The sequence below is a fragment of the Vitreimonas sp. genome, assembly GCF_036392335.1.
Classification (GTDB): Bacteria; Pseudomonadota; Alphaproteobacteria; order Caulobacterales; family Aquidulcibacteraceae; genus Vitreimonas.
The window spans coordinates 1-54,873 of record NZ_DASVYD010000048.1 but is presented as its reverse complement, the minus strand read 5'-3'; the positions used below and the strand labels follow the sequence as shown (position 1 = coordinate 54,873).

General features: G+C 64.5%; 58 protein-coding genes (1 of these 58 only partly in view). 17 read left to right on the top strand and 41 right to left on the bottom strand.

Annotated elements, in window-relative coordinates:
- The 3 genes from VF769_RS11515 to VF769_RS11505 all read left to right on the top strand — a co-directional run.
- Positions 1-897, top strand: partial view of a hypothetical protein gene (locus VF769_RS11515; RefSeq protein WP_331008555.1) — the 3' portion only. It extends 249 nt beyond the left edge of the window; only the last 897 of its 1,146 coding nucleotides appear in the window; its start codon lies off the left edge, out of view; it ends in the stop codon at positions 895-897.
- Between the two features lie 95 nt (positions 898-992).
- Positions 993-2,183, top strand: coding sequence for an acetyl-CoA C-acyltransferase (locus tag VF769_RS11510; RefSeq protein ID WP_331008554.1), 1,191 nt, complete (start codon positions 993-995; stop codon positions 2,181-2,183).
- 21 nt (positions 2,184-2,204) lie between these two features.
- On the top strand, positions 2,205-2,816 hold the full coding sequence (locus VF769_RS11505) for a hypothetical protein (RefSeq protein ID WP_331008553.1): 612 nt from the start codon (positions 2,205-2,207) through the stop codon (positions 2,814-2,816).
- Here the strand turns inward: VF769_RS11505 and VF769_RS11500 are convergent.
- From VF769_RS11500 to VF769_RS11425, 16 genes are all read right to left on the bottom strand, one after another.
- Positions 2,813-3,055 carry a hypothetical protein gene (locus VF769_RS11500; RefSeq protein ID WP_331008552.1) on the bottom strand — a complete coding sequence of 81 codons (243 nt, stop codon included), beginning with the start codon at positions 3,053-3,055 and terminating at the stop codon, positions 2,813-2,815. The two genes, VF769_RS11505 and VF769_RS11500, sit on opposite strands and share 4 nt — an antisense overlap.
- Positions 3,052-3,576, bottom strand: a complete 525-nt coding sequence (gene ppa, locus VF769_RS11495; protein WP_331008551.1) for an inorganic diphosphatase — start codon at positions 3,574-3,576, stop codon at positions 3,052-3,054. The genes VF769_RS11500 and ppa overlap by 4 nt, the downstream gene beginning before the upstream one ends.
- 37 nt (positions 3,577-3,613) lie before the next feature.
- On the bottom strand, positions 3,614-3,979 hold the full coding sequence (locus VF769_RS11490) for a four helix bundle protein (RefSeq protein ID WP_331008550.1): 366 nt from the start codon (positions 3,977-3,979) through the stop codon (positions 3,614-3,616).
- Positions 3,980-4,015: 36 nt separating this feature from the next.
- Complete coding sequence (locus VF769_RS11485; protein WP_331008549.1) at positions 4,016-4,858, bottom strand: crotonase/enoyl-CoA hydratase family protein; 843 nt, start codon at positions 4,856-4,858, stop codon at positions 4,016-4,018.
- Between the two features lie 835 nt (positions 4,859-5,693).
- On the bottom strand, positions 5,694-6,077 hold the full coding sequence (locus VF769_RS11480) for a hypothetical protein (protein WP_331008548.1): 384 nt from the start codon (positions 6,075-6,077) through the stop codon (positions 5,694-5,696).
- Positions 6,078-6,214: 137 nt separating this feature from the next.
- Positions 6,215-6,928 (bottom strand): PAQR family membrane homeostasis protein TrhA, encoded by a 714-nt coding sequence (trhA, locus tag VF769_RS11475; RefSeq protein ID WP_331008547.1) that lies wholly within the window; start codon positions 6,926-6,928, stop codon positions 6,215-6,217.
- Between the two features lie 25 nt (positions 6,929-6,953).
- Positions 6,954-7,883 (bottom strand): CorA family divalent cation transporter, encoded by a 930-nt coding sequence (locus VF769_RS11470; protein ID WP_331008546.1) that lies wholly within the window; start codon positions 7,881-7,883, stop codon positions 6,954-6,956.
- A 43-nt stretch (positions 7,884-7,926) separates the two neighbouring features.
- Positions 7,927-9,237: an amidohydrolase family protein gene (locus tag VF769_RS11465; RefSeq protein ID WP_331008545.1), complete on the bottom strand. Its 1,311-nt coding sequence runs from the start codon at positions 9,235-9,237 to the stop codon at positions 7,927-7,929.
- A 66-nt stretch (positions 9,238-9,303) separates the two neighbouring features.
- Entirely contained in the window at positions 9,304-9,738 is a 435-nt protein-coding gene (locus tag VF769_RS11460; RefSeq protein ID WP_331008544.1) for a hypothetical protein, read from the bottom strand.
- On the bottom strand, positions 9,735-10,802 hold the full coding sequence (locus tag VF769_RS11455) for a phosphotransferase family protein (RefSeq protein WP_331008543.1): 1,068 nt from the start codon (positions 10,800-10,802) through the stop codon (positions 9,735-9,737). The genes VF769_RS11460 and VF769_RS11455 overlap by 4 nt, the downstream gene beginning before the upstream one ends.
- 84 nt (positions 10,803-10,886) lie before the next feature.
- On the bottom strand, positions 10,887-12,164 hold the full coding sequence (gene purD, locus VF769_RS11450; protein WP_331008542.1) for a phosphoribosylamine--glycine ligase: 1,278 nt from the start codon (positions 12,162-12,164) through the stop codon (positions 10,887-10,889).
- Between the two features lie 136 nt (positions 12,165-12,300).
- Positions 12,301-12,702: a globin gene (locus VF769_RS11445; protein ID WP_331008541.1), complete on the bottom strand. Its 402-nt coding sequence runs from the start codon at positions 12,700-12,702 to the stop codon at positions 12,301-12,303.
- Positions 12,692-12,997 (bottom strand): hypothetical protein, encoded by a 306-nt coding sequence (locus VF769_RS11440; protein WP_331008540.1) that lies wholly within the window; start codon positions 12,995-12,997, stop codon positions 12,692-12,694. The genes VF769_RS11445 and VF769_RS11440 overlap by 11 nt, the downstream gene beginning before the upstream one ends.
- 87 nt (positions 12,998-13,084) lie before the next feature.
- The gene (locus tag VF769_RS11435) at positions 13,085-13,639 is read right to left on the bottom strand and encodes an NAD(P)H-dependent oxidoreductase (protein WP_331008539.1); all 555 of its coding nucleotides are present in this window, start codon (positions 13,637-13,639) and stop codon (positions 13,085-13,087) included.
- A gap of 77 nt (positions 13,640-13,716) precedes the next feature.
- Positions 13,717-15,585: a M1 family metallopeptidase gene (locus tag VF769_RS11430; RefSeq protein WP_331008538.1), complete on the bottom strand. Its 1,869-nt coding sequence runs from the start codon at positions 15,583-15,585 to the stop codon at positions 13,717-13,719.
- Between the two features lie 86 nt (positions 15,586-15,671).
- Positions 15,672-17,810, bottom strand: a complete 2,139-nt coding sequence (locus VF769_RS11425; protein ID WP_331008537.1) for a hypothetical protein — start codon at positions 17,808-17,810, stop codon at positions 15,672-15,674.
- Positions 17,811-17,883: 73 nt separating this feature from the next.
- Between VF769_RS11425 and xseA the strand changes: the two genes are divergently transcribed.
- Complete coding sequence (gene xseA / locus VF769_RS11420; RefSeq protein WP_331008536.1) at positions 17,884-19,320, top strand: exodeoxyribonuclease VII large subunit; 1,437 nt, start codon at positions 17,884-17,886, stop codon at positions 19,318-19,320.
- On the opposite strand, the gene VF769_RS11415 is transcribed toward xseA, so the two are convergent.
- Positions 19,317-21,035: a SulP family inorganic anion transporter gene (locus tag VF769_RS11415; protein WP_331008535.1), complete on the bottom strand. Its 1,719-nt coding sequence runs from the start codon at positions 21,033-21,035 to the stop codon at positions 19,317-19,319. The genes xseA and VF769_RS11415 overlap by 4 nt on opposite strands.
- Before the next feature lie 128 nt (positions 21,036-21,163).
- On the opposite strand from VF769_RS11415, the gene VF769_RS11410 reads away from it, so the two are divergent.
- From VF769_RS11410 to VF769_RS11400, 3 genes are read left to right on the top strand one after another with little or no spacing between them, the layout of a single operon-like run.
- A complete protein-coding gene (locus VF769_RS11410; protein WP_331008534.1) occupies positions 21,164-21,373 on the top strand; it encodes a DUF2093 domain-containing protein in 210 nt (69 codons plus the stop codon).
- Positions 21,370-22,293 carry a M23 family metallopeptidase gene (locus tag VF769_RS11405; protein WP_331008533.1) on the top strand — a complete coding sequence of 308 codons (924 nt, stop codon included), beginning with the start codon at positions 21,370-21,372 and terminating at the stop codon, positions 22,291-22,293. The genes VF769_RS11410 and VF769_RS11405 overlap by 4 nt, the downstream gene beginning before the upstream one ends.
- Before the next feature lie 10 nt (positions 22,294-22,303).
- On the top strand, positions 22,304-23,167 hold the full coding sequence (locus VF769_RS11400; RefSeq protein WP_331008532.1) for a tetratricopeptide repeat protein: 864 nt from the start codon (positions 22,304-22,306) through the stop codon (positions 23,165-23,167).
- Positions 23,168-23,176: 9 nt separating this feature from the next.
- Here the strand turns inward: VF769_RS11400 and VF769_RS11395 are convergent, their stop codons facing one another.
- Genes VF769_RS11395 through VF769_RS11370 form a run of 6 tightly spaced genes read right to left on the bottom strand, consistent with a single transcriptional unit; the run spans position 23,177 to position 27,962 of the window.
- The gene (locus VF769_RS11395) at positions 23,177-23,653 is read right to left on the bottom strand and encodes a cupin domain-containing protein (RefSeq protein WP_331008531.1); all 477 of its coding nucleotides are present in this window, start codon (positions 23,651-23,653) and stop codon (positions 23,177-23,179) included.
- A 10-nt stretch (positions 23,654-23,663) separates the two neighbouring features.
- Positions 23,664-24,008, bottom strand: a complete 345-nt coding sequence (locus VF769_RS11390; protein WP_331008530.1) for a hypothetical protein — start codon at positions 24,006-24,008, stop codon at positions 23,664-23,666.
- Positions 24,008-24,922 carry a lysophospholipid acyltransferase family protein gene (locus VF769_RS11385; RefSeq protein ID WP_331008529.1) on the bottom strand — a complete coding sequence of 305 codons (915 nt, stop codon included), beginning with the start codon at positions 24,920-24,922 and terminating at the stop codon, positions 24,008-24,010. Before VF769_RS11385 ends, VF769_RS11390 begins: the two co-directional genes overlap by 1 nt.
- On the bottom strand, positions 24,915-25,913 hold the full coding sequence (gene lpxK / locus VF769_RS11380; protein WP_331008528.1) for a tetraacyldisaccharide 4'-kinase: 999 nt from the start codon (positions 25,911-25,913) through the stop codon (positions 24,915-24,917). Before lpxK ends, VF769_RS11385 begins: the two co-directional genes overlap by 8 nt.
- Entirely contained in the window at positions 25,900-27,198 is a 1,299-nt protein-coding gene (locus tag VF769_RS11375) for a 3-deoxy-D-manno-octulosonic acid transferase (protein WP_331008527.1), read from the bottom strand. Before VF769_RS11375 ends, lpxK begins: the two co-directional genes overlap by 14 nt.
- A complete protein-coding gene (locus tag VF769_RS11370) occupies positions 27,195-27,962 on the bottom strand; it encodes a lysophospholipid acyltransferase family protein (protein ID WP_331008526.1) in 768 nt (255 codons plus the stop codon). Before VF769_RS11370 ends, VF769_RS11375 begins: the two co-directional genes overlap by 4 nt.
- Positions 27,963-28,053: 91 nt before the next feature.
- Between VF769_RS11370 and VF769_RS11365 the strand changes: the two genes are divergently transcribed.
- Positions 28,054-28,737, top strand: coding sequence for a fused DSP-PTPase phosphatase/NAD kinase-like protein (locus tag VF769_RS11365; RefSeq protein ID WP_331008525.1), 684 nt, complete (start codon positions 28,054-28,056; stop codon positions 28,735-28,737).
- Positions 28,738-28,812: 75 nt separating this feature from the next.
- On the top strand, positions 28,813-30,696 hold the full coding sequence (locus VF769_RS11360) for a CHASE3 domain-containing protein (RefSeq protein ID WP_331008524.1): 1,884 nt from the start codon (positions 28,813-28,815) through the stop codon (positions 30,694-30,696).
- Between the two features lie 133 nt (positions 30,697-30,829).
- On the opposite strand, the gene VF769_RS11355 is transcribed toward VF769_RS11360, so the two are convergent.
- The 6 genes from VF769_RS11355 to VF769_RS11330 all read right to left on the bottom strand — a co-directional run bounded on the left by VF769_RS11355 (position 30,830) and on the right by VF769_RS11330 (position 35,951).
- Positions 30,830-31,219, bottom strand: coding sequence for a UrcA family protein (locus VF769_RS11355; RefSeq protein ID WP_331008523.1), 390 nt, complete (start codon positions 31,217-31,219; stop codon positions 30,830-30,832).
- A gap of 144 nt (positions 31,220-31,363) precedes the next feature.
- A complete protein-coding gene (locus VF769_RS11350; protein ID WP_331008522.1) occupies positions 31,364-33,031 on the bottom strand; it encodes an ABC transporter ATP-binding protein in 1,668 nt (555 codons plus the stop codon).
- Positions 33,032-33,101: 70 nt separating this feature from the next.
- Positions 33,102-33,344 carry a DUF4170 domain-containing protein gene (locus tag VF769_RS11345; protein WP_331008521.1) on the bottom strand — a complete coding sequence of 81 codons (243 nt, stop codon included), beginning with the start codon at positions 33,342-33,344 and terminating at the stop codon, positions 33,102-33,104.
- Positions 33,341-34,159, bottom strand: a complete 819-nt coding sequence (locus tag VF769_RS11340) for an inositol monophosphatase family protein (protein WP_331008520.1) — start codon at positions 34,157-34,159, stop codon at positions 33,341-33,343. The genes VF769_RS11345 and VF769_RS11340 overlap by 4 nt, the downstream gene beginning before the upstream one ends.
- Positions 34,140-35,486 carry a TldD/PmbA family protein gene (locus VF769_RS11335; RefSeq protein WP_331008519.1) on the bottom strand — a complete coding sequence of 449 codons (1,347 nt, stop codon included), beginning with the start codon at positions 35,484-35,486 and terminating at the stop codon, positions 34,140-34,142. The genes VF769_RS11340 and VF769_RS11335 overlap by 20 nt, the downstream gene beginning before the upstream one ends.
- 60 nt (positions 35,487-35,546) lie before the next feature.
- Positions 35,547-35,951: an MAPEG family protein gene (locus tag VF769_RS11330; RefSeq protein WP_331008518.1), complete on the bottom strand. Its 405-nt coding sequence runs from the start codon at positions 35,949-35,951 to the stop codon at positions 35,547-35,549.
- Between the two features lie 144 nt (positions 35,952-36,095).
- Between VF769_RS11330 and VF769_RS11325 the strand changes: the two genes are divergently transcribed.
- Together VF769_RS11325 and VF769_RS11320 are read left to right on the top strand one after the other, a co-directional pair.
- Positions 36,096-36,269, top strand: a complete 174-nt coding sequence (locus VF769_RS11325) for a hypothetical protein (RefSeq protein ID WP_331008517.1) — start codon at positions 36,096-36,098, stop codon at positions 36,267-36,269.
- An 82-nt stretch (positions 36,270-36,351) separates the two neighbouring features.
- A complete protein-coding gene (locus VF769_RS11320; RefSeq protein WP_331008516.1) occupies positions 36,352-36,840 on the top strand; it encodes a hypothetical protein in 489 nt (162 codons plus the stop codon).
- A gap of 70 nt (positions 36,841-36,910) precedes the next feature.
- On the opposite strand, the gene VF769_RS11315 is transcribed toward VF769_RS11320, so the two are convergent.
- From VF769_RS11315 to VF769_RS11305, 3 genes are all read right to left on the bottom strand, one after another.
- On the bottom strand, positions 36,911-37,555 hold the full coding sequence (locus tag VF769_RS11315) for a methyltransferase (protein WP_331008515.1): 645 nt from the start codon (positions 37,553-37,555) through the stop codon (positions 36,911-36,913).
- An 83-nt stretch (positions 37,556-37,638) separates the two neighbouring features.
- Positions 37,639-38,571 carry a fatty acid desaturase family protein gene (locus VF769_RS11310; RefSeq protein ID WP_331008514.1) on the bottom strand — a complete coding sequence of 311 codons (933 nt, stop codon included), beginning with the start codon at positions 38,569-38,571 and terminating at the stop codon, positions 37,639-37,641.
- 94 nt (positions 38,572-38,665) lie between these two features.
- Positions 38,666-39,367 (bottom strand): winged helix-turn-helix domain-containing protein, encoded by a 702-nt coding sequence (locus tag VF769_RS11305; protein WP_331008513.1) that lies wholly within the window; start codon positions 39,365-39,367, stop codon positions 38,666-38,668.
- Positions 39,368-39,432: 65 nt separating this feature from the next.
- On the opposite strand from VF769_RS11305, the gene VF769_RS11300 reads away from it, so the two are divergent.
- Both VF769_RS11300 and VF769_RS11295 read left to right on the top strand, forming a co-directional pair.
- Positions 39,433-39,738, top strand: a complete 306-nt coding sequence (locus tag VF769_RS11300) for an NIPSNAP family protein (protein ID WP_331008512.1) — start codon at positions 39,433-39,435, stop codon at positions 39,736-39,738.
- Positions 39,735-40,079 carry an antibiotic biosynthesis monooxygenase gene (locus VF769_RS11295; RefSeq protein ID WP_331008511.1) on the top strand — a complete coding sequence of 115 codons (345 nt, stop codon included), beginning with the start codon at positions 39,735-39,737 and terminating at the stop codon, positions 40,077-40,079. Before VF769_RS11300 ends, VF769_RS11295 begins: the two co-directional genes overlap by 4 nt.
- A gap of 134 nt (positions 40,080-40,213) precedes the next feature.
- Here VF769_RS11295 and VF769_RS11290 read toward each other — a convergent pair whose 3' ends face one another.
- Positions 40,214-40,837, bottom strand: a complete 624-nt coding sequence (locus VF769_RS11290) for a hypothetical protein (protein ID WP_331008510.1) — start codon at positions 40,835-40,837, stop codon at positions 40,214-40,216.
- A 1-nt stretch (position 40,838) separates the two neighbouring features.
- Positions 40,839-41,792 (bottom strand): 4-hydroxybenzoate octaprenyltransferase, encoded by a 954-nt coding sequence (ubiA, locus tag VF769_RS11285; RefSeq protein ID WP_331008509.1) that lies wholly within the window; start codon positions 41,790-41,792, stop codon positions 40,839-40,841.
- Positions 41,793-42,125: 333 nt separating this feature from the next.
- On the opposite strand from ubiA, the gene VF769_RS11280 reads away from it, so the two are divergent.
- The gene (locus VF769_RS11280) at positions 42,126-43,940 is read left to right on the top strand and encodes an ABC transporter ATP-binding protein (protein WP_331008508.1); all 1,815 of its coding nucleotides are present in this window, start codon (positions 42,126-42,128) and stop codon (positions 43,938-43,940) included.
- Between the two features lie 17 nt (positions 43,941-43,957).
- Here the strand turns inward: VF769_RS11280 and VF769_RS11275 are convergent, their stop codons facing one another.
- From VF769_RS11275 to VF769_RS11255, 5 genes are all read right to left on the bottom strand, one after another.
- Complete coding sequence (locus VF769_RS11275; protein ID WP_331008507.1) at positions 43,958-44,320, bottom strand: hypothetical protein; 363 nt, start codon at positions 44,318-44,320, stop codon at positions 43,958-43,960.
- Positions 44,321-44,337: 17 nt separating this feature from the next.
- Complete coding sequence (locus VF769_RS11270) at positions 44,338-44,718, bottom strand: hypothetical protein (protein WP_331008506.1); 381 nt, start codon at positions 44,716-44,718, stop codon at positions 44,338-44,340.
- Positions 44,719-44,778: 60 nt separating this feature from the next.
- Positions 44,779-46,818 (bottom strand): amidohydrolase family protein, encoded by a 2,040-nt coding sequence (locus tag VF769_RS11265; protein ID WP_331008505.1) that lies wholly within the window; start codon positions 46,816-46,818, stop codon positions 44,779-44,781.
- A 79-nt stretch (positions 46,819-46,897) separates the two neighbouring features.
- Complete coding sequence (locus VF769_RS11260; RefSeq protein WP_331008504.1) at positions 46,898-48,265, bottom strand: glutamate--cysteine ligase; 1,368 nt, start codon at positions 48,263-48,265, stop codon at positions 46,898-46,900.
- Between the two features lie 62 nt (positions 48,266-48,327).
- Positions 48,328-49,095: a 16S rRNA (uracil(1498)-N(3))-methyltransferase gene (locus tag VF769_RS11255; RefSeq protein ID WP_331008503.1), complete on the bottom strand. Its 768-nt coding sequence runs from the start codon at positions 49,093-49,095 to the stop codon at positions 48,328-48,330.
- A gap of 82 nt (positions 49,096-49,177) precedes the next feature.
- Here VF769_RS11255 and VF769_RS11250 point away from each other — a divergent pair, with 82 nt between their 5' ends.
- The 3 genes from VF769_RS11250 to VF769_RS11240 all read left to right on the top strand — a co-directional run bounded on the left by VF769_RS11250 (position 49,178) and on the right by VF769_RS11240 (position 53,584).
- Entirely contained in the window at positions 49,178-49,711 is a 534-nt protein-coding gene (locus tag VF769_RS11250; RefSeq protein ID WP_331008502.1) for a GNAT family N-acetyltransferase, read from the top strand.
- A gap of 79 nt (positions 49,712-49,790) precedes the next feature.
- Positions 49,791-51,935 carry a peptide MFS transporter gene (locus VF769_RS11245; RefSeq protein WP_331008501.1) on the top strand — a complete coding sequence of 715 codons (2,145 nt, stop codon included), beginning with the start codon at positions 49,791-49,793 and terminating at the stop codon, positions 51,933-51,935.
- Between the two features lie 263 nt (positions 51,936-52,198).
- Entirely contained in the window at positions 52,199-53,584 is a 1,386-nt protein-coding gene (locus VF769_RS11240) for a type IV secretory system conjugative DNA transfer family protein (protein ID WP_331008500.1), read from the top strand.
- A 103-nt stretch (positions 53,585-53,687) separates the two neighbouring features.
- Here VF769_RS11240 and bla read toward each other — a convergent pair whose 3' ends face one another.
- Together bla and VF769_RS11230 are read right to left on the bottom strand one after the other, a co-directional pair.
- Entirely contained in the window at positions 53,688-54,617 is a 930-nt protein-coding gene (bla, locus tag VF769_RS11235) for a subclass B3 metallo-beta-lactamase (RefSeq protein WP_331008499.1), read from the bottom strand.
- A 48-nt stretch (positions 54,618-54,665) separates the two neighbouring features.
- Positions 54,666-54,873: hypothetical protein (locus VF769_RS11230; RefSeq protein ID WP_331008498.1), on the bottom strand; the 208-nt coding region annotated here is incomplete at its 5' end.

The window sequence follows — 54,873 nt, the reverse complement described above, 5'->3', positions numbered from 1 at the left end:
GACGCGGAGACGCAGTCCGCGGAAGCCAACGCCAACGATGCGCGCGCGGCAATGGTTGGCGCAATCGCGGATATTGAAACACGCGCGAATGTCGAAACAGCGGAAAGCGCCGCCGCCGATCTGAGCGCGCAAGGCTTGGCGCAACGGATCAATACGCTGGCGGCCCGTCCCGGCCTGCCGCCCGCGGATCAGCAAGGCGTCGCGCAATTACAGGCCCAAGTGCAGCAGCTCGCGGCCCAGGAGGAGAATCTCGATGATCGCGGCGCTGAACGCGCCGCTTTGGTCGCGCGCCAGAGGCTGGTCGCCGGTCAAGTCGCGGAAGCCAATCGTCGCGTTTTCGCGCTGCAGCAGACGGTCGTGCCGGATTACGAGCACTTCACGCGCGTGCGCGGCGAGGCGCATGCGCTGGCGGCGATGAGCCCGCTGGGGATCAGCGCGTTCCTGGCGCAAGGTCACCCGGCGCTGCTCTCCACGGTTTTGGTGCTGCTGATGGGCGCGCTCGGTTCGCTCCTCTATCTTTTCCCCGCCTATCTCAACCGGCCCCAACCGGTGACGATGGCGGAGATCGTGGTGCGTTTGATCTTCGGCATGTGCGCGGCGCTTGCGTTCTACGTGTTGGCCAACGCGGCGATCGCGGGGTTCTCGATCGCATCCAGCGTGCAGCAGGCGACGACATCGTCGGCGCTCAATCCGTTCACGGTGTCGCTGGTGGGCATTGTCGCGGGCGTGCTTTCCGAAGACATCGCTAAATGGATTCAAGATCGCGGTCGGGGGATCTTCACCCAAGGCGGCGGGCCCGCGGCAGGCGCGGCCGGGGCCTCCGCCGCCGCGTCGTCGGGAACGGGCGATGACGGCCCGCCAGGCGGCGGTCTGGTCAACAACCAAGCGATTTCCTGATCGTTCAGGCGCGTCAGCACAGCGCGGGGTCGGCTCTTTCGCAGGCGCGAACGGGCGTCTAGGGTGCGCGTTGAAAAGTCTTCAGGGAGAACGCCATGGGTCGCGCAGTCATCGTTTCTTATGCTCGTACGGGTCTCGCCAAATCTGGCCGGGGCGGCTTCAACGATACGCACGGCGCGACCATGACGGGCCACGCGATCAAGCACGCGGTGGCGCGCTCGAAGCTTGATCCCGCGGAGATCGAAGACGTCGTGATCGGTTGCGGCGCGCCGGAAGGCGCCACCGGCACCAATATCGCGCGCCTGTCGCTGATCCGCGCCGGTCTGCCGGTGACGACCTCGGGCGCCACGATCAACCGCTTCTGCTCGTCCGGTCTGCAAGCGATTGCGCAGGCGTCGCACTACATCATGAACGAAGGCGCGAAGGCAGCTGTCGGCGGCGGCGTTGAATCGATCTCGCTCGTGCAGATGAGCGGGCAGGCGAACCGCTATCGCGTCACCGAAGAAGAGCTGATGAAAACGAAGCCCGAGCTTTGGATGGCGATGATCGAAACCGCCGACATCGTCGCCAAGCGGTACAATGTCAGCCGCGAGTACCAGGATGAGTATTCGCTGCGCTCGCAGCAGCGCATCGCGGCGGCGCAAAAGGCCGGCTTGTTCGACGATGAAATCGTGCCGATGGCGACGAAAATGAAGGTCGTCAACAAGGAGACGAAGGAAGAGAGCCTCGTCGATTACACAGTCACGAAGGACGAGTGCAATCGCGCCGATACGACGCTTGATGGCTTGGCGTCGCTGCAGCCGGTGCGCGGGCCCGGCAATTTCGTCACCGCCGGCAATGCGAGCCAGCTTTCCGACGGCGCGGCGGCTGTCGTACTGATGGACGAAAAGGAAGCCGAAAAGCGCGGGCTTGAGCCGCTCGGTCTGTTCAAGGGTTTTGCGGTGGCGGGTTGTGAGCCGGACGAAATGGGCATCGGCCCAGTGTTCGCCGTGCCGCGCCTGCTGGAACGCCAGGGCCTCAAGGTCGATGACATCGACCTTTGGGAGCTCAACGAAGCGTTCGCGTCGCAATGCCTCTATTCGCGCGATCGCCTCGGCATCGATCCGGAGAAGTACAACGTCAACGGCGGCTCGATCGCCATCGGCCACCCGTTCGGCATGACCGGCGCGCGTCTCGTCGGCCACGTGCTGATGGAAGGCCGCCGCCGCAAGGCCAAGCACGCGGTGGTGACGATGTGCATCGGCGGCGGCATGGGCGCTGCTGGTTTGTTCGAGGTGTTCAACTAACATTTCGGGTTGGGGGCGTTGATGCAGCGGATTTTCCTTGCGGGATTTGTGGCGCTTGGTTTGGCGCTGGCCGCGTGCGGTCAGCAACAGCAAGCGCCCGCGCCGGGCGAGGAAAATCCGGCTGCGTCCGCGCCCACGCTCAACGTCAATATCGGTCCAGACGGCGCGGGGGGCATAACGTCCGCGCTGTCGATGGATCTGGAAAGTGTGCGTGCCGCGGCGCCGCTTTACGATGTGGCGCTGGTTGAGGATCAAGTCGAAGGCCAACCTTTCGTGGCGATCACGTTGTCGTCGGGCGGGCAGGAAGTTTTCCGCGCGTTGCCGACCTCCGACGGCCGCCACATCCATGCGATCGTGACCCGGTCGACGCAGGCCAAGAGCCCGACGCAGGAGAGCGTGGGTGCGGCGCGCTTTGCCGTGGCGCCGCCGGAGCAAGTGGAATTCTGCTTGTCCGAATTCGTTGACGGCGCGGCCGGCTTCGCCTGCTCGACGGCGGCGGATGGGACGTTCTGGCGTGTCTATAAGCTCCCTGATGGCTATGATGGACCAAGCGATCCGTTCGACGCGATCGACCCGGACGTGCTGCACGACGCGACTTTGAGCGAAATGCGTTGGATCGCGCCGCGCGTTTAAGCTGGAATTTTGTGCACGCTTGAAGCGGCGGCGAGGCGCGCTCCGCTTGCATCAATTAATTCCGCTTCCATGAACAGCAGTGTCCGCGTTTGGCGGGCGACGCGCGCTCGGACTTCACCAGCGACGGGTGCGGCGACCAGAGACAGCTCCATGCTCACCAGCGACGCAGCCGGGTTCGCGGCCTTCGCGGCCGCGCTCAGCGCTTCGGCGAATTGGGCGGCGATCTGCGCTTCGCTCATGTCGCGCGCTTCACCGCGGCCATGATGCGCTCGTGCGCGACTTCGACGGCGGCCCATTCGCCGACGCTGGCGGTTTTACCGGGTTCGAGGTCTTTGTAGTGCGTGAAGAAGTGGCCGATCTGGGCGACCAGAAGCGGCGGGAGGTCTTCGTGGGTTTTGACGTTGGCGTAGAAGGGGTTCAGCGCGTCGACCGGGACGGCAAGGATTTTCTCGTCTTCGCCCTTCTCATCGCTCATGAGCAGCACGCCAACGGGGCGGGCGCGGATCACGCAGCCGGCGACGACCGGCATCGGCGTGACGACCAGAATGTCGATCGGGTCGCCGTCATCGCCGAGCGTGTTGGGGATGAAGCCGTAATTGCTCGGATAGAGCATCGAGGTGTGCAGGAAGCGATCGACAAAGAGCGCGCCGGAGCGTTCGTCCAGCTCATACTTTACCGGCAGACCGCCTTGGGGAATCTCGATGAAGGCGTTGACCTCATGCGGCGGATTGCGGCCGGGGGGGATGAAACGAACGTCCATTGGCTCGGTTCTCGGTGTTCGGTTTTCGGGGATCGGGTTAGTTTGGCTGTGGCTCCTTAAGTCGCGCATATAAACGCGCAAGCATTTTTGCCACTCTCTCGGTTTTATCTAGCACGCCGGCGACCGCCTCGGGCGGTAATAGAGCGGCGTCGCGGGCGAGCAAGAGCAATGTTTCGAGCTCAGCCGCCGATCCTTTCGCGATGCTTACGAAATGGGCGTAGTCCTTTCGCGTCGCGCGCGCATGTCCTTCGGCGATGTTCGCTGCGATCGAAACCGCAGCGCGCAACATCTGACCCGTGAGCCGGAATTCCTCTTGTTTGGGCATCTGGTTGGCGACGGCGTACACCTCCCGCGCCAATTCCATCGACACCTTCCAAACATCCAAGTCGCGATGACTCTGCATCCCGAACCCCGATAACCGATCCCCGAAAACCGAGCTTCACATCTTCTTCTTCAGCGGCGCCAGGTCGGCGAACTTGGGCGCCCGTTTTTGCGCTTTGGCGGCGAAGGCTTCCATCATGTGCGGGGGGGCGAACATGCCGGCTTGCCAAGTGGCGATGTAATCGAGGCCGTCGGCGATGGAATGGTCGCGCGCGTAATTGATCATGCGCTTGGAGCCGGCGACGGCGACCGGCGCCTTGCTCGCGATTTCAGCGGCTAAGTCCATCACGTGCGCGAGCATCGCTTCCTGCGTGGGGAAGGTCTCGTTGACGAGGCCGATTTCCTTCGCGCGTTGCGCGGGCAAGCGGCGGCCGGCGTAAGCGAGTTCACGCACCCAGCCTTCGGGGATCAGTTTGCACAGGCGCGGGAAGGTGCCGACGTCGGCGGTCATGCCGATATTGATTTCTTGGATTTGGAAGAAGGCGTCGTCGGTGGCGTAACGGATGTCGCAGGCGGAGACGAAATCGACGCCGCCGCCGATGCAGCCGCCTTGGATCGCCACCAGCACCGGCATGCGCGCATTGTCCAAGCAATTGAAGCTGCCCTGCAGCGTCAGAACGAATTGGCGGAAGGCTTCGGCGCGCGAATATTCGTCGGCGCCGCTGGCGTTCACGCCTTCGCCGTCGGTGAAGACGGAGAGATCCATGCCGGCGGTGAAATGCTTGCCGGTGGAGGAAATGACAATGACGCGCGCTTTGGCGTGATCGTCGATGTCATGCACAAGCGCCGGCAATTCGTTCCAGAACGCGCGCGGCATGGAATTCATCGCCTCGGGCCGGTTGAGCACGATGTGGGCGATATTGTTTTCGATGCTGAGCTTGAAGCAGGTGGTTTCGGTCATGGCGTTTGCTCCCTGGACCTAGGTTAGCACGGGCGGTGGGTGTGTCGCGGCTGACGTTGGGGTAGGCGCTGCACCCTAATTCTCGCGGCGTGCGGCGCGAGCCACTTCCCCCGCGCGTGGGGGAAGTGGAGCAGCGTGCGATGCCACTCGCGCTTGCGCGCGGCGGAGAGCCGGGGACGCGGGTTTGCGCGTCGCGAAGAATGCGCCGTTGGTTCGGCGCGCGTGACACGGAAACCCGCGTCCCCGCAATCGTTTGAACCGCGGCTCCGCTGCAGGCGTTTTTTCACACCCGAGAGACGGATCGCCGCGCGCGTGCGGGGCATTGTGTTCGCGATGCGCCCCGGTGCGTCTTCCCACGCGTTGGGCGCGTGGGCTTCGACATGTGCGCATTGCGCCTCGACTTAGGAACGCGAGAAGCGGCTTGGCCTGCATCCCGCGCCTTCGCTTTGACGCTGCCCCCGCATATCCGGCGAACTCCACGCGTTCGCGCATTCGGACACCCGCCCTTAGTCCTGACGGGAGGCGGAGAAACGCACATGTTTCACGCTCGATTGCCGCGCCGCGACATTGAAGCGAACAGGGATCCAACTGCTCTCCGATCGCGGCGGTGATGGGAGTGTAGGCGGTGGTGTGGAAGGGGCGGATAGATTTTTGTGCGCCGCTTTGTTTTCAAGGGTTTGGGCGCGAAAGAGCATGGAGAGATTGAGGGGCGGTGGGTCTTCCCAGACTGAGGAGTAAGCTGTCGTAACCCTGCGTCCTGAGCCGCTTCACTGCGCGCGCTGATCGTCCGCCGCGAACGCCCAGGTGGGCGCGAAGCGCATGGCGTCGGATCCATTCATGCGATCGCTTCGTTCTCATGGAGAAGACGTTTAATGCGCGGATGCAGAAACCAGATTCCGACAGGCAAAAGCAAAATGAGTTGCATTGTGTCGCCTGTGGTTTTGGTGTTTGCGATCCAGGGCTTCCCCGTTTCCGCTTTGAGAAATGCATCGGCCGCGACCCAGAAGGACGCGAGCATTCCGAAGCCGAAGGTCAACGAAGCGAAAGCGAACGCATACGTTTTGACGTTGTGCGCTGGTTCAAAATCAGCGGGTGCTTCCAGAAACACACTGCCCACACTGCCCAAGAGCACTGATCCAAATACAAACTGTGCAAATAGGGGATAGCGTTTTTGCGGTGGCGGTTTGGTGCGCGCGCGCGAAGCGATGTAGAGGCTCAACGTCCAGCCGAAAAGCACAACTAGAAAAGCTAGATGTGGCACTACGTGGAAATGCGTCGCAAAGACAACGCCGAGGGTTCCAAGATATGCGGATGTCACAATCGCAGGCGGTAGTGCTGCGATCCGGCTAAACGCGTTCAAGCGAACACGACGCCCGTCAGCACGGCCGCGTAATGCACGCCGGCGGCGGCCATGACGAAGCCGTGCCAGATGGCGCGGCGGAAGGGGAGGTTTTCCCAGACGTAGAAGGGAATGCCGATCGTGTAGAGCAGACCGCCGATGGCGAGCAGGATGATGCCGGCGAGCGGCACGCCTTCAACCATTGGCCCCATCGCCGCGACGACGAGCCAGCCCATCAGCACATAGAAGGCGATCCAAATTTTCTTGCCGATGCTCGGCAGGAAGAGTTTGCCCGCGGCGCCGATGAGCGCGAGCGCCCAGATGATCGTCGTCATCGAGATCGCCCAGGCGCCGTCGAAACGGAGCGTGGTGAAGGGCGTGTAGGTGCCGGCGATCATCAGGAAGATGGCGGCGTGGTCGAAGCGGCGCAGCAGCGATTTGCGCTTATGGTTCTCGGCCAGATTATAGGCCATCGAGCAGCCGATCATGGTGATGACGCAGATCGCGTAGACGCCCACGGCCGCGGCCATGCCGAGCCCGCCTTGCCAGATGGCGAGGCCAAGAGCCGCGAAGACGGCAATAGTGAAAACGCCAAGCGCCACGCCATGCACCCACCCGTCGACGAGTTTTTCCAGGCGCGTGGGATAATGGAGCTTGGGGAGAAAATCGGAGAGCGTCATCACCATTACAATGGCGGTTTCGCGCCGATTTGTCAGCCGCGTGGCGGTCACAGATGGCGACCAAATGTGACGTAGGTCAGAACCAGCGCCGCCATTTGGCGATGCCAAAGAGCACGGCAGGGGCCGCGATCATGAGCGCAAAGCCCACCCAGGGGCCCCAATCGTGGCGGAACCAGGTCATGGCGTCGAAATTCATGCCGAAGATCGAGGCGATCAGCGTGGGCGGCACGAACGCGATGGTGGCCAGCGAAAGCGCCTTCAGCACATTGGTTTGCGCCGCGTTGATGAGGCCCAGCATGGCGTCCTGCAGATAGGAGAGGCGCGGCTGCATGGCTTCGGCGATGCGTTCGAGTTCACCGACATCGCGGGCGAGCGCGGAGAGGCGTTGGTCCTTCAGATCATATTTGCCCTTGCTGGCGCGGGCGTAGACCAGCAGGCGCTGCAGGCTGGTGAGCGAGTCATGCGCCAAGGACGCGAGCGCGCTGATCTTGCCGAGTTCGCGCAGCGCGGTGCGCAGATCGGGTGACTCGGCTTCGCTGAACACCTGCGCCGAGAGCGTGTTGGCGTCGCGCGTGGCTTCGGCGAGCAGGTCGGCCAGACGCTCGGCGGCGCCTTCGATCAGGGCGAGCAGGACATCGGCGCCGGTCTGGGCTGATTCCAAACGCGCGGAGGCGCGGCCTTGGCCGATTTCGAAGGCGCGCGGGCGCACTTGGCGCACGGTGACGAGTTTGCCCTGGGCGAGAATGAAGGTGACGGCGCCGGACACGAACGGGCCGTCGTCGCGGCGGCCGAGCAACGTGGCGGTGAGGTGGAGCGCGTCGCCCTCTTCGTAATAGCGCGCGGATTCTTCGAACGCGGCGCGTTCGGCGGGCGTGGGCACGTCGATGCCCAAGGTTTCTTCGACGTCGGCCTCTTCGGCGTCGGTCGGCGATTCAAGATCGTACCAAAGGGCGGTGGGAGCCTCGCACGCGACCTCCGAACCGCCGCGAGCGAAAACGCGGAGCATGGTGGAGCGTTAGCGTGGTTCGGGCCAACGCTCCACCCCGTGTTTACTCGTCCTTCTGCGTCGTGCCGCGGGCCATGACGAAGCGAACGTTCATCAGCGTCGACACGTCGGCCAAGGGATCGCCGTCGACGGCGATGATGTCGGCGGCGAGGCCGGGGATGATGCGGCCGGTCTCGGTGTTGAGCTGCAGGTGATCGGCGGCGTTGATGGTGGCGGTCTGGATGGCTTGCAGCGGCGTGAAGCCGGCTTCGACCAGGAGCTGGAATTCGCGCGCGTTCATGCCGTGCGGCGAGACGCCAGTGTCGGTGCCGAAGGCGATGCGCACATTATTCTGCCGGGCGAAGCGGCCCATATTGGCCATGTCGCGGCTGACTTGGCGGGCTTTGTCGGTTTGCGCGGGCGTGAGCACGCCGCCGCGCTCGGCCAATTGGCCGACCCACCAGCCGGCCATCAGCGTGGGCACTTGGTAGCGATTGCCTTGGCGCAACAGGCTGACGGACTCGCGATTGATGTAGCTGCCATGTTCGATGGAATCGACGCCGGCGCGGAGCGCTGCGTTGATGCCATCGACGCCGTGCGCGTGCGCGGTGACGCGGCGGCCCATGGCGTGCGCGGCTTCCACGATGGCGGAGAGTTCGTTGTCGGTCAGTTGTTGGCCGACGCCGGCCGCGGTGTTGGAGAGCACGCCGCCGGTGGCGGTGATCTTGATCACGTCGGCGCCGGCTTGGATTTGGCGGCGGACGGCGCGGCGGCAAGCGTCGGCGCCGGAGCAGGCGGTTTCGCTGCGCAGCACGTCGAGCACGTGTGGCGAGAAGCCGTTGGCGTCGCCGTGACCGCCGTCGGGCGTGATGGCGGAGCCTGAGGCGATGATGCGGGGCCCAGGGATGCGATTTTCGCGGATGGCGCGGCGCAGGGCGAAGATTGCGTCGTTGCTGGCGCCGAGGTCGGCGACGGTGGTGAAGCCGGCGAGCAAATTCTTGCGTGCGTTCTCGGCGCCGCGCAGCGCGCCGTCGGCGGCGGTGAGTGTGACTTCCTCGATAAGCTGGTTGGGACCGAGTTCGCTGGTGAGGTGGACGTGGCTGTCGATCAGGCCGGGCAGCACGAAGCGATGGCGCTGATCGATGATGGCGGCGCCAGTTGGCGTGACGTAGCCGGGCTCAACGCCAATGATGCGGCCGTCGGCGTTGATCAGGATGGATTGCTCGCTGGCGACGCGGCCGTTGCTGGGATCAGCGAGCAGGCGGCCGGCGTGGATCACGGTGGCGGCTTGCGGGGCGGTTTGTGCGAAGCTCGAGCCGGTGACGAGTGCGAGCGCGCTGAGTGCGCCGGCAATGAATTTTCCGCGTTGCAGCATGCATTCCCCCGTGATGTGCAAGATTGATCCGACGCCACGGTCAGCGCGTCAACAGCCTACACCTGCTCACCAATACATGGCGAAGAGCACGGCGATGAAGATGGCGATGATGGCGGCGACGATGCCGACAGCGATGGCGGGGCCGCGATCGGACATCTGCATTGCGGGCTTTTGCTCTGGTACGCGGGCGCCGGATTGCAGGATGGCTTGGTACATCGCTTCTTGCGAGGCGTAGATTCGATTGGCCCCGAACCAGCCGATGGCGCCGAAGGCGGGCACGGCCAACGCAAGCATGCGCAGATGTTCGCCGATCGCGCCAAAAAGTTGACCGCCGACATCGTAAGAATGCACGCTCGATGGCGCGCCGGGGGACATGAGCAGCGTGAACAGCAGCCCGCCGAGCGCGCCGATGGCCGCGCCGCGCAGGCCGATCGCGGTTTGGCCGGGTTTGCGCCGCCGCGACCAAACCCAGAGGAAAAGATCGCGCTGGCGTTCGTTCATTTGAGGCCCGCGCGCTCGGCGAACATATAGGCGGTGTCCGACAGCGGCCCGATGCGCTTGATCATTTCCACCGCGTGCGCGCTCGCGGCCGTGCCGTCGCGGACGCGCCCGGCGATGCCTTGTAGAATGCAGGCGAGGCGGAAGGCATTGTAGGCGAAGTACCAATCGACTTGATCGATCGTGTCGCGGCCGGTTTCGGCGCTGTATTGCTTCACGACTTCTTCGATCGTCGGAATGCCAAGCGCGGCGACGTCTCGCCCGCCGAGACCGGCGCGGCCGTCGCTCGGCATCACCCAATTCATCAGATAATACGTGAAATCGCCGAGCGGATCGCCGAGCGTGGAGAGCTCCCAATCGAGCACGGCGATCACGCGCGGTTCCGTCGCGTGCAGCACCATGTTGTCGAGGCGATAATCGCCGTGCACGATGCTGGTGCGTTCGCCAGGTGGAATGGTTTCAGGCAACCATTCGATCAGGCGATTCATCTTCGGAATGGTGTCGGTCTCGCTGAGTTTGTACTGCTTCGACCAGCGATCGATCTGACGTGCGAAATAATTGCCGGGCTTGCCGAAATCGCTGAGGCCGACTTGGGCGATATCTGTGGTGTGCAATTTCGCGAGCGTTGAAATCTTGTTCTCGTAGATCGCGCGCCGCTCTTGCTTGGTGCAATCGGGCAGCGCGCCATCCCAGAGGATGCGGCCTTCGACCATTTCCATGACGTAGAACATGGCGCCGATGACGCTGTCGTCGGTGCAGAGTGCGTAAGGGCGCGCGACGGGGAAGCCGGTCGGATAGAGCGCGGAGATGACTTTGTACTCGCGGTCGACGGCGTGCGCGGAGGGTAGCAGTTTGCCGCCGGGCTTTTTGCGCAGCACGTATTTCTTCGTCGGTGTGACGAGCTGATAGGTCGGGTTCGACTGGCCGCCCTTGAATTGGTTGAGCGTGAGCGGGCCGGCATAGCCTTCGACGTTTTGCTTCAGCCAGGCTTCGAGCGACGCTTCATCCAAGCGATTGCGCTCTTCCACAGGCTTCACGCCGGAAAATGCATCTGTGAGGTCGGTCATCGCGCTTCCCTAAAGGCGCCCTCGCGTTCTTCGGCGCGCGGGCGAACGTACTTTAGAGCGGCGCGGGGCGGCTAGCGCAAGCGCCTACTTCGCCAGCGCGCGCCAGGCGATGTCGCGGCGGCAGAAGCCGCCGGGCCAGTCGATGCGTTGGACGCCGGCATAGGCGCTATTGACCGCCGCCTGCAGCGTGTCGCCGGTGGCGGTGACGTTCAGCACGCGCCCGCCCGCCGCGCGCAGGGTGCCGTCTTCATCTTCGCGCGTGCCGGCATGGAAGACGACGACGTCCTCAACGGTGTTGGCGCGATCGACGCCGCGGATGACGGAGCCGGTGAGCGGTTCATCGGGATAGCCTTGCGCGGCGTAGACGACGGTGACGGCTGGGCGCGTGTCCCATTCAATCGGGGGCGTTTGCGCGAGTTCACCCTTGGCGGCGGCGAGCAGCACGGGCGCGAGATCGCTCTTCATGCGGCGCATCAAGGTTTGGCATTCGGGGTCGCCGAAGCGCACATTGAACTCAATGAGCTTGGGGCCGTCGGCGCTAATCATGAGCCCCGCGAACAAGACGCCGACGAAGGGCCGGCCTTCAGCCTTCATGCCGCGCAGCGTGGGCAGAATGATCTGCGCCATGGTTTGATCGCGCACTTCGTCGGTGAAGATCGGCGCGGGCGAATAGGCGCCCATGCCGCCGGTGTTGGGGCCTTTGTCGCCGTCATAAGCGCGTTTGTGATCTTGCGCGGCGATCAGTGGGATCGCGGTTTCGCCGTCGCAGAGGGCGAAGAAGCTGGCTTCCTCGCCGGGCAGAAAATCCTCGATGACGATGCGCTGACCGGCCGTGCCGAATTTGCGCAGGAAGAGGATTTCGTTGATCGCTTCGTCGGCGGCGGCGCGGGTTTCGGCGATGACGACGCCTTTGCCTGCCGCCAAGCCATCGGCCTTGATCACGAAGGGCGGTTCGCGGTCGCCGAGATAAGCCTTGGCGCGGATGGCGTCGTCGAAGACTTTGTACTCGGCGGTCGGCACGCCGTGGCGTACGCAGAATTCCTTCATGAAGGCCTTGGAGGCCTCGAGCTCGGCGGCGGCTTTACTCGGGCCGAAGCAGGGCACGCCGAGGGTTTTGAGATGGTCGGCAAGTCCGGCCGCCGCCGCGGCTTCGGGGCCGATGACGACGAGATCGACTTGCTCGCGCGCGGCGAGCGCGGCGATCTCAGCCGCCTGCTCTACCTTAAGCGGAAAGGTGCGTCCGAGCGCCGCCAAGCCCGGATTGCCCGGCGCGGACATGATCTCCGGCGCGAGCGGACTTTGGGCGAGCTTCCAGCCCAGGGCGTGCTCGCGCCCACCGGAACCAACGATCAGAATCTTCATAGCGCCGCTTTATGGACTGGCCCGCGGCGGGTCGCAAATATGGACCGCCGACACCCTCGCCGGCCTCTTTCGGCGTGCTCAAGCATCAAGCTTTGCACGTACATCAGCCATGCCGGCGAGGCGCCGGCAGTCCATATTACGCGGCGATGTAGGCGTCCAAGGCGTTGAGGAGGCGCTTCCAGGCTTGGCTCATGCCTTCGTTCCACGCATCGCCGCACGCCTCCTCTACGGTCTTGGCGACAGTGGTGAAGAAGAGCGTGAACGTATCGCGCGGCACGTTGTAACCGTCGTGATTGCTGGCTTCAGCGTGGATCAGATTGTGGGCGTAGGCGCGGTCGCCGACGAAATCGAGAATGGCGTCGAACACGCGCGACAGCATTTCGCCGCGCACGGCGCCGTCGGTGTCCATGACGAAGAGCGGCTCAAGATCGGGGCGTTCGTGGAACAGGCGGGCATAGACAGCGCCGGTGAGATCGCCGCCACGCTCGGAGGCGATCTCCAGGCTTTGCGTGATGAGGGCCCCGTCTTCAGAGTTCACCGCGCGTCACCGCTTCGAAGAGGCGCTCGATGTCGATGATAAGCTCATCGAGCCGTTTGTGGTTGCGACCGTATAAGCAAGGCCCGGTGAAGTCGCCCACGTACACGACGAGAGCATAGGCCCCGGTTGGGTCGTTCTCTGGGCGCCATCCGAGATCGAGCATCCGATTACGCCGCGTATGGTTCGCTTGCAGCAGATTGCCCTTTAAGTCTCCCGCGCGAAACGCGTTGTAACTGATCGTCCAGCCCTCGCTGACGCGAAGCGGTACGAGGGCGTCGGGATCAGTCGGCGGCATAGGGACTTTATGGATCGTTGGGCCCCGAACCGCAAATATAAGTATGTGGGATGATCCGCCAAAGCGAAGCCCGCAAGACCGCGCTCATCATTTGAAGCGCAACACCCAGGCGTGGAAGGCGACGAGGTAGGCCGCGAGATATTTCGCGGTGGTTTCGTCCGTGAGTTGGCCGGCGTCGTCGAATTTCTCGTGCGCGCGATACACCAGGATTTCGGGCTGCGGCATGCAATAGGAATTCGTGAACTCGAAGGCTTGGCGCAATTGGCTTTGGCCGCGCGCGGAGCCGGTCATGCCGGGCGATGCGCCGATGAGCCCAACGGGTTTGCCGCCGAGCGGGGCGCCGCGCGGCGGGCGCGAGGCCCAATCGATCGCATTCTTCATCACACCAGGGACACCGTGATTGTATTCCGGCGTTGCAATCAGGATGCCGTCGGCGGCGGCGATGGCTTGCTTGAACGCGGTGACGCCCGGCGGATCGCCTTGGGCTTCGACATCGCCATTGTAGAGCGGGATGTCGTCGAGATCGACGATTTCAAAGCTCATGCCCGAGGGCGCGAGCTTTTGGGCGGCGCGGATGAGGGCGCGATTGTAGGACGCTTGGCGCAGGCTGCCGGCGAAGCCGAGAACTTTGATTGGGGTCATGCGCTAGATATGGACCGCCAGCTCTCCGCCGGCAAACGCCGGCGCTGGCCGGCTGGAAGCCGGCGGTCCGATGATCGTTAGGCCGCGAGAATACGATCCACGGCGGCGGCGACGATGGGGTGATAGCCGTCGCGGGCGTGGGCATAGGTGCGCCGCGCAAGCGCTTGCCCCCATTCGCCGCGTTGCATCAGCGCGCGATAGAGCGGGCGGATGAATTTGCCGCGGCCTTGTTCGCTGAGGAAACGCTCGATGGCCGCAGACGACGGCTCGAACGAATTGGCGATCGCGAGCGACAGCCAATCGAAGCGCACTTCCATATTGCCGATGTCATCGAGGCCGAAGGCGGCTTCGAGATCGCGCAATTGCGTGGCGCTGAGTTCGCGCGGCAGCGTTTGCAGATAACGCTGGCGCTGCATCGTATTCCAATGCTCCCAGGGCGCGGCGGCGGGCGGGCCGCCGGCGATGAAGGCTTCGATGTGGCCCGGGATGTCGTTGAAACCAGTGGCGACAGGGGCTTGCGCGTTCGATGGAATGCCGGGCTCATAGGCCCATTGGTCGAGCAGCAATTGCGCTTCCAGCGCTGCGTCGCCGCGCACCACGTGCTGGCGGAAATCGGCCAGGAAGTGCTGCGTGGTCATCGGCTGGAAGGCGTAGCGATCGAAGTACGAGCGCAAATACGTGTCGAGACGCGTGCGGCCGACAATGCGTTCGATGGTGCGTAGGAAGAGCGCGCCTTTGTCGTAGGTGATGGCGCTGGAATTGTCGTTGGCGTCGACCTCGCCGACCCAGTGCAAGCGCTGTCCGTCAGGCGTGACGGTGGTGAGCGCGGTTTGAATATCGGCCCAGGCCAATGCTTCGGCCATGCGCGCGTTTTCTTCACCGAACAGGGCTTCGCCGATGCGGCCTTCGATATAGGAGGTGAAGCCTTCGTTGAGCCAGCCGTCGGCCCACACCGCGTTGGTCACGAGATTGCCCGACCAGGAATGGGCGAGTTCGTGCGCGACGAGCGACACGAGCGAGCGGTCGCCGGCGAGGAAGGTCGGCGTGAGGAAGGTGAGGCGCGGATTCTCCATGCCGCCATACGGGAAGGACGGCGGCAGGATCAGCACGTCATAACGGCCCCAACGATAGGGGCCGTAGAGCGCTTCGGCCACGTCCATCATGCGTTCCATATCGGCGCATTCGTAGGCGCCGCGCTCGACGACGCTGGGCTCCGCGTAAACGCCGGTGCGCGGGCCGGTGGCGCGATGCACGAGATCGCCGATGCCGATGGCGATGAGATAGGGCGGGATGGGTTGCGGCATGCGGAAGCGGAACGCACGCTGGCCGTCGCCCAAGGGCTCGCCCTCCGGCGTGAGCATTTCAGCGCTCATCACCACTTTCAGACCTTCGGGGGCGACGATGCGTGCGTCGTAGGTTTGGCGAATGCCGGGGCTGTCCTGCGTCGGGATCCAAGTGCGGTTGAGGATCGATTGGCCTTGGCTGAACAGGAATGGCTTGTTGCTCGCGGTTTGCGCAGGCGTCAGCCATTGCAGCGACGCGGCGTCGGGGCCGCTTTCATATTCGATCTCAACCGTGCGCGCGCCATTGAGCGCGATGGTGAGCGGCGCGCCGAGCGAGGGGCGGCTTTCACCGAGCGTGTAAGTGGTTTCCGCGCCGCCGGCGCTGACGCGATGGATAACGAGGTTCAAGCTGTCGAGCACGATCTCCCGCGCATCATCGCGCGCGGCGATCGATAGCGTAGCTTTACCGCGCATGACTTTGCGTTCGAAATCGGCCGTCAGATCGAGTGAGACATGGGTGACACGCGCGATCTCCGGGCGCGCGTGTGAGCTGGTGTCCAGCGGCAACGGCGCCAGCGGATCGCGCGCGCCGCTGGTGGCGGTAGCACAAGCCGCGAGCGCGGGAATAGCGAGAGCGGACGCGAGAAGCGTGCGACGAAGCATGAACGTCCCCCAAAGGTTTGCCGCTAAAGAGCGGGTGCGCGCTTGGGGTGCAAGGCCTTGTCTGCGAATGGGGTAGAACCGGCCCCTTAATCGTCTTTCGGCTTCATGATGCCGGAGAAAGTCACCACGGCGAGGGCGGTCAAGATCGCGCCGAGCATGGCGTAAAGCGCGTGCGCCCAGCGCCAGAGCGCCACGCCTTCGAACAGGCGCCAATCGCTGGTCTCTGACACGGCCATGCCTTGCGGCAATTCGGCGCGCGCGGTGCGGCCGGGGGCGCAGCGGCTCTCTTGGCCCAGATCGATGACGGGGAGCGCCACGTCCACGGCGTAGAGCGTGGGTTCGATGTCGCCGTTGCAGGCGCGGCCTTGCGGGGTGACCAGCGCGCCTTGCGCGTTCATGGCGAGAACCCCCGCGACGCCGATGGCGAGGAACAACGCCAGCGCCCGCACAACGCGGATCGGCGCCAAGCCGTAGCCCGCGATCACGCCGAACAGCGAGGAGAGCGCCCAGGTGAACGGCCCGGCAGATGCGGACAGCGTACGCAGATCGTGTTGGGCGAGCAGGATGCGGCGCGCCTCCTCGCGACGGCCGGCGCGCGCATAGATTTGCGCCGCGTGGGTGAAGGGTTGCGGCGAGAAGCGGTCGCCGTCGCGCTTGGAGCGCTTGAGCCAGCCCAGACGCCCTCGCCATGTCTCGTTGCTGCTGTCGATACGCTGATAGGCGAAACCATCGAGCGTGAGCATCGAGGTTTCGGCGCCCCAGCCGGCCCTCACATCGTCATCGAGCGCCGAACACGCGGCGCCGGAGGCGTCGATACGCGCGTCCTGTTGCGTCACCAACGCGCGCGCCTCGATCGGTCCGTCGATGTGCGCGTCGGCGAAGGAGAAATACGCGCCTTTCATATTGTCGGGGCCTGGGCCGCGCAGTTCGAGATTGAGCCAGGAGAGCGCGCCGTCAATGCGGGCGCGGTCGAGCTTCAATCCGCCTTCGACCACGGTTTTCTGGCCGTGCGGCGCATAGCCGTTTTCATCGATCTTCAGCGTGAGATTGCCGCCGACGCGGGCGTTCGGCGCGCGGATGGCCCAACCGCCGCCATTGATGAAGCGGCCGCCGCCGAAGGCGAGGTAGCCGTCGATGCGCGCATCGGCGAGGAAGATTTCACCCTTAATGTTGGCGCCCTGCAGCAAGGCAGCGCCGCCGACGCTGATGCTGGCGGCGTCAATGGCGCGGCCAAAGCTGTCGCCGCGCGGGGTGAGGCGATGGTTGATCTCAGCGCCGCGCGCATCGAGATTGCGGCCGACCGCGGTGTTGGCGAGAAGCACTTGGCCGGAGATTTTGGCGGTGTTGAGCGCAAGCTCGCCGCCGCAGACGGCGCTGGCGAGGTTGAGCGCGACGCCGAATTCATTGCGCAGCGAGGCATTGGTGAACTCGAACACTTGCGCCACACGCGCGCCGACGAAGCGCACTTCGCCCTCGGCCTTGAAGCCGTTGCGCATCAGCACGCTGCTGATTTCGGCGCCGTCGGCGGTGAAGGCCGCCGCGTCTCCGGCCTCGGAGCGGTTGAGCATCTGACCGCCTTCGCAGGAGAGGCCACCCATGAGGCGCGCTTGCTGCAGCCAGATGCAGCCGAAGGCTTCGAAGGCGCCGTCGAAGAACACCGTGCCGGCGACTTCGATGCCTTGCAGCATGAGCGCGTCTTCAGTGCTTTCAGTGGCGCGGGCGAATTTTGCATCACGCGCGGCCAGATCGCCGTCGATGCGCGCGCCGCGCAGCTTGACGGTCAGCGTTTCTTGACCGGGCGCCCCGAGGGGCGCGACGCCGCAGAGATCCAGTTCACCGTCGATTTGGGTTTCCACCGCGACAAGGCGGGTCAGGCGGCTGTTGAGCAGTGAGAAGCGCGCCAGGCGCGAATGGCTGAGATCGATGATGTCGGGGATTTCGCACTCGACGAGGGCGAGCGCCGGTAAGCCGGCGGCGCCGACGCCTGAACAATCAGTAAGGTCGAGCACGCCTTCGACGCGCGCGCCCTTCAGGCGCACGCCGGGCGTGCGGATGGTCCAAGTCGGGTCGACGCCCAGCATCAGCTTGCGCAGGAAGCCGGCGCGAATGATCGGTTTGGCCCCGCCGGGGCCGGCCATCGGCGTAAAATCGGCGGTTTCGCCCGCCAAGGTACGCTCCACGACGAAATGTTCGTGTGGCGACAGATCGTTCGCGTCGAACGCCATGCCCATGATCCCCCGGCCCCCCAGCCAGGGATGAATTTAAGCAAACTCCGCAAGCGGGCGCGAGTCGCCTTATATGAAACTGATGTCAGACGCCGCCGCCCCCACCCAGGCCGCCCAAGCGGGCAGCAATTTGCCCGAGCTTTCGGTCAGCGAACTGGCGCAGGCGGTAAAGCGGACGATGGAGACCAATTTCGATCGCGTGCGCGTGCGCGGCGAATTGGGCCGCGTGATGATCGCCAAGTCGGGGCATTTGTACGTCGATCTGAAAGACGAGAGCGCGACCATCTCCACGGTGATGTGGAAGGCGAACGTGCAGGCGCTGTCGTTCCGGCCGGAAGAGGGCTTGGAGGTGGTCGTCGAAGGCCGGCTTTCGACGTATCCGGGGCGGTCGCAATATCAGCTGATCGCCGATCGCATGGCGCCTGCGGGCGTTGGCGCATTGCTGGCCCAATTGGAGAAGCTGAAGGCGAAGCTGGCGGCGGAGGGTTTGTTCGCGGCGGAGCGCAAGAAACGCATCCCGTATTTGCCGCGCACAATCGGCGTGGTGACGTCGCCGACGGGCGCGGTGATCCGCGATATTCTGCATCGCTTACGCGAGCGCTTTCCGTGCCGCGTGATCCTGTGGCCGGTGCTGGTGCAGGGGCCGGAAGCGGCGGGGCAAGTGTCACGCGCGATCAAGGGCTTCAATGCGCTGCAAGGCGAGATGCGGCCGGACGTGCTGATCGTGGCGCGCGGCGGCGGCTCGATCGAGGATTTGTGGGCGTTCAATGAAGAGGTCGTGGTGCGCGCCGCCGCCGAAAGCGCGATCCCCCTGATCAGCGCGGTTGGGCACGAGACGGATACGACGCTGATCGATTTCGCATCGGATTTGCGCGCGCCGACGCCGACGGGGGCGGCGGAAAAAGCCGTGCCGGTGCGCGCGGAATTGATCGAGCGGGTGGAAATGCTGGAAGGCCGGCTGAAGGGCGGGCTGGTGCGTGGGCTGGAGAAGCGGCGCACGGAGCTGCGCGCGGCGGCGGCGAAGTTGCCGCGTCTGGAGACGCTCTTTCAAATTCCGCAGCAGCGTTACGATCGCGCGGCGGAGCGGTTGAATGCGGCTTTGGTGACGAACACGCGCGCGGCGCAATCGAAGCTGGATCGCATCGCGGCGCGGTTGCGGCCGCAAGCTTTGGCGCAGGATATTACGCGGCGGCGCGAGCGCTTGCTGCAGGCGGCGGCGCGTTTGCAGCCGGCGATGGCGCGGTCTCTGGTGACGCATCGCAAGCATTTGGAAGGGGCGGCGCGCATGCTGGAAAGCCTGTCGCATAAGAGCGTGCTGGCGCGCGGCTTCGTGATGGTGCAACGCGAGGATGGCGCGTTGGTGCGCGCGGCGAAGGATTTGAACGCCGGCGACGTTGTGCAGCTCACGTTCGCGGACGAGCAGAAGAAGGCCGTAATCGATCCGCCGACAGATGCGAGCAAGCCGCGCGGTAAGACGAAGCCGGGCGGGGATCAGGGCAGTCTGTTTTAGCTCTTGCCGGTTGCGGACGCCGCGATCGCGATGGCGTCGTCGTAGCTTTCGGCGACCTGGACGTGGCCCAGCACATGCAATTTATCGAGCGCGGCGTGCACGCCTGGGCGCAACTCACAAAACACGACCGCCACATTGTGCGAGGCGCAGCGCTTCAGGAAGCGCTCGAGCGCATTGACGCCGGAGGCGTCGGCCAGAGGCACTTCGCGGAAGCGCAGAACGAACGCCTTGGGCGGCGGGAAAGCGGCGTCGAGCGCGTCAATCAAGCGGCTGGCGGCGCCGAAGAAGAGCGGGCCGCGCAGTTCGAACATCTCCACGCCCTTAGGCAGTTCGGCGCGCGCCTCATATTCGGTGCGCGGCCGGGCGAAATCATCCTGGTCGCGTTCGATCAACGACACGCCGCGTGAGATCGCTGTCGCTTCGCTCATGCGGTGCATGAAGATGATCGCCGCCAGCACCACGCCAACCTCAATAGCGATGGTGAGATCGACGAGCACGGTGAGCAGAAAAGTGGCGAGCAGCACGACGCGGTCGCCAGCCAGGCCGAACAGCAGATGCCGGAAGCGCTCCTGTTCGCTCATGTTCCAGGCGACGATGGTGAGCACGGCGGCGAGGCTCGCCAGCGGCACATGGGCGATCAGCGGGCCGAGGCCCAGCATGAAGACGAGCACGAACGCGGCGTGGAACATGCCGGCGAACGGCGTTTGCGCGCCAGCGCGGATATTGGTGGCGGTGCGGGCGATGGCGCCGGTCGCGGAGATGCCGCCAAAGAGGGGCGCGGCCACGTTGGCGACGCCTTGGGCGACGACCTCGCAATTGGAGCGATGCCGGCGGCCGGTCATGCCGTCGGCGACCATCGCCGAAAGCAAGCTCTCCACGCCTGCGAGGAAGGCGATGGTGAGCGCCGAGGGCAACAATTGCTGCATACGCGCCAGGCTGAATTCTGGAATCTGAAAGCTGGGCAGCGCGGTGGCGGCCTCGGCGCCGAAGCGCGAACCGATCGTCTCGACCGGCAAATTGAACGCCCAGGTGAGCGCCGTGCCCGCGGCGACCCCGATCAACAGCGACGGCCAGCGCGGGAGGTAGCGCTGCAGCAATAGGATCGTCGCCACAACTCCCGCGGCCAAAGCAAAGGCAGTGAGATTGACGCTTGCGCGCGCGGCCCAGAAGGCGCCGATCTTGTCGATGAATTCGGCGGGAACCTCAGTCATCGACAGGCCGAACAAGTCTCGCAATTGGCTGGTGAAGATGATGACGGCGATGCCGGCGGTGAAGCCGGTCACGACGGGTTCGGGGATGTATTTGATCCAATCGCCGACGCGGAGAAGGCCGGCGACGATGAGGATGGCGCCGGCCATCATGGTGGCGAGCGCGAGGCCGTCATAGCCGTATTGGTGCACCACCCCGTACACGACGACGATAAAGGCGCCCGTGGGCCCGCCAATCTGGAAGCGTGCGCCGCCGAGCGCGGAGATGAGGAAGCCGCCGACCACGGCGGTGATCAGGCCTTGCGCCGGCGTCACGCCAGAAGCGATGGCAATGGCCATGGCCAGCGGCACGGCGACGATCGCCACCGTGAGGCCAGCCAGCGCATCGGCGCGCAATTTGGCCCCGGAATACCCTTCCTGGGCAATCACCGTGACGGATTTCGGGATGAAGAGGCGCCAATCGCGCCCGCGCTTGTCCGGCGCGGCGGTGTTTGTGTCGGCTGTCATGAGTCGGCGCCGATGATCCTCGCCAATGTGAACTTTGGAAAGCCCGGGGTTGCACGGAAGCGTCGAAATCGGCCTTGAGGCGGCGCAAGGGTGACGCGGACGGCCTGCGCGGCTAAAAGAGTCGCACCATGAACAAGCACGATCCCGGCGGGCCGGAGGCGGTTGTCCGCTACGGCGATAATGAAATTACCATCCTGAAGCAGGGGCTCTTCGTGCGCTGCGCGGTGAGCGGCGAGCAGATTCCGCTGGATGAGCTGAAATATTGGAGCGTCGATCTACAGGAGGCCTATCGCGGCCCGGCGGAGGCGACGCAGCGTCTGGTCGCGAAGAAGCCATGAGGGCGCTGCTGCTCGCTCTCGCGCTGGCGGCGTGCGCGGCGGCCGAGGCGCCTGCGCCTGCGGAGACGCCCCCTGTTGCTGAGCCGCCGATCGCGGTGACGGAGCCTGCCGCGCCGCCGGCGCCAGCGACGCTGACGCTCAATTGCGCCGGCGCCTTTACCCAAGGCGGCGTCGCGCTCTGCCGCACGCTGCCGGGGGCGGCGATCGCGGTGGATGGCGTGGCCAGCGGGCAAGCCGACGCGCAGGGTTGGGCGGTGATTGGCTTCAATCGCGAGCACGGCGCGGAAGGCGTGGTCACGGCGCGCGCGCATGGCGCGAGCACGAGCGCGACCTATCCGATCGCGCCGCGAGAGTTTGATATTCAGCGCGTCGATGGTTTGCCGCAGCAGACGGTGACGCCGACCGATCCCGCCGTGCTTGAGCGCATCGCGCGCGAAGCGGCGTTGAAGCGCGAAGCGTTCGCGAGTTTGGCCGACATGGAGGGCTTTCTCGATGGCTTCATTCTGCCGATCGAAGGCGGGCGCGTGTCGGGGCGTTGGGGCAATCAGCGCATTTTGAATGGCACGCCGTCGACGCCGCACTTTGGCTACGACATTGCCGCGCCCACCGGCACGCCGATCCGCGCGCCGGCGGCGGGTGTCGTCACGCTCGCCAATCCGGACATGCATTATGAAGGCGGGCTGGTGTTCATCGATCACGGCCAAGGCCTCATCACGATGTACCTGCACATGAGCCGCTTGGACGTGAACGTGGGCGATCGTGTGGAGCAGGGCCAAGTGATTGGCGCTGTCGGTTCAAGCGGGCGCGCAACGGGTCCGCATCTGTGCTGGCGCATGCGCTGGCGCGAACGTCAGCTTGATCCGAGCGTGGCCGTGGAAGGCTTGGCCGCGGCGCGGGCGGAATTGTTGGTCGCGAATTAGTGAGATTGGAATGCGTCGCCTACTTCTAGCCCTTATGCTTGGCGCGCTCGCAACACCTGTTTGGGCGCAACAGGATCAGCCGCCGCTGCAATGTCGTTACGACGCGTCGGGTCGTGTCGACTATCAAGCCTGTCTGGATGCTTCGGCGCCGGGCACGCCTTGGGCGATGCTGTCTCATATAAATCTTGGCACGCGAGCATTTCTCAATGCGGACCACGCCACCGCGGTTCGGCACTACGATGCTGCGCAGCCGGGCAATGGGGACACCTTCTACTCTGATGCAGAGTTTCACGCGTACTATGCCGCGACGCTTCACCAAGTTGGCAGGCTGGATGACGGCGTCGTGCAAGCGCGGCGCGCGTTAGCTGTTATGAATGCCGATCGAAGTTTGCCAAGTTCAGTGCGGGATCGGTTCTCCGCCGTGCCCGTTGATCGGGAGTTGGTATATGCGGCAATTTTGCCAGTGCTTCATGCGGCCGGTGACGAGCAAGCGGAGGCAGTTCGCGTTTCTTATCTGCAAATGCCGGCGGTAGATTGGGTGAGCTGGGCAAATCGTGCCGGTGTATTACAGCAGATTGGGGATTTGCGCGGAGCGCTGTCCGCCAGCGAACAATCGTTGCAATTGCAGCCTGACCATCCCGCGGTGCTGAACAATCACTGCTATATCCTTACGCTCTTGGGTCGAGCCAATGAAGCGTTACCGTATTGTGAGCGTGCGGTGGAAGCGGCGCCCGGTATCGCGGGCGCGAGACATTCGCTCGCCTCCGCCTATGCAGCCCTTGGACAGTGCGGCAACGCAAGGGTGCAGTTGGATGAGGCGCGCCGGCTTGACCCCGAATCCGAAGACTATCGCCACGACCTAGCGTGTAGATAGCGGCAGCAGTTAGCGCGTAATTACGTGCGACACGAGCACGATTGCCGGCTCGTCCGTCTCATTGCGCCAGGAGTGCGCCGTATCTGCGTCTTCGCGGGCGATGTCGCCGGCGCGGTAGGTGATGGGATCGCGGCAGGAATTGCGCAGTTCGACCATTTCGCCCGCGACCATGATCGCCATGCCTTGCACGCTTGCGTGATCGTGCCAGGCGATGATTCCGCCGGGGGCGATGGTGAGGCGGCGCAGGCGTACGGCCTTGGTTGGATCGCTGGCGAGCGGGGTGAGCGCCAAATCCTCGCCGACGACGCCGGTTTGCGCGCCGAAGCCTTCGCTGCGGGCGTTGGCTTGGATGCGATCGGCTGGGCATTCGCGCACGCGCGCGTTTTGCACGGCGAGCAAGGTGGCGTCCGTCGTTGTGGCGACGTTGGCTTGGACGGAAACGCAAGCCGAAGCGAAGAGGGTAAGACCCAGAATTGCAGCGCGCATCGCGCCCTCCTTAGTTCGCGCCGATGAGGCGGATGTCGCAACCATCGATGATGAGAGTCGGCGTTTCGGCGCCGGGCGTGAAGGTTTGGCTGAAGGGCGCGTCGCAGGCGGCGAAGGTGAGCGTCACCGTGACGGGGCCGTTCGGCGGCAATTGTTCGCGCCAGGCGATCCCGGTTGGGAGCAGGTGCTGCATCCCCTGCGCGACCGTTCCGCCGTTGATGTCGAGCTGCAATTGGCGGCCATGATAATTGCCGACGATCTCGATGTAGTGCGCGCGCGGCGCGGGCGCAGACGGCGCTTCTGCTTCGGCGGTGGCGCAGGCGGCGAGCGCCAGTGTCAGCAACAGGGCGCGCATCACATCACGCCCGCTTTCATCCACGCCTCTTTCGGCCAGCGGCGGTGGGCCCAGAACCATTGCGCGGGGGCTTCGCGGACGCGCGCTTCCATGAATTCGTTCACGCGTTTGACGCCGTCATAGACGGTCTGTTCGTTGGTCGGATCATCGTAATTGAGTTCGATCGGCGGATAGGCGGTGGCGACGAATTTGGTGCCTTCGATGCGCCGGCCGGTGATGGGGATCAGCGGCACGTTGAATTTGAGCGCGAGACGCGTGGGGCCGTCGGCGGTCATGCACTCATGGCCGAAGAACGGAACGGAGAGGCCCTTATTGTATTTTTGGTCGTTCATCAGCGCGACGCTGCGGCCCTTCTTGAGAGAGCGCAGCAGGCCCATGCCGCCTTCCTTGCCCTTGGCCGCTTGCAGCGTAAGGCCGAAGGCGGCGCGGGTTTCGACGATGTATTTGTCGATGATCGGGTTATTGGCGGGGCGGTAGGTGAAGTGCGAATTGGGATCGACCTGCGCGAGGCAAAGCGAGGTGATTTCCCAATCGCTGAAATGGCCGCCGATGAAGACGGCGCCTTTGCCGAGTGTGGCTTCGACGATCTCCTTGCCGCGAAACTCCAGTTCACCGCTGCGATAGCGTTCGAGGAATTTGCCCATGTGCGGAAATTCGCCGGACATGCGCCCAATCTCGCGCCACATTTCGGCGCGGGTTTCGCGATGCCATTCGTCGCTCTGCTCGGGGAAGGCCATCTTGATGTTGCGCAGCGCGGTTTTGTGCGCGCTGGTGAGTTGGCCAACGACCGGTACGATCGCCGCGCCCCAGCGCGAGGCGCGCTCAAGCCCGAGGGCGCCCAGGCCGCCGACATAAGCGTGCCAGGCCAGCGCCTCGAGGCGGAACATGAAATTGACGGGCTTCGACTTAGCCATGCGGTGCGTTCATGCGCGAGCGGATCGGCGCGAGCAAGTTCTCTAGGGCCGCATCGTCAGCGAAGCGCGCGGCCACTGGCAGAATCGCCACACGCGCGCGCCATTCGAGGCTCAAGCGCGCGGCGTCCTTCTCGGTGGTGATGAGACGCGCGCCGTGCTCCTTGGCCAGCGCTTCGAGGTGTTTCAGATCGTCGTCGCTGAAGGGGTGATGATCGGGAAACGGCACGGCGTCCGCGAGCTTGGCGCCCATGCTGGTCAAGGTGTCGAAGAATTTTTCGGGACGCGCGAGACCGGCGAAGGCGACGAGCGGGCCGTCGGGGATGATGCCCGAGGGCTCCAGGCGCGCGTGTAGGATGGGTTTGGCGAAGCCTTGCAGCCATTCTTGCTCGACCTGCTCGGCGCCTTGCGGGTGCAGCAGCACGATCGCGTCGGCGCGCGCGAGGCCGTCGGCCAAGCGTTCGCGTAAAGGGCCTGCGGGGAAGACTTGGCCGTTGCCGACGCCATAACCTGGATCGACAGCGACGATGGACAGGTCCTTCGCCAGCGTTGGATTCTGGAAGCCGTCATCCATGATGATGGCGTGCGCGCCGGCTTGGGCGGCGGCGAGCGCGCCGGCGAGACGATCGCGCGCGATCCAGGCGGCGCCGTCGCGGGCGTGCAGCAAGGGTTCGTCGCCGACTTCACTCGCCGCCATGTCGGGCGTGACGCGCAGCGGGCCTTCGACGCGGCCGCCATAGCCGCGCGAGAGCGTGTGGGCGTTGGACCCGAGCTTGGCGCGGATGGCGCGCGCGATCGGGGTCTTGCCGGCGCCGCCGACGGTGAGATTGCCAATGCAGATCACTGGCACGGGCGCATGGCGCGAGATCGTGGTGCGGATGCGGTGTGCGGCGGCGAAGGCGTACGCCCAGGATAGCGGCGTCAGCAGCGCGCGCAGTGCGAGCGCGGTGTCGCGCCCACTCGCGTCGGCCTTCCAGAACTCAGGCGGACGCATGCGCTGTCCGTGGCGCGCGCGGCTGCGGCGGCAGCAAGGCGGCGAGCGAAGAAAGCGTGTGCGTGAACGCGTCGGCGCCTTGCGCGGCGACGCGGCGGGCGGCCTCCAATTGCTCGGCGCGGCTGGCGTCGTCGCGCCAGAGCAGCGTGACGGCGGCGGCGATGGAGGACGGCGTGTCGACGCTGGTGGCGCCGCCAGCGGCGAACAACGCGTCGAACAAGTCCTGGAAGCTCTCGACGTGCGGGCCGGTGAGGATGGCGGCGCCGAGTTTGGCAGGCTCGATCGGATTATGGCCTTTCAGGTGCGGCAGAAGGCTGCCGGCGACGAGGGCTATGGGCGCGAGATTATAGAAGAGGCCCAACTCGCCGAGCGTGTCGGCAACATAGACGGGTGCGTCGGCGATCGGTTGGCGTAAGCCGCGGCGGGGCGCGCCGCCAGCGAGCTTGGCGATGTCGGCGCCGCGTTCGGGATGGCGCGGCACGAGAATGAGCAGCGCGTTTGGAAAATTCTCGCGCAGCCGCTCGTGCGCGGCGAGCACGATTTCATCTTCGCCAGGGTGCGTGGAGGCGGCGAGCCAGACCGGACGATTGCCGATTTGCGTCAACATCGAGGCGCGGGCGTTGATGTCGATGCTGGGCGCGGGCGCCGCCAGTTTGAGATTGCCGCGGGCGCTGACCTCCTCGCCGCGCAGACGCTTCAGCGCGCGGGCGGTGCGGGCGTCGGCGGCGGAGATGAATGCGAAGGCCTTCACCAGGCGCTTGCCGGCGGCGGGCCAATTCTCCCACTGACGCAGCGTCTTCACGCTCATGCGCGCGTTGACCAGCGCGAGTTTCACGCCCTGCCTTTCGGCGGCCAGAATAAGGTTCGGCCAGATCTCGCTTTCGACGAAGACGCCAAGGTCTGGGCGCCAATGCGCGAGGAAGCGGCGCACGACGCTGCCGCGATCGAGCGGAGCGTAGATATGGGTGGTGCGCGGCGGCGCGCGCTTGGCGACGAGATCGGCGGAGGTGCGCGTGCCGGTGCTGATCAGGAAGGAAAGCGACGCGTCGCGCGCGGCCAGGGCGTCGATCAGGGAAAGGGCGACGCCGCTTTCGCCGACGCTGGCCGCGTGCAACCAGACGAGCGTGCCTTCTGGGCGCGCTTGCGTGTAGCGGCCGAAGCGTTCGCCGATGCGGTCTTCGTCCTCCTTACCGTTACGCACGCGCGCTTTCAGCCAAGCGCCGGCGAAAGGGCCGACCAGCGCGGTGAGGCCGCGATAGAACAGGAGGGCGGGCGAAAAGCTCACGAGGCGTGCGCCGTTTCTTCGGCCTGCGGCGCTGGTTCGGGCTTCAGCGGGGCGGGTTGAACGACAGGGATGCCGGCGAGACGATCGGCTTCGGCGGCGATGCGCAGCATTTCGGCTTCGAGTTGCAAGCGCACCGCTTCGAACTCAGCTTCGCTGGCGTCGAGCGGGGGCGGGTCGATCGGATTGCCCCAGATCAGGGCGCCGCGGCCGAACGGCAGCGGGAGTACGAATTTGTCCCAGCTCCTTTCAAAAACGATCCGGTTGGAGGTGGCCCAGGTGAGCGCCACGAGTTGCGCGCCGGCGAGCTTGGCCAATTGCACGGGGCCGCGCTTGACGCGCATGCGTGGCCCGCGCGGACCGTCCGGCGTCATGCAGATGATGCCGCCGTCTTCGATATGACGGGCCATCTGGCGCATGGCTTCAACGCCGCCCTTCTGTTGGCCGCGCTTGGCGGAGGAACCGCGGATCACTTCGGCGCCGACCGTGCGCGAGGCGTGCGCCACGATGCCGCCCTCGCGCGACTGGGAGATCAGCATCTTCGCTCTTGGCACGCCGGGGCCGAACGCCCACAGCTTATGAACCTGGATGAAGCGCCCGTGCCAGATGCAGGCGATCATCTTTCCTTGGCCGGCCCAGAACGGTTCGATGGCCGCCTGGTTGACCCGCGTCCAGCGTGTGGTGACGCCCACGAGCAGCATATAGAGCCCGATCAGACGCCCGATCACGAACTGGACGATTGAATTGCCTAGGATATTTTTGAGCATGGGTCCGCTGGGGCGGCGGCTTCCGGCAAGCCGCTTCGATCCTTATACGGGGGGCGGCCGGCCCTGCGCCAGCCGCCGTTTGAAGTAGGATATGAGTAAGACCGCCGACCCCAGCCGTTTTGACCTCGCGACGCCCGATGGGCGGCGGCGGGCCCAGCATGATCTCGTCTGGGCCGACCACGGGTTCCTGCGCGCGATGTTCGCCAATTTCCATTGGATCGAGCCAGGCGTCATGGCGCGCTCGAACCAGCCGTCGCCCGAGGCGATCGCGCGCTACGCGGCGCTCGGCTTCAAGACCATCCTCAATCTGCGCGGCAAGGCCGACACCGGCTATTACGCGCTGGAGAAAGAAGCGTGCGAACGGCATGGCATAACGCTGATCGATCAGCGCATGCATTCGCGCGAGCCGCCGAGTAAGGCGCAGGTGCACCGCGCGAAGGAAATCTTCGAGACGATCCAATATCCCGCGCTGATGCACTGCAAATCCGGCGCGGATCGCGCCGGCGCCATGGCGGTGCTCTACAAGCACTTCAAAATGGGACTGCCGATTGAGGAGGCGGTGGAGCAGCTGCGCTTCAAGTATCTGCACGTGCGCCAAGGCAAGACCGGCGTCATCGACTATTTCTTTGAGCGCTACCTCGAAGACTCCAAGGCGAGCGGAAAATCATTCCTGCAATGGGTTGATGAAGACTACGATCAGAAGGCGATCAAAGGCGCCTTCCTCGGCGAATGGTGGGCGAACCTGCTGGTCGATAAGATTCTGCGCCGCGAGTAGTCTCGTTCCCGTTGCGGGAACCCCGTTTCTCGGAAATAAGCGGTAACGTGCATTACGCACGGGCTAGGGGCCGCCATGACTGTCAGCGTGCTTGGGCGGCGCCTGCCTGCGGCGGCCACCTATATGGCGAGCCTTGGCGCGGCATTGCTTCTGTTGCTGCTCACCATCGGCGCTGCGCTCTGGCAAGCGGAGCGCAGCGTAGAACTGAATCATGCTGTGCGGGACTCGCTGGAGACGCGCTCGCAATTGCGGTTGCTGCTGCGCAGCCTACAGGACGCCGAAACCAGTCAGCGTGGCTATCTGCTGACGGGCGATGAGACGTATCTGCGGCCGTATCTCGCATCTCGCGACGAGGCGCCGCGTTCGGTGGACGCGCTGGCGCGCGCTGCGGGGGATGATGCGCGGCGCCTTGCCGAAGCGCTACGCCTGCGCGAACTCAGCGCCGGCAAGTTCGATGAGATCGCGCAGACGATATCCCTCTATCGCAATGGCCGCCAGAACGAGGCGATGCTGATCGTTCAATCCGATCGCGGCAAGGAATTGATGGATGAATTGCGCGGCGTCATCGCCGCCGCCGAAGCGCGTGAGCAGACAGATATCGTCGAGCAGATGGCCGCGGTGGATCGTTCAGCGCGGCAATTGCGCGTTATCGTTATCTTTGCTGGCCTCGTGTTGGTGGCGATTGGCGCGTTGTTGGTGATCATCGTGCGCAACGCGATGCGCGAATTGCGAACCTCGCGTGATGAAGCGCTCAGCGCGCACGAGCGATTGCTGCAGGAGATGGGCGGGCGTGAGCAGGCGGAGGCGAAGGTCCGTCAGATGCAAAAGATGGACGCGATCGGCCAGCTCACGGGCGGTGTGGCGCACGATTTCAACAACATGCTCGCCGTCATTATCAGTGCGCTGCAATTGGCGCAGCGCCGCTTGGCGCGTGGCGAGACCGATATCTCTCGGTTCACCGACGCGGCCATGGACGCGGCGCGGCGGGCGGCGACGCTGACCAGCCGTTTGCTCGCCTTTGCGCGGCGCACGCCATTGTCGCCCAGCGTGCTCGATGTAAACCGAGTGGTTGGCGGGATGTCGGAATTGCTACGTCGCACGCTCGGCGAGCAGATCGAATTCGAGACGGTTCTGGCGGGCGGCGTCTGGCGGGTCGCCGCCGACGTGAGCGAGTTGGAGAACGCGATCATCAATGTCTGCGTGAACGCACGCGACGCCATGTCCGGCGGCGGCAAGCTGACGATCGAAACGGCCAACGCATTTCTCGATGAGGCCTACGCATCCGCGAACATTGACGTGGCGCCGGGCCAATACGTGATGATCGCTGTCACCGATACGGGCGCGGGTATGCCGCCCGAGGTCAAGGCCAAGGTGTTCGAGCCGTTCTACACAACGAAGGAAGTGGGCAAGGGGACTGGCCTGGGGCTGAGCCATGTGCACGGTTTCTTGAAGCAATCCGGCGGCCACGTGTCGATCTACTCGGAGGTGGGGCATGGCACCACGGTGAAGCTCTACCTGCCGCGAACAAGTTTGGCTGAGGCGGAGGCGCCGCGGCCGGCGTTGATGGAGGATTTGCCGGCTGGCGACCCCGCGACATTGATCCTGGTGGTGGAGGACGAAGAGCGTGTGCGGACGCTAAGCGTCGCGTCGCTGCGCGAACTCGGCTACACCGTGTTGCACGCCGACAGCGGCGCGCAGGCGCTCGATATCCTGGAGAAGAATCCCGGCGCGGCGCTCATGTTCACCGATATCGTGATGCCCGGCATGAGCGGACGAAAGTTGGCGGATGAAGCGAAGCGCCGCTGGCCGACGCTGAAAGTGCTATACACGACCGGCTATACGCAGAACGCAATTGTGCACAATGGCGTCGTCGACGCCGATGCGCGGCTCCTGCTAAAGCCGTATTCGCTGAGTGATCTGGCCCGCAAGATCCGCGCGGTGCTGGACGAACCGAGCTGATCATTTCGGCGAGGCGCCGGTGTTGAATGCGCGGCGGCAGCGCCAATCCGGCAAAGCGTCCATTCGAACATGCGAACGCAAAGAGCCCGGCGGTGACGCCGCCGGGCTCCGCACGTGCTGATGCGACCGCGACTTAGCGCTGGGTTGCCGCGAGCTGCATGTGCTCACGGACGTGACCGCCACGCGCCAGATGCATGGTGTTGACGACCGGATGGTTGAACGCCGCCACCGCGCTATCCAGAGCCTCGGCGCGGCATGCGTCATAGGCTTGGCGTTCGCGCGATACGTCGCGTCCGGCGAAGAGCAAGCTGCCCGGCGGACGGCGGTGGCCTTCGCAGACGTCGTCAGCGGCTTGATTCAAGCGACGAAGCAGACGCGCGGCGTCGCGATCGTTGTTCAGATCAAGGTCGGCGTGGCGGACGTTTGCGTACGGGATCGCCGCGCGTTCGGATTCCGCAAAAGCCGGCGCAACAAACATTGCCGCGGCGGCGAGAACTACACTGGTGATGATCTTGGTGTTCATGGAGAGCCCCGTTCTGGTACCCATTTGTGGTCCCGCTCTTGCGGCAGGTGGGATCGCCATACCGCATGCGCGGTGTATGAGGGCTTAAGGCTCGCTTATTATTTGCGGCAACGCGGTTAGCGCACGTTGATGATGAGTCCGACTTTAAGCATCCGCGAATTGCAGACGGCTCAAACGCGCGTAGAGGCCATTCTTCGCGATCAATTCGTCGTGGCGGCCGATCTCAACGATGCGCCCGTTCTCGAGCGTTAAAATGCGATCTGCGTCGCGCACGGTGGAGAGGCGGTGCGCGATCACAAGCACGGTGCGGCCTGCGGAGAGGCGCTTCAGCGCCTCTTGCACCTTGGCCTCGCTTTCGGCGTCGAGCGCGCTGGTGGCTTCGTCGAGCAAGAGGATCGGCGCGTCGCGCAGGAACGCGCGGGCGAGGGCGATGCGTTGGCGTTCGCCGCCGGAGAGTTTGCCGCCGCGTTCGCCGACATTGGTGTCGTAGCCTTGCGGCAGCGCCATGATGAAATCGTGTGCGGCGGCGGCGCGGGCGGCGCTCTCGATCTCGGCGCTCGTCGCGCCAGCGCGGCCCAATGCGATGTTGGCGCGGATGGTGTCGTTGAAGAGCGCGGCTTCCTGCGAGACGAGCGCGACATTGGAACGGAGCGAGGCGATGGTGACGTCGCGGACGTCTTGGCCGTCGATCTGCACGCTGCCTGAGGTGACGTCGTAGAGCCGCGGCAGCAGGTTGAAGATCGTGGACTTGCCGGAGCCGGATGGGCCGACCAGGGCGACGGTCTCGCCGGGCTCCACCGTGAATGTGATGTTCTCGATCGCGGGCGTTTCCCCATAAGAGAAGCCCACATTCTCGAACGAGACGGCGCCGCGCGTGACCTTAATTGGCGGCGCGCCTGGCTTGTCGTTGATGGTGGTGGGCTCGTCGATCAGACCAAAGACGCGGCTGAGCGCTGCGCCGGCTTCGTTGAGCAGCGTCGTGAACTGGCCCATGGCGCGCGCAGCGGGGGTGGCGACCCCGACCGCGCCGATCATGCCCATCAGATCGCCCACGGTCATTTCGTCGGCGAGAATGCGGGCGCTTGCGATCCAAAGCACGCCCGCCAGCGCCACGCCGCCGATGATCTCCAGCAGCGGCACGGTGACGGCGCGATTGCGCGCGAGTTTAACGGAAAGCTTGCGGCGCGTTTCAAAGCCTTCGTTGGCGCGCAGAGTCTCATGTTGCTCAAGGCCGTAGGTTTTCACAAACCGCGCGGCGCCGAAGGTCTCGAACAGGAGCGCCGAGAGCGCGCCGATTTGCTGCTGGGCGGCGTGGGTTTGTTTGCGGGCGATCTTGGCGATGCGCATCAGCGGTCCGCCCGCGAGCAGGAAGACGCCGAACACGACAAGCGTCAGCACCCAATCGAACCACAACATCGAGGCGATGGCGCCGATCAGCGTGAGGGTGTCGCGAACGCTGGCTTGGGCGCCGCGCACCAATGCGTCGGCGACAACGTTGATGTCATTGGTGAAGCGCGAAACCAGCCGGCCGGGTTCTTCACGGGCGTGGCGGGCGAAATCGACGGACATCAGCTTGGCGAACATCGCGTTCTGCAGGTCGCGCAGCACTTTGAGCGCCAGCACTTGCGTCAGCACGGCCTGCGCATACATGGCGCCGCCGCGGACGATGCCGGCGATCAACACAGCAATCGGCGCCCAGATCAAAACGCGTGGGTCGTCGGCTGTAATGCCGTCGGTCGTGTATTTGAGGATCAGCGCGTAGGCGACGCCGGCCGCGGCGACCAGCGCCAGCGACGGCGCGAGCGCGGCCATGGTGCCGGTGTAGCGCGAGACATACTCGCGCCACAGACGGCCAAACAGACCGGGAGCCTTGTTGCTCTGTTTAGAGTTCGTGCTCAGGGTCCGTTCCCGGATCGAGCAGGCGGTGGGCGTGGATGATGAAATAGCGCATCCGTGCGTTGTCCACCGTGCGCTGCGCCGCGCCCTTCCAGGCGTCATAGGCGGTGCGATAGTTCGGATAGGCGCCGACGAAATCGACGGCGTTCAAATCGACAAATTCCGGGCGGGCGAGGTCTTTCAGTTCGCCGCCGATAACCAAATGCAAGAGCTGGGGTTGCTCGCTCATGGCGCTCCATCCTTCCGCTTGCGCGGATCAGGGAAATCCTTGGTGCGCTCGATTAGCAAAGGGTGTAGCGCCGCGCCAGCCGCCGTCACGCCGGGTGCGCGTGGGTCGGGCTGATTCAGGACGATCGGCTCGCCCCACAAATCGCTGACACGGCCGCCCGCCGCTTCGATAAGAGCCGCGCCTGCGGCGATGTCCCATTCGTTCTTGAAGCCGAACAAAACGGTGGCGTCGCCTTGGCCGGCGGCGACCAAGGCCATGCGATAGGCGATCGATTGGCGCTCGATGATGTCCATCTTCGGCCATGGCGAGCCCCAGCGCCGGTCGCTGAAGCGGTTCTTCTGGCCGATCATGCGTGCGCCTTCGAGTTTGTCGCGGCTGCTCGCAAACATGGGCCGGCCGTTCAGCGTCGCGCGCACGCCGGGCGCGCCCAAGAACATCTCGTCGGTGATCGGGTTATAGACGACGCCAGCGTAGGCGCGGTCGCTATCGCTGATGCCGATCGAGATGGTCCATTGCGGCGCCTTGCCGATCATGGCTGCGGTGCCGTCGATGGGGTCGAGCATGAAGACGCGTTGTTTGCCGATGCGTTGGCTGTGGTCGTCGGGGGTCTCCTCAGAGAGCCAGCCATAGTCGGGGCGCGCGGAGCGCAGCTTTTCGGTGAGTAGATCGTTCACCGCGAAATCGACATTGGTGACGGGCCCCGCGTCGCCCTTGGAATAGATTTCGAGCGGCTTCGTCAGCAAGTGCCGGGCAAGGGCGCCGGCTTCGCGCGCCGCGGCTTCGAGGAGCTCGAGATCAGACGCCGCCGATTGCAAGGTCGTCCACGATCAAGCTTGGGATATGCAGGGAGGAGTGCGCGTACACGTCTGAGCCGCAGCGCAGGCGGGCGTACATGTCGAGCAGATTGCCGGCGACGGTGACTTCGCTCACCGGATGGACGATAGCGCCGTTTTCGAACCAATAGCCGGCCACGCCCACTGACCAATCGCCGGTGTTCATATTGAGCGAGGGCGAGAACATCTCGGTGATCAGCAGGCCTTTGCCGGCGTCGCTCATCAGGCCTTTGAGATCGCGCTCGCCGGGCTTCACGAAAAGGTTCGACGTGCCGATGCCAGGCGGGCCGCCGTGGCCGGACGTGGCGTGGCCGTTGGGCTCAAGATTGAGTTGGCGCGCGGCCGAGGAATTGAGCAGCCAGGTTGTTTGCACGCCATCGGCGACGAGATCGACCGGCTGCACCGCGCCGCCTTCGCCGTCGAATTGGCGGCTGGCGAGACCACGCTTCACGAACGGGTCTTCGTGGATGCGAAAGCCCTCGGCGAACACGCGCTGGCCGAGCTTGTCCTTCACGAAGGAAACGCCGCGCGCGACCGACGCGCCCGAAATGCCAGAGAGGAACGGGCCGACGATGCGGCCGGCCAAGCGGTTCTCGAAGATCACCGCCGCTTTTTGGCTAGCGACCTTCTTGGCGCCGAGCCGTGCGGCCGCACGTTCGCCAGCGAGACGGCCGATCACTTCTGGCGCTTCGAGGTCGGCGAAGAACCGCTTGGTGCGATATTCGTAATCGCGCTCCATGTCGTCGCCGCGTTCGGCCACGGGCGACGTGCCAAGGCTGTAGGAGGTGGCGCTCTCGGCCCCTTCGAAGCCGTCGGAGGTGGCGTAAACGAAAGTGGAGGTGTCGTAGGACGCGCCCGCGCCGCCGGAATTGGCGATGCCGGGGATTTTCAGCGAGGCGTCTTCGCAAGCGCGCGCCAGTTCGAGCAATTGCTCGGGTGAGGGGCGTGCGGAATCCGATTGCTCAAGGTCCGGGTATGGGCCCTTGGCGCGGTAGCGACCGTCGAGCAGACCGCAGAATTTGTCCTCCGGCGCCGCCTTGGCCATGGCGACGGTGCGTTCTGCGAGCGCCTGTAGGCCCTTGGCCGAGAGATCGGTGGTGGAGGCCGACGCTTGGCGCTTGCCGATGAAAGCGCGCAGGGCGACCGACCGGCCCTCCTCGCGCTCCATGCCCTCCAATTGGCCCATGCGGACCTCGGCGGAAATGCTCTCGCGGGCGGCGAGGGACGCCTCTGATGCGTCGGCGCCAGCCTTGCGGGCGTAGTCGATCAGGGCCGCCAGGGCGGCATGGGAATCAGCATCGAAAGCCATACCCCCAACATGGGCGCTTAGCCCAAGGGCGGCAATCACGTGATGGCGGTAAGGGGTTCTTTAGAGCTGCTGGGCGAGCCCCGCGGCGATCAGACCGCCGCCGATCAGCAGATAACTCACCCAGGTCAGGATCATGCCGAACATGCGGCCGAAATTGAGCACCCCGGTGTGAAGGCCGATGCCGTGCAAAATTCTGCCGATGGTCAAAGAAATTCCAGCGGCGTGCAGCAGCCAGAGCGGGGTCGCGGGCTCCATCAGGGCGATCAGAACGATGCCGACGAGGCCTGCGGGGATGTATTCGGCGGCGTTGGCGTGGGCGCGGACGGCGCGGGTGAAATCGGGGTTGCCGCCGTCGCCCAACCGGATTTGGTGCCTGCGGCGGCCCGCCACCACTAGCACTGCCAAGACCAGCAGGATCAGAATATTCACACCCGCGTAAAGCGCGGCGATCTCCAGGCGCAGCATCGGCGTCCTCCCTCTGGATTTGCTCTAGCCTTTGTCGGGTTCAAGCAAAACCGGCATTTCAACCTTTTGTTTTGCTTTCAGAAACCGCGTGTTCACCGCAACCGGTCATAGTCACGACATACAGAATGCCTCGAAGGCAACGGGATGGGTGGTTTAGACGACGCCGAAATTATCAGCGTCGCGTGGGCGATGGTCGCGGCAATTGCCAGCTTGGGCTTGGCGGTTGTCGCGATAGCCTTTGCGCGTCGTCCTCTTGATGAGGAACACGGCGAATATTGCGCTGCGTATAACGCGATGGCGCACATCACCGGCGGCTAGCGAAGCCGACTAACGAAAAAGCAAACGACCGCACGCGCCGCTCTGGCTAAAGTCGCTCCATGGGATTCCGGTGGAGGCGATCATGAAGTTCCGCGCGATGGTTTTGGCTCTGGCTTTGGCGGCGTGCGGGCAAGGGCAGGGGCCCGCGCCGGAGACGCCGGCGGCGACCGAGGCGCCCGATCCTTTTACATTGAACATCGAGATTGGCCGCTATGGCGTGATGCTGAGCCACGTGCATGCGCTAACCGGCGATCGCCCCGGATCGGTGCAGCCGGAGGTCACCGATCCGCGCGAATTGGCGCGTGCGCTGCGCGAGACCGCGTGGGAATATAATATCGAGCGCTCGCGGCTGTGCGCGCGCGGGCTGTTCACCGATGTGGCGTGCGGGCCGGCGTTTGAGCCGGTTTGGATTTCCGAACCGGCGACGGCGGAGCCCACGCTCGAAGAATTGCAGGCGCGCAGCAGCGCGCTCGGTGATGAGGTAATGCGCTTCTGGAACGCCGTCTGCGAAGACGCCCGCACGCGCGAGCCGGATGAGCAGGCGAAGATGTATGTGTGTGCGATCGAGTAATATGGACCGCCGGCGCCCTCGCCGGCATGCACCGGAGTTGGCCGGCGAGGGCGCCGGCGGTCCATATTGATCAGCGCAACCGCCACACCGCCGCGCGCTTGACCTCGGCATCCTCAAGCGCGCGCGTGACGGGAATATCGTAAGCCGCAATCAGCTCCAGCTTGTCGCGCGGCAGATAGGTGCGGCCGGGATCGCCGATCAGCACGCGCTTGCCGGCGTTTTGCTGTGCGATCAGCCAATCGAGCACGCGCGGCGCCAGATCGCGATCGTAGAAAAGATCGCCGACGAGGATGACTTGCGCATCCGTCGGCTGGCCGACGGGATCGGCATCGCTGGTTTGCACGCTCACGCTATTGAGTTCGGCGTTGAGGATTGCGGCGTGCGAGGCGAACGCGTCGATGTCGATCGCCAGCGCCGAGGCGGCGCCCGCCTTCATCGCCGCAATGGCGACAAGGCCGGAGCCGGAGGCGACGTCGAGCACGCTTTGCCCGCGCACAATTTCGGGATGATCGAGCACGTAGCGCGCGAGCGCTTGCCCGCCTGCCCAAGCGAACGCCCAGAACGGCGGCGGCAGGCCGAGTTCGCCGAGTTGTTCTTCTGTGAGTTGCCACAGGCTGACCGCGTCATCGGCGAGATAAAGCTGAAGCTCCGGCACATGGCTCGGCGCAAGCACGCGCGTGTTTTCGCGGATGAAGGTGGGGATGTCGGAGATCATGAGGTGAGGCAATGGGCAGTAGGCATTGGGCAGTGGGGTTTATACGCGAGCCGGCCTACTGCCTACTCCCCATTGCCCACTGCCTAAGCGGCGGCGAGAGCCGCCGACCGTGGCGTCGTCGCTTCGCGCAGCACGCTGACATAACCCGGCGCGATTTTCATGCGGGACCAATAGCCTTTGTTCATCAGCACATCGTGCAGCGCCGGCAGGCGATAGCAGGGCACGTGCATGAAGACGTGGTGCTCGGCGTGATAATGCACCCAGAACGGCGCGATCAGCAGGCGCTCGATCGGATTGGCGAGCGTGGTGCGCGCATGCGTGAACGGATCGGCTTGCGCGCCGACGCAGGCGTGTTCGCCGATATTGCGCAGGCGTGTGACCAGGGGCAGCCACGTCGCCATCGGCACGATCCAGAGCGCGGGATAAGCCCACCAATAGCCGGCGAGCGCAAGCGTCCCGAACATCACTGCGTTAATCGCGAGGAAGCGCCCGACGCTGGCGTTGACCACTTCACCCGGTTTGCGGCCGCCGAAGATTTGCGCGACGCGCTGCTTGAAGAAGGTTTGACCCGTGAGGTCGCGCACGACCTTGCGCAACAGCGATTGGCGCGAAATGGGGAACGGCGCGGAGAGCGAAAGATCAGGATCGTCTTCGGTCTCGGTGAAGCGGTGATGCTTGATGTGATAGGCGCGATAGGAATCGAGCCGCGCGCCGACGGGCGCGGCGCAGAGCCATTCACCGACCCAATCATTGATCTTCGCGTTCGGATGCAGCGCGCCGTGCGCGGCGTCGTGCATGAGAATGGCGAGACCGAGCTGGCGCGCGCCGATCAGCATGACGGCCAAGATGTAGGTGAACGGATTGGGCCAGACGACGAACATGGCGCCGGCGGCGACGATGAGGCCCCACGCGCAGGCGACCAGCGCCAAGCCGCGCCAGGATGATTTCGCGGAGACGCGCGCCCATTCCTCGGGCGTGAACACGTCTTTCGGGTCGATGCGCGCGACGGCTGGCATGGCCCTCGTTTAGCGCAAAACATTTCTGATTTCATCTCACAACATAAGTGCGAGATGCATTGTGCAGTGCGAGATGCGGCACTTTACGTGGCGTTCACGTAGGCGGCGGTTCCCCAAAAGCGAAGACGCGCTTCAAGCCGGCCTCGCCCACCTTCGTGAACTCAAGCACGCGGCTGCCGCGCTTCTGGGTGGCCCAATCGCGGTAGAAAATTTGATCGAGGATGGCCGCGCCCAGTGCGCCGGCGATGTGGTGTCGGCGGACGCTCCAATCCAGGCAGGCGCGGCAGAGCGGGCGCGCGCCGCGCTCGATCTCGGCGATGTCGACGCCGAAGGTCTGCACTTTGATGCGGCCGAGCTTGGTCAGTGTGTAAGTGTTCTCGGGGCCAGGCAGCATCCATTTGTTTTTGATGAAGGCGTCGAACAGCGCCACACCCAGTTCGCCAGCCAGATGGTCGTAGCAGATGCGCGCATGGCGCAACGCAGGTTCCTTCGGGCCGGGACGCGCGCGTAGCGCTTTCGCGCGTGCCGCAACGCCCATGAGCGTTTCAAGCAGCCCCGCGACGTCCGCGTTGGCGAGGCGATAATAGCGATGCCGGCCCTGCGCTTCGACATCGACCAAGCCGGCGTCGACCAGCTTTCCCAGGTGCGAGCTTGCAGTTTGCTTGGTGACGTTGGCTTCGAGCGCGAGTTCGGTCGCCGTGAGCGCAGCGCCATTGAGCAGCGCGGTCAACATATTCGCCCGCGCCGGATCGCCGACCATGGCGGCGATCGCCGCGATGTTTGGGCCGTCTTTCATGGTTCGATCGTAGTCGAACCATGACGCGCCCGCAATCCGCTAGAACTAGGGTCTGGAGGTTTGCGATGCTGACATGCTGTATTCGTTACGAAATCGATCCGTTTAAGCGCGCGGAATTTGAGCGTTACGCGAGGGGCTGGGGCGAGGCGATCCCGCGCTGCGGGGCCGACCTGATCGGCTATTACGCCCCGCACGAAGGTTCGGCGACGTTGGCGTATGGATTGTACAACATTGCAAGCTTGGCCGCGTATGAGGAGTATCGGGCGCGGCTTGCGGCTGATCCGCTGGGGCGCGAGAATTATGAATTCGCCCAGCGCGAGCGCTTCATTCTCCGCGAGGATCGCACCTTCGTGAAGTTGTGCTCCAAATGATCGCCGTGATCTTCGAAGTCGAGCCGGCCGATCGCGACGCGTATTTCCGTATTGCTGGCGAGTTGCGGCCGTTGCTGGATGAGATCGACGGCTTCATCTCAATCGAGCGCTTTCAAAGCTTGGCCGACGAAGGCCGCATCCTCTCACTCTCCTTCTGGCGCGACGAGGCCGCAGTCGCGCGATGGCGCCAGATGGAAGCTCATCGCGGCGCGCAAGCAGCGGGACGCGGGGGTGTGTTTCGCGATTATCGTGTGCGCGTGGCGGAGGTGGTGCGCGATTATGGGATGCACGAGCGAGATCAGACGCCAAAGGATTCTCGCGCGGCTTTTGCTCGCCCTTGATGGGCGAGCTGTCGGCACGCGGAGCGTGACGACTGAGTGGGTGATAGCGCCGTCGTCGGCAGAGGTCGCGCAGCCACCCACTCCGTCCGCGAACTTACGTTCGCGGCCACGTCGCCCATCAAGGGCGAGGAAGGCTAAAGCTTGCTCTGCTCCGGCGTTTGCGTATCGGCGACGCGCCACAAATGCCAGGCGGCGGCGCTGCGCCAGGGCGCCCAGCGTTCGCCGTAGGCGCCTAACGCCTTTGGCGTGAATTCGCGCTTGTAGAGTTTCTCCGCGCCTTTGCGGACGCCCAGATCGTCGATCGGCAAAACATCAGGCCGGCCGAGCGTGAAGATGAGATACATCTCCACCGTCCAACGGCCGACGCCGCGCGCGGCGGTGAGGCGCTCGATGATCTCTTCGTTGTCGAGCCGGGCGAGCGCGCGTGAAGGGGGGATGATGCCGTCGAGCCGCTTTTGCGCGATGTCTTTCAAAGCGGCGGTTTTTTGGCGCGAGAGGCCGGCGCTGCGCAGCAATTCGTCGGGCGCGTTGAGCAGATCTTCCGGGTCGGGGTGCTCCTTGTCGGGGAAGAGCGCGAGGACACGGGTGTGAATGGTGTTGGCGGCTTTGCCGGAGAGTTGCTGGAAGACGACCGAGCGCACCAAGGCGCGATAGGGGTCTTTGCTTTTCTCGAACTTGGTCGGGAACGCTTCGTGCGTGGGGATGACCTTGGCGAAGCGCTTGCACACTTGGCTTAAGTGCCTCTCCGCGTCGTTCATCTCACATCCCCAGAATTGGCCGTAATGTACGCCAGATGGGCTCGAGCGAGAAGGCGAGCAAGATGGCCGCGCCGATAAGGGCGTTGCGCTTGAAGGCGGCGAGCGCCGTTTCCGGACTCTCGGCGCGCACGCTCTGCAGCATCGGCCAGATCAGGAAGGCGCCGATGGCGCTGAGCGAGACCGCAACGATCAGGCCCGCGCCGGCGATCGCGGCGGCGGACGCCCAAAGCGCGATGGCGGCGACGTAGAACACACTCGTCCACGTGCGCCATTTGTCGGCGAAGAGCCGCGCCGTGGAGCGCACGCCGACGAGGGCGTCGTCCTCGCGGTCCTGCAGTGCGTAGATGGTGTCGTAGCCGATGGTCCAGCAGATGCAGCCGGCATAGAGTACCAGCGCTTCCGCCGGTACGCCGCTTTCGTTGCTGACGGCTGCGCCGCCGACGAGCGCGCCCCACGAAAACACGATGCCCAGCCATGCCTGCGGCCACCACGTGATGCGCTTCATCAACGGATAGAGTGCAACCAGCGGAATGGCGATCAGCGATACGATCTGCGCCAGCGGCGGCAGCGAGAGCAGCACGCCAAGGCCGACGAGACATTGCGCCAAGAGCCACGCCCATGCGGCTTTGAGCGACACGGCGCCTGAAGGCAGCGGGCGCAGGCGCGTGCGCTCGACTTGGGCGTCGATGTCGCGATCCAGGATGTCGTTATAGGTGCAGCCCGCGCCGCGCATGGCGATGGCGCCGAGCAGGAACGCGAAAGCAAAGCGGAGATCGTCGGTGTAGAAGCCGTAACCCGTGCGCGTGACGGCAAGCCCCATCAGGCAGGGCAGCAAGAGCAATTGCCAGCCGATGGGGCGATCAAGCCGCGAGAGCTGCGCGTACGGCTTCCAGGCCGAGGGCAACGCATCGGTCCAATGTTGCTTCAGCGCATCGGCGGGTTTCAAATTGCTCACATTGGCGTCATGCAAGGCTGTTTTGCTTTACGCAAGGCGGCGTAATCGCTATGTCAGCGTCCTTCGCTTTGAGGAGCGCTTTATGAACACCCGCCTTCGTTAAATCGCGGCGCCGCGCACGGTCGCCGATGAGCTTCGCGGCAGCTTTGGCTGCTCCGGCTCGAAATCCCGGAACCCGATTGCGGGTGCTCCCAAATGGGAGTCTGGGGAAACCGTAGCGCAAAGTCGTGCGGGTGTTTGCGCCTTCGGGCGTTTTGCTTCCAGCGCTTTGATCACATCTTTGAGTATCGCTGCGCCGCTTTCGCGCGGCCGCGATCTCTGTTCGGTATTCCCATGAGCGATTCATACGATTTTGACGACAACGAGAGCGGCCAGCGCAAAGCCACGTTCGCGCAAGTGGCCGCCTTCATGTGGAAACATTGGTCGAGCCAGCCGGGCAAGCTGGCGATGGTCGGGCTGTTGTTCGGCCTCGCGATCGCGGCCGACCTGTCGATGCCGTTTGCCTCGAAGCATCTGGTCGATGCGCTGACGGCGGGGCCGACGGCGGAGGGGCAGCAGGCGGCGGCGTGGGGCTATGGCGTGCTCGCGCTGTTGGCGCTTGCCTTCTACATGGCCCGCAATACGGGCGTGCGCTTCCACATTCCCTTCGCCTCCAAGAACATGGAGCGCATCGTCACGGACGGCTTCCGCGATGTGCAGCGTTTCTCCGCCGATTGGCACGCCGACAATTTCGCCGGCGCCACGGTGCGGCGCGTGTCGCGGGCAATGAACGCGTATGACGTGATCTCCGACACGCTGGTTTGGTTCATGATCCCGGCGATCGCCGTGCTGATCGGCGTGACCGTGCTCACGTTCCTGCAATGGCCGGTGATCGGCGCGTTCACGGGCGGCACGATCCTGCTGTTCTTGGCTGTCGCCTATCTCTCGAGTCGTTTCTACGTGGCCGAGCCGTTGAAGCGTTACATCAAGGCGGACACCGCGATTGGCGCGGCGCTGGCGGACGCGGTTTCTTCAAACGCGACGGTAAAGGCGTTTGGCGCCGAAGCGCGCGAGCAAGCGCGTTTCGATGGCGTGGTGCGGGCTTGGACCAAGGAGGCGAACGAAACCTGGTCGCGCTTCACCAATGCCTGGGTGTTGCAGAACATCCTGCTTTGGATCTTGCAGGTGGGCTTGCTTGGCCTCGTGCTGATCGAATGGAGCAATGGCCGCGCGACGGCGGGGGATGCGGTGTTTGCGATTACCTCGTTCTTGTTGGTGTCCGGCTATTTGCGGACACTGGGCGAGAACGTGCAGAATTTGCAGAAGGGCATCGCCGACATCGAAGATGTTGTCGCTTATGCCCTAGAGCAGGCGGAAGTGGTTGACCGTGCGGGTGCGCAAGCGTTCGCGCCGAGGGACGGCCACATCGTGTTCGAGCAAGTCTCGTTCGGCTACAAGAAGTCGGCGGCGGCGCTCTACAGCGACTTCTCGCTGGAGATCGCGGCGGGCGAGACGGTGGCGTTGGTCGGGCCGACGGGTTCGGGGAAATCGACTTTCGTGAAGCTGGTGCAGCGTCTCTACGACGTTGATGCGGGCGCCATTCGCATCGATGGACAGGACGTGCGCGAGGTAACGCAGGCCAGCTTGCGCCAGAGCATCGCGTTGGTGCCGCAAGATCCGGCGCTGTTTCACCGCTCCTTGCGCGAGAATATCGCCTATGCGCGGCCGGATGCATCGCTGGAAGAGATCATCGACGCGGCCAAACGGGCGCGGGCGCATGATTTCATCGAGAAGCTGCCGCAAGCCTACGACACGGAAGTGGGCGAGCGCGGCGTGAAGCTTTCAGGCGGCGAGCGTCAGCGTGTGGCGTTGGCGCGGGCTTTCCTGGCGAACGCGCCGATCCTGATCCTCGACGAAGCGACGTCATCTCTCGACGTGGCGACGGAGCGCGAGGTGCAGGCGGCGATGGCGGAGCTGAAGCAAGGGCGCACCACGATCGTGATCGCGCACCGCTTGAGCACGATCCGCGAAGCCGACCGCATCCTGGTGTTCAACGAAGGCCGCATCGTCGAGCAAGGCAAGCACGCCGAACTGATCGCTGGGCACGGGCTCTACGCCAAGCTCAACGCGATGAGCCGAGGCGATGTGTTGGCGGACGAGGCGGCGTAGCTGCCGCCTCGTTCGGCTCAGTAGGTGGGGCCCACCGCGTCGAATTGGAAAAACGCCATGAGCGCAGTCAGCGCGAGCATGATCCAGCTCCAATAACGGGTCGGGATGAAGAACAGGCTGCCCGCATTGGGGCGAACTTCAATGCGCTCGCCAGTGCGTTCGTCGATGAAAGTGCGGCTCTCGCCTTGCTCGCGCCAGCGCGTGAGCAAGACCATGCCAATCGCGGCGAGCACGCCGCCGATGATGATGCCCGCCGAATTGGCGGGGCCGTAGGGCATGGCGAACTGCGTCATGAGCGCGTCACCCGCCGCGAATGCGATCATCAACCCAATGAAGGCGATGATAACAACGCCAATGCCCCAACCTGTCCAAATGAGCATGCGAGTCCCCCGAGCTGCTACATCTCTTGAAGCGGTATCTGCTGATAGATCGTGACGGCCGCGCCGACTAGGCCAATCATCAAAGACAACCACATCCAGCGGCGGGTATGGAGCCAGAAGAAGGTGTCGCCCGCACTCGGCGCGTCAAACCTTTCGCCCGTGGCTTCGTCGATGAGTACGCGCGTGCTCGGTGCGCCGCCTCGCGTCTCTCGCCATTCGTCAAACATCAGCAGCAGAAGCGCTGAAGTTACGCCGCCCAGAACCCAGCCAGCCGCCATCAGCCAAGGCGCGGCCGAGTCAATTTGTTGGCCGACCGCGAGCGCTGAGTAATTGCCGAAGAGTGCGCCCATATAGCCGATGAACGGGATGGCCAAGCCCCACCTTGTCCAGACCAACATGCAATGTCCCCCAAATAGAGGAAGCCGGCTGGCGCGAGTTCCGTCAATACGGCGCTCGCGTCAATTCGGTGCGCCGATGCCGAGGGCTGCGCGGAGCGCTGCCGCTTGCATGAGCCGGCCATCGCGCATCACGTATTCAACGTGGCGCAGGTCGCCGATGTTTTGGCTCGGGTCGCCGACCACGAGTGCGAGGTCCGCGTCCTTGCCGATTGCGATGGAGCCGGTGCGATCAGCAACGCCGGCGCTGCGGGCGGCGTTGATGGTGGCGGTGTTGAGCGCTTCCGCAGGCGTGAGACCTGCCTGCACGTAGAGTTCGAGCTCGCGGATGATTTCGAGACCGAAGCCGTCCGTGCCGGCTATGATGGGCACGCCGCGGCGATGCAGGGCGGCGATGCCGGCCAGCATGTTGTTGAAGCTCTCGCGCATGCGCGCGCGGCTCACCTCGTCGGTGGCCGCGATGCCGCCACCGCGGAGTTCGCGCCCAATCGCGGCGGGGAGCGCGTTGGCCCAGGCGGCGTAAGCGGGGGTAATCTCGCCTTGCTCGGGTACGTAAAGTCCCTCGAAGGTGGCGATGGTCGGGTCGATAATGATGCGACGACGCGCGAGTTCGTCAAAGAACGACGCCATCGGGCCTGACTCGAAATTGTAATCAGCGGCGTAGCGCGCGGGGCCGTAAAAGCGGTTGAGGCCGTTTGAATCGGCGATGATCTCGTCGGGCACGCCCTGCATCATCACCCAATTGATGTGCGTGATCTCGGTGTAACCGGCGCGCACCGCCGCGAGCGGGCGCATGCCGGTGGGGATGTGGCCCTGAACGCGCAGCCCGTGCCGCCGCGCTTCCTGGGCGATGGGGCGGACGAGCGCCGGGTCGAGCGAGCCGTAGAGTTTGACGCCGATATAGCCCTGTTCGGCGGCTTGGCGCACGAGTGCGACCCCTTCGCTGCGATTGCGCGCGACCAGCGCGAATTGCGCCGCGCGCTCGCCGGGGCCGTCGATCATCAGCGACGGATAGATGGCCGGTCCAAGCATTTCGCCGGCATTGATGCGCCGGATGCGCGGCAGCAAATCTTCGCCCCGATTGCCGGGATCGCGCACATTGGTGACGCCGATGGAGAGCAGCAATGGGCCTGTGGTGTCGTCGCCAAAGTGCATGTGCACGTCCCAGAGACCCGGAACGAGCGTGCGGCCGGCGCCGTCGATCACATTGGCGAGGCCTGGGATCGGCGTGGTGGCCGCCGGGCCGACGGCCGTGATGCGCCCGTCCGTGGCGACCACCGTCATGTTGTCGCGGAAAATGCCGGCGTCGGCGTCGTAGAGGCGGACATCGCGGAAGGCGACGGGCACGCTTGAGCGTTGGCCGAGTTGGGCGACGAGCGCTGGCGCGCGCGCGGCGAGGGCGGCGGTTTGCGCTTGTGCGAGTTGCGGTTCGACCGACTGCCAGCCAAGCAAAGTGGTGCTCATGCCGCCGACCGAGGCGAAGAATTCACCGTCGGTGTCGAACCAAAGCACGAGCGGAAACCAGTACACGCCGCTCACGGCGTACGCGACGACGTGTTTGGTTTCGCCATTAGCGGAAACGTCGAGTTCGGTCAGTCGCTCGATGCGGGCGGCGCCCGAGGGCAAGAGATTGGCTTGGCCATCGCTGTCGCGCATCAGGGCCTGGAAGAAGGCGATCGTGCTGTCGATCGTGCCGCCATAGGACCAATAGAGGCCGCCCGTTGCGGCTTCGCCTTGATCAACCGGCGAGGTCCAACGCGCCCGCCCGTTCCCGATGCTGAAGGTCTCGTCCATCGGACCAGACGTCGTCGCGCCGCGCACAACGAGGGAGGTGACGGCGCCGGCATCGTCGGTGCGCAGCTGCTGGTCAATCTCAGTGAAGAAGCCGCGCAGGAGCAAACTATAGCGCGACCAACGCACGCCATCAGCGCTGCGCCACACATGCGTGCGGCCATGTTCGCCGGCGCTGGAGAAGGTGGAATAGATTCGCGCGTCCGCCGGCGGCGACGCGAGATTGGTCGGCGGAGTTTGCGCAACGGCCGGTGCAAACGCGCCAAACGCAATGAACGCCGCCACCAACAAATGTTTCAAGTACGCGCGCATGACCCCTCCGACGCCGACCAAGTTAGCGGCGTGCGACGGGCCAGGTAAAGGGTGGGCGCTCCAGTTTGCGACCAGTGCGCTAATACGCACACGCCTCGAATACGCGGCGGACGTCGCCGCCCCATTCGGTTTTGTAGCGTTCGATCAAGCGCTCTGCGGGCGTCACGCCGGAGGAGGCGATGTCATCCAGTTCCGTGAGGAAGTGGGTTTCGTCCTGGCCGCTGGAATCGGTGATGCCGCGTGATTTCAGGCCTTGGCGTGCTATCGCCAACGTGGCTTGGGCGATGTCGCGGGCGCTGTTGCCGCGGATCGGCGCGCGCAAGCCCAGGAACGGCACGGCGCGGCGCAGGCTTTCGCGATCCTCCGCGGTCCAGCTCTTCACCAGCGACCACGCCGCTTCGAGCGCCGCGTCATCATACATGATGCCAGCCCAGAACGCGGGCAGCGCGCACAGGCGCGACCACGGGCCGGAATCCGCGCCGCGCATTTCGAGATACGTCTTCAAGCGCACTTCGGGGAAAATCGTCGTCAGGTGATCTTCCCAATCCTGCGCCGTCGGGCGCTCGCCGGGGAGCACCGGCATCTTGCCGTCCATGAAGGCGCGGAAGCTCTGGCCCGCGCAATCGATATATTTGCCGTCGCGATAGACAAAATACATCGGCACATCGAGCGCGTATTGCGCGTAGCGCTCAAAGCCCATGCCGTCCTCGAACACGAAGGGCAGCATGCCGGTGCGATCCGGATCAGTGTCGCTCCAGATATGGCCGCGATAGGAGAGGAAGCCGTTCAGGCGGCCTTCGGCGAAGGGCGAGGCGGCGAAGAGCGCGGTGGCGATCGGCTGCAGGGCGAGGCCGACACGAAACTTCTTCACCATGTCAGCTTCGGACGCGAAATCCAAATTGGTCTGCACGGTGCAGGAGCGGAACATCATCTGGCGTCCGAGGCGACCGACCTTCTGCATGTAGTCACGCATGATCTTGTAACGCCCCTTCGGCATGATGGGCGTTTCGTCGAGGGACCACATCGGCGAGAAGCCGAGCCCGAGGAACGCAATGCCCAACTTGCCGGCGACGTCGCGCAATTGCGCAAGGTGCGAGCCGGTTTCCGAACACGTCTGATGCAAATGCTCCAGCGGCGCGCCGGAGAGTTCAAACTGGCCGCCAGGCTCCAGCGTAATCGACGCCATGCCTTGCTTCAGCGCGATCGTGTTCTCGCCTTCCTTGATGCGCTGCCAGCCATAGCTGTCAGCCAAGCCGTTCAGCAACGCGCCAATGCCGCGCTCGCCCTCGTAAGGGACGGGCTCAAGCGTGTCCTTGTAGAAGGCGAACTTCTCGTGCTCGGTGCCGATGCGCCAGGTCGAACGATCCGGCTTCGGACCCTTCTCGAAATGCGCGACCAGATCGCGGAAGCCCGTCAGCGGCGGGGCTTGTTCTTTGGTGTCGGCCAAGCGCTTCCTCCGGCAGGCTCTGTGGCGGGCATGTGGAGGCTTTGTGGCCGTTCCGCAAGCGCCTACCCCTGACCCCAATCACCCCAAGACGATTGCACAACGCTTAATGCAGCGATGGCGGCGGTTTCGGCGCGCAATATCCGGGGGCCGAGCGACACGGCAATGACATGAGTCAAAGAACGCAGCATGCGCCGCTCCTCGGCTGTGAACCCGCCCTCGGGGCCGATGAGCAGGGCGAGGCGTTCGGCTTTAACCTTCTGCAGTGCGGCAAGGATCGGTTCGGCGCGTCCGCTCTCGCCGCCCCACGGCGCGCTCGCGTCGTCGCCGGCTTCGTCTGCATAAATCAGCGGCCGCGACGCGTCCCAGCCATCGAGCGCGCGCGCCAGTGAGAGCGGTTCGCAAATCTCGGGCGCATCGAAGCGCTCGGTTTGCTCGGCCGCCTCGCGGGCGATGCTTTGCAGGCGATCGACGCGCACGGTCTCGGCGATCGTGCGTTGCGTGATGACAGGACGAATACGGCGCACGCCAAGCTCGGTGGCTTTCTCGACGATGAGATCAGTGGCGTGGCGCTTCACCGGCGCGAAGAGAAGGTCGAGATCGGGGGCTTCGCGTGGTTCGCGCAGCAACGCTTCAACCCGCACGCTCATGCCGCGCTTGGTTTTGGCGCTGACGCGCGCACGCCATTCGCCGTCGCGCGCATTGAACACACGCAAGCTGTCGCCCGCATCGAGGCGTAACACCGTGCCGACGTGGCGCGCCTGCGCTTCGTCCAGCGCGATCTCGGCGCCGGCGTGCAGTGTTTGATCGATCAAGAGCCGTGGATTGGCCATGCGCCTTGCTGCCTCGCCGCTGGCCGATTGGCAACGGCGCCGGATCGTTGCGTGAGCAGCGCGTGCGCGTCATGTTGCGGGCATGGTTCAGGCGCTCAACTATGCACTGCTGACGCCGCGCCTGCGGCTGGAACCCGTCACGCCCGCGCTTGCCGCGGCGGCGCGCGCGGGGCAGGCGGCGTTTGCCGACGTGCTGGGCGCGGATGCGCCGTCGGATTGGTGTGCGGCGAGTCTCGGGCTGGTGGCGCGGTCGATCTCACACGCCTGGGGGCCGGCGCCGGCGCCGACGCGCGTTGTTGCGGTGCACCGTGACAATTTCTGTGTCGTCGGCGACGTGCGTTTTGAGCCGTCGCTTCGCGCGGCGCGCGAATTCGAGATCGGCTATGGCGTGGCGCGTTCGCAACGGCGCCAGGGATACGCCGTGGAGGCCGCGGGCGCGGTGATTGACTGGCTTTTTGACGATGCGGGCGTCGAAAACATCATTGCAGGGTGCGATTCTGGGAACCTTGCATCGGTTCGAACCCTACGCCGCCTGGGCTTCTGGCTAGATTCTACCCCTGGTCAGACCTTTTGGTGGACGATGAGTCCCGAACTCCGTTCAGCGACGCACGCTTGACGCAGGGCGCGCGGCGCGGCTTGTCTGTCGCCTAAGTAAGGGAGGGCGCGCCGCGTGGCCCGCGCCCAGGGGATCGTAAATGACAGACCAAACCGCCGGCGCTGGCGCCGACGAGCAAACCTTCCTGGGCCATCCGCGTGGCCTGGTGACGCTTTTCTTCACTGAGATGTGGGAACGCTTCTCCTTCTACGGGATGCGCGCGCTGCTGGTGATCTATCTCACGCAGCATTTCTTGTTCTCCGACAACGACGCCCAGGGCCTCTACGGCGCGTACGCCGCACTGGTCTATCTGATCCCCGTTATCGGCGGCGTGATCGCGGACCGCTTCCTCGGCGCACGCAAGGCTGTCACTATTGGCGCCGCGCTGCTCGTGCTCGGCCATTTCGGCATGGCGTTCGAAGGTTCGGGCTCACGGCAATACCTGGATGTCGGCGCCGAGAGCTATCTTGTCACGGCCGAAGGCCGCGGCGGCGACCGCACGCTCTTCATCGATCTCCCCGAAGGCCGCGCCCAGCTGCGCTTCGATGTGACCGAGCATGTGAATCTTTCTGCAAACGGCCAAACGCGTCGTCTCGAAGAAGGCGGTTATACGCTCGCGTCGGAGCCGCCGACTTTGGTCTATTCGCTCTGCAGCATGGTCGGCTTGCCGTGCGGTGAGGCGCCGGCGACGACGCTGCAAATTCCAGGCGAAGGTGCATTCCCGGTGATCACCAGCGGTGAATCGCCGGCGGTCGAGATTAATGGCGTGAGCTATGTCTTCGAGCAGGCGAGCATCACGGAGGCGGTTGCGTTCAATGGCGACACCGTTGTGCGCACGCTGGCGGATGGATCCTACGAGAGCCGGGTCGAGCAAGAAGCTCTGTATGTGCAGATCCTCTATCTCTCGCTGGCGCTGATCATCGTTGGCGTCGGGTTCCTGAAGGCCAACATTTCGACCACGGTCGGCGCCCTCTATGCTGAGGGCGACCCGCGCCGCGATGGCGGCTTCACCATCTTCTACATGGGCATCAATCTCGGCGCTTTCCTGGCGACCTTGGCGTGCGGCTATCTTGGCCAAACCTATGGCTGGAAATACGGCTTCGGCCTTGCCGGCATCGGCATGGCGATTGGTTTGGCGCAATATCTGTTCGGGCAAAAACACCTTAAGGGCAAAGCCGATCCGCCAAAGCCGATCGGCGCCGTCACCGAAGGCGTTTTCTGGATTTTGGGCCTTTTGGCCGTGATCCCGGCCTGGATGCTGGTTCAGCAGGCCGAACTCATGGAGCATGCGCTTCCGATCGTGGTGCCGGCGTTGTTTGCGCTGGTGCTGGGTTACGCGCTGATCGGCTTTAAGGGCGCCGAGCGCTCCAAGATGGTCGCGGCTCTGATCCTGATCTTCTTCAGTGTCATCTTCTGGATGCTGTTCGAACAGGCCGGCTCATCGCTCTCCCTCTACGCTGAGCGCTCCACCGATCTGACGGTGGCGCAGCCAGGCACGCTCGCGCACATGATCACCACGGGCGCGCTGGCGCTGGTGGCCGTGTTCGGCGCGGTGATGGCCGTCGTGACCGTGGTCTCCTTCGCCCGCAAGCAGATCGACGCCGTCATGCTCGGCTATGGCTTGGTGTTCTTTGCTTTGCTCGCCGGCGCGGCGGGCTACATCGCTTACACGACCGGGCTTGGGGGCGGCCTCTATGAGATGACCGCGGCACAGACGCAGAGCTTCAACGCCGGCTACATCGTGCTCTTGGCGCTGCCATTCAGCGCAATGTGGATTTGGCTGGCCAAACGTAAGATGGAGCCGTCGACGCCGGTGAAATTCTCGTTGGGCCTCATCCAGGTTGGCTTGGGCTTCTTCGTGTTGGTGTGGGGGACGCAATTCGCGGGCGCAGACTTCCGCGTCCCGCTCGTCTTCCTCGCGCTGCTTTACCTGCTGCACACAACGGGCGAGCTCTTCCTGTCGCCTGTGGGTCTGTCGATGGTGACGAAACTCTCCGCAGCGCGCGTTGTCGGCTTGATGATGGGCGTGTGGTTCTTGTCGTCGTCGCTCGCGCACATTCTCGCGGCGATCATCGCGCAACAAACCTCTTCCGACACGATCGGCGGCCAGGTTGTTGACCCAGCCGCGCAGCTGCAAAGCTACATTTCGGTGTTCACCGCGGTGGGCATTTTGGGTGTCGCGACGGGCGTGCTGTTGCTGCTGTTGTCCCCTGTCCTGAAAAAGTGGATGGGTGACGTCCGTTAATCAAAAACACAATAAAAACAACAACTCGCCGGTCCAAGAGGGCCGGCGAGCTTGTTTTGGACGAAAGTGCTGACGAGGCGCCGTCAAGGCGTTGCGCCAAGATTTTTTTCCGGCTTGTGTGGGGGTGGACGGGGGCCGCTGGCCCGCCGTCTGGCCGTTAACCAAAAAGACACGATCGCCGCAAAGCGGAGCGAGTCCAGCCGGGTTTGGTCTCTACAAAGTGAGTCTTGGTCGCGCGCCTCAGCGACCGGATGGAGGTGTTCATGTCCCGGCCGCGCACGACCCGCTCCAAGAAGAAGCCCACGGAGGCTTCGGGGCAGGGATTGCGCCCTGAAGTCATGGACTTGCTACTCGGTTGGAAGTCCGACCACGGCAATCCCGACCCGATCGGCTTCGGCGCCCCGCGCCGGCCCGACGCCGCGATTGAGGGCGAAGTGCCAATCGTCTACGGCGAGGACCGGCATCTGGTTACCATCGCGCCCACCGGCGCCGGCAAGGGCCGGGGCGTCATCATCCCAAACCTGCTGCGTTTCGAAGGCTCGGTCATTGTCATCGACCCGAAGGGGGAGACTTGGCACGTCACCCATCGCCGCCGGAAGGAGATGGGCCAGGAGGTGCGCCTGCTCGATCCGTTCGGCGCCGTGTCCAAGAAGACCGATAGCCTCAACCCGTTTGACCTGTTCGACCGTCCTGGCGCGCTGCTCGACGCAGATTCCGAGATGCTGGCCTCGCTGCTGGCCGGCGATGTCGGCTTCCACAAGGAGCCCTTCTGGGACAATTGGGGCCGCTCGCTGATGTCGGGCGTGATCGCCGCCGTGGCCGAGACCTCGACCAAGAGCGAGCGGCATTTCGGCAAGGTGCGCGAAATCCTGATGAGCGACGACGCGGTCTATAATCTCGCCGCGCTGATCGAGAGCCACGACAATCTAAACAGGCTGTCGAAGCAGAACATCAGCTCGTTCCTGCCGATCACGGAGCAGACGCGCTCGGGCATCCTCTCGACAGCGCAATCCTATCTGAAAGTCGTGAACTCGGATTCAGCGCTGCGGTCGCTGTCGCGTTCGACGATTTCGCTCGACGCCGTGCGCAGAGGCGATCCGATGACGATTTATATCGTCATTCCGCCGGACAAGCTCGAAAGCCATGGCGCATTGCTTCGACTTTGGGTCGGCGCGCTGATGCTGACGGTGATGGGGCGTAAGCGTCGCCCAAAGCGCTCGACGCTGTTCCTGTTGGACGAGTGCGCACAGCTCGGCGAGTTCGGCCCCTTGCGCCAGTCGATGACGTTGCTGCGCGGCTATGGCTTGCAGGTGTGGCCCTTCTTCCAGGATTTGAGCCAATTGCAGCGACTCTATCCGAAGGATTGGCGCACGATCTTCAACAATGCGGGCGTGTTCCAGCTGTTCGGGGTCGCCAATCATCTGATGGCGAAGGAGAGCGCGGAGCTCATCGGCGATATCAATGCCGATACGCTGCGCGCCATGACGAAGGATCGTCAGATCATCGCGGTTTCGAACGAAAAGGCGATGAGTGCGCGCCTGCCGGATTATCTCATGGACGCGCCCTTCGCTGGCCAGTTCGACGCGAACCCGATGTTCGAGACGGATACGCCCAGCGCTGCGAAACGTCGGCCGCCCCGCGGCCGGTAACGAGTTGAACCGCCGGCTCACCGCCGGTTTCTTCTAGCCATGCCCGGCGCCGCCGCAGAAACGCGCGCGGCGACACCAGTGCAAAAGGCCGGCGGTTCAAACTTTAATTGTGCGCAGCGCGCTGTCGGGCCAATTCCTCTCGGAAGGCCGCTTCCAGCCGCGCATTGAGCGCAGGCAGCGCATGCGGATCGACGAACGCATTGGCGTCGCCCGCGGCTTGGCGCGCGCGGCGCTGCTCCAGGTCCATGAAGCCTGGGTGGTTGGTGAGCAGCACATCGGCTTGGATCGTACGCAAGCGCGCGAAGGTGGATTCGAAGTCGGACACGATGTTCGGATAGGCGGGCGGCGCGAGACTTTGGCCGGCGACGGTCGCGCTGCAATGAAAGAGCGCGCGATGCGCAGCGCCATCGGCGCCGGTGACATCCATCAGCCATGAGGTGCAGCCTGGCGTATGGCCGGGCGTGACCAGCGCCGTGAGCGTGACGCCGCCCAGTGTCAGCGTTTCATTGTCAGCGATCACGCGATCGACACGGATGGGTGGGAAGGTGAGATCTTCGGACGGGCCATAAGGAAAGCGCCCAGCCTCCAACGCGCCACGATCGGCTTCCGAAGCAACCATCTGCGCGCCGCTCGCCAGCTGGAGCCGCGCCAGGCCAGCCGCGTGATCGACGTGCGCGTGGCTATTTAGCAGATAGCGGACGTCGCGCATGTGAAAGCCAAGCCGCTCGACATTGGCGATGATCTGCGGCGCGGTTTGCGCGAAGGCGCCGTCAAGCAGGATATGGCCGTCCGGCGTGGTGATCAGAAATGCGCTGATGCCCTCGGCGCCGACATAATGGATGTTGCCGATGATGTTGAATGGCGCGGTCGGATTGTTCCATTCACGCCAATCGCTTGAAAGCGGCTGCTGCTCCGCGGCGAGAATCTGCGCTTCCGTCGCCAGAGGCGGCGCTGCGTTCCGAGGGAGAGGCGCGGTTGGCGCCGCGCAGGCGGCAACGAACGTGAGTGCGAGAGCAAGCGTGCGAAAGAGCATGCGCGCGGTGTAGCGAGGGCGACTGCTGCGCGCAACATCGCGCCTCTCTCAGAACGTGCCGCTCAGCTCCAGTGTGAACCAGGGACCTTCGGCGAATTGACGTTCGCGCGGCTCCTGTAGACGTAATGGACCGTTGCGGTTTGGATTGCTGACATCGCCGAAGAACCGCCGTTCGCGGTTGATTGTGCCGCTGGTTATGTTCACGGCCCAGAGGCGGAGTTTCATGTTGTTTGGAAGCGCAGTGGTTTCGATGAAC

Excerpts from the sequence above, each read along its gene's own strand:
- VF769_RS11510 (WP_331008554.1), top strand. The coding sequence starts at position 993 with ATGGGTCGCGCAGTCATCGTTTCTTATGCTCGTACGGGTCTCGCCAAA.
- VF769_RS11505 (WP_331008553.1), top strand. The coding sequence starts at position 2,205 with ATGCAGCGGATTTTCCTTGCGGGATTTGTGGCGCTTGGTTTGGCGCTG.
- VF769_RS11500 (WP_331008552.1), bottom strand. The coding sequence starts at position 3,055 with ATGAGCGAAGCGCAGATCGCCGCCCAATTCGCCGAAGCGCTGAGCGCG.
- ppa (WP_331008551.1), bottom strand. The coding sequence starts at position 3,576 with ATGGACGTTCGTTTCATCCCCCCCGGCCGCAATCCGCCGCATGAGGTC.
- VF769_RS11490 (WP_331008550.1), bottom strand. The coding sequence starts at position 3,979 with ATGCAGAGTCATCGCGACTTGGATGTTTGGAAGGTGTCGATGGAATTG.
- VF769_RS11485 (WP_331008549.1), bottom strand. The coding sequence starts at position 4,858 with ATGACCGAAACCACCTGCTTCAAGCTCAGCATCGAAAACAATATCGCC.
- VF769_RS11470 (WP_331008546.1), bottom strand. The coding sequence starts at position 7,883 with ATGCTCCGCGTTTTCGCTCGCGGCGGTTCGGAGGTCGCGTGCGAGGCT.
- VF769_RS11465 (WP_331008545.1), bottom strand. The coding sequence starts at position 9,237 with ATGCTGCAACGCGGAAAATTCATTGCCGGCGCACTCAGCGCGCTCGCA.
- VF769_RS11460 (WP_331008544.1), bottom strand. The coding sequence starts at position 9,738 with ATGAACGAACGCCAGCGCGATCTTTTCCTCTGGGTTTGGTCGCGGCGG.
- VF769_RS11455 (WP_331008543.1), bottom strand. The coding sequence starts at position 10,802 with ATGACCGACCTCACAGATGCATTTTCCGGCGTGAAGCCTGTGGAAGAG.
- purD (WP_331008542.1), bottom strand. The coding sequence starts at position 12,164 with ATGAAGATTCTGATCGTTGGTTCCGGTGGGCGCGAGCACGCCCTGGGC.
- VF769_RS11440 (WP_331008540.1), bottom strand. The coding sequence starts at position 12,997 with ATGCCGCCGACTGATCCCGACGCCCTCGTACCGCTTCGCGTCAGCGAG.
- VF769_RS11435 (WP_331008539.1), bottom strand. The coding sequence starts at position 13,639 with ATGACCCCAATCAAAGTTCTCGGCTTCGCCGGCAGCCTGCGCCAAGCG.
- VF769_RS11430 (WP_331008538.1), bottom strand. The coding sequence starts at position 15,585 with ATGCTTCGTCGCACGCTTCTCGCGTCCGCTCTCGCTATTCCCGCGCTC.
- VF769_RS11425 (WP_331008537.1), bottom strand. The coding sequence starts at position 17,810 with ATGGCGTTCGACGCGAACGATCTGTCGCCACACGAACATTTCGTCGTG.
- xseA (WP_331008536.1), top strand. The coding sequence starts at position 17,884 with ATGAAACTGATGTCAGACGCCGCCGCCCCCACCCAGGCCGCCCAAGCG.
- VF769_RS11415 (WP_331008535.1), bottom strand. The coding sequence starts at position 21,035 with ATGACAGCCGACACAAACACCGCCGCGCCGGACAAGCGCGGGCGCGAT.
- VF769_RS11410 (WP_331008534.1), top strand. The coding sequence starts at position 21,164 with ATGAACAAGCACGATCCCGGCGGGCCGGAGGCGGTTGTCCGCTACGGC.
- VF769_RS11405 (WP_331008533.1), top strand. The coding sequence starts at position 21,370 with ATGAGGGCGCTGCTGCTCGCTCTCGCGCTGGCGGCGTGCGCGGCGGCC.
- VF769_RS11400 (WP_331008532.1), top strand. The coding sequence starts at position 22,304 with ATGCGTCGCCTACTTCTAGCCCTTATGCTTGGCGCGCTCGCAACACCT.
- VF769_RS11395 (WP_331008531.1), bottom strand. The coding sequence starts at position 23,653 with ATGCGCGCTGCAATTCTGGGTCTTACCCTCTTCGCTTCGGCTTGCGTT.
- VF769_RS11390 (WP_331008530.1), bottom strand. The coding sequence starts at position 24,008 with ATGCGCGCCCTGTTGCTGACACTGGCGCTCGCCGCCTGCGCCACCGCC.
- VF769_RS11385 (WP_331008529.1), bottom strand. The coding sequence starts at position 24,922 with ATGGCTAAGTCGAAGCCCGTCAATTTCATGTTCCGCCTCGAGGCGCTG.
- lpxK (WP_331008528.1), bottom strand. The coding sequence starts at position 25,913 with ATGCGTCCGCCTGAGTTCTGGAAGGCCGACGCGAGTGGGCGCGACACC.
- VF769_RS11370 (WP_331008526.1), bottom strand. The coding sequence starts at position 27,962 with ATGCTCAAAAATATCCTAGGCAATTCAATCGTCCAGTTCGTGATCGGG.
- VF769_RS11365 (WP_331008525.1), top strand. The coding sequence starts at position 28,054 with ATGAGTAAGACCGCCGACCCCAGCCGTTTTGACCTCGCGACGCCCGAT.
- VF769_RS11360 (WP_331008524.1), top strand. The coding sequence starts at position 28,813 with ATGACTGTCAGCGTGCTTGGGCGGCGCCTGCCTGCGGCGGCCACCTAT.
- VF769_RS11355 (WP_331008523.1), bottom strand. The coding sequence starts at position 31,219 with ATGAACACCAAGATCATCACCAGTGTAGTTCTCGCCGCCGCGGCAATG.
- VF769_RS11350 (WP_331008522.1), bottom strand. The coding sequence starts at position 33,031 with ATGGCCGCGCTCGCGCCGTCGCTGGCGCTGGTCGCCGCGGCCGGCGTC.
- VF769_RS11345 (WP_331008521.1), bottom strand. The coding sequence starts at position 33,344 with ATGAGCGAGCAACCCCAGCTCTTGCATTTGGTTATCGGCGGCGAACTG.
- VF769_RS11335 (WP_331008519.1), bottom strand. The coding sequence starts at position 35,486 with ATGGCTTTCGATGCTGATTCCCATGCCGCCCTGGCGGCCCTGATCGAC.
- VF769_RS11330 (WP_331008518.1), bottom strand. The coding sequence starts at position 35,951 with ATGCTGCGCCTGGAGATCGCCGCGCTTTACGCGGGTGTGAATATTCTG.
- VF769_RS11325 (WP_331008517.1), top strand. The coding sequence starts at position 36,096 with ATGGGTGGTTTAGACGACGCCGAAATTATCAGCGTCGCGTGGGCGATG.
- VF769_RS11320 (WP_331008516.1), top strand. The coding sequence starts at position 36,352 with ATGAAGTTCCGCGCGATGGTTTTGGCTCTGGCTTTGGCGGCGTGCGGG.
- VF769_RS11315 (WP_331008515.1), bottom strand. The coding sequence starts at position 37,555 with ATGATCTCCGACATCCCCACCTTCATCCGCGAAAACACGCGCGTGCTT.
- VF769_RS11310 (WP_331008514.1), bottom strand. The coding sequence starts at position 38,571 with ATGCCAGCCGTCGCGCGCATCGACCCGAAAGACGTGTTCACGCCCGAG.
- VF769_RS11305 (WP_331008513.1), bottom strand. The coding sequence starts at position 39,367 with ATGAAAGACGGCCCAAACATCGCGGCGATCGCCGCCATGGTCGGCGAT.
- VF769_RS11300 (WP_331008512.1), top strand. The coding sequence starts at position 39,433 with ATGCTGACATGCTGTATTCGTTACGAAATCGATCCGTTTAAGCGCGCG.
- VF769_RS11295 (WP_331008511.1), top strand. The coding sequence starts at position 39,735 with ATGATCGCCGTGATCTTCGAAGTCGAGCCGGCCGATCGCGACGCGTAT.
- VF769_RS11290 (WP_331008510.1), bottom strand. The coding sequence starts at position 40,837 with ATGAACGACGCGGAGAGGCACTTAAGCCAAGTGTGCAAGCGCTTCGCC.
- VF769_RS11280 (WP_331008508.1), top strand. The coding sequence starts at position 42,126 with ATGAGCGATTCATACGATTTTGACGACAACGAGAGCGGCCAGCGCAAA.
- VF769_RS11275 (WP_331008507.1), bottom strand. The coding sequence starts at position 44,320 with ATGCTCATTTGGACAGGTTGGGGCATTGGCGTTGTTATCATCGCCTTC.
- VF769_RS11270 (WP_331008506.1), bottom strand. The coding sequence starts at position 44,718 with ATGTTGGTCTGGACAAGGTGGGGCTTGGCCATCCCGTTCATCGGCTAT.
- VF769_RS11265 (WP_331008505.1), bottom strand. The coding sequence starts at position 46,818 with ATGCGCGCGTACTTGAAACATTTGTTGGTGGCGGCGTTCATTGCGTTT.
- VF769_RS11255 (WP_331008503.1), bottom strand. The coding sequence starts at position 49,095 with ATGGCCAATCCACGGCTCTTGATCGATCAAACACTGCACGCCGGCGCC.
- VF769_RS11250 (WP_331008502.1), top strand. The coding sequence starts at position 49,178 with ATGGTTCAGGCGCTCAACTATGCACTGCTGACGCCGCGCCTGCGGCTG.
- VF769_RS11245 (WP_331008501.1), top strand. The coding sequence starts at position 49,791 with ATGACAGACCAAACCGCCGGCGCTGGCGCCGACGAGCAAACCTTCCTG.
- VF769_RS11240 (WP_331008500.1), top strand. The coding sequence starts at position 52,199 with ATGTCCCGGCCGCGCACGACCCGCTCCAAGAAGAAGCCCACGGAGGCT.
- bla (WP_331008499.1), bottom strand. The coding sequence starts at position 54,617 with ATGCTCTTTCGCACGCTTGCTCTCGCACTCACGTTCGTTGCCGCCTGC.